This is a genomic window from Pilibacter termitis (assembly GCF_900167335.1).
In the GTDB taxonomy this organism is placed as follows: Bacteria; Bacillota; Bacilli; order Lactobacillales; family Streptococcaceae; genus Pilibacter; species Pilibacter termitis.
On record NZ_FUXI01000018.1, the window covers coordinates 13,971 to 64,645 of the forward strand.

Genomic DNA, 50,675 nt, shown 5'->3' on the forward strand with positions numbered 1-50,675 from the left:
CTGTTCGCAATGCCACCTGAAGCTCTGCTTCAGGCAAGTAAATGGCATGGCTCACTGCGACCAACTCCTGAACGCCCCTCGTAGCTTTTCTTTTTACATCGTTTGGAGTTCTATCAATGTGAGCTGTTGTTTTTTGCTATAATCAATTGCTTCTTTTGTAAATGATGTTTTTGAGAAGACGTAAAGAGTTTTTGTTTTTTCTGCAAATATACTCGAGCGTTTTACTAATGTTTCTAATACACTTTTAGAAACAAATTCATTCCGCCATTTACATTCAGCTAATAATATCTCTTCGTCCTCAAATCCAATGCCTACAATGTCAATTTCTTCTTGCTTTCGTTCGATAGGATTATTCCCCCACCATGAGCCGAAATTGCGATAAACCGTTGGTAAATTATTGTGTCGCATTTCTTTCCATAAATACTGTGTGGAAATTTCTTCAAAAACCGCCCCCATGAAATGCGGGAATTGCATTTCAATAGATGATGCAACAAAATCCGTAATCCCCAATTCAATCTGAGAAATATTCGGTGCGATAAATCGAAACCAAAATCGAAACATAGAATCTTTTATTGTATAAATTGTTTTTTTACTACGTTCTTCTCCGATAGGATATTTTTTTTCTACAATATCCAAATCCATTAAGTTTTCAAGATAACGGCTGAGATTGCTTGTTGGAATATTAACTTTTGTCGCAATCTCATTCAGCCGACTGCGACCTTCTGCGATAGCTGACAAGATAGAATTGTAACTACTCGGATCATCCAGTTCTTGCTTTAAAAGATTTTGCGGTTCTTCAAATAAAAGCGACGTTTTCTTCAAAAATGTTTCTCTAATATTGTTTATGGTAGAAATCTCTGGATTGATTTGTTCAAGGTATTGAGGAATCCCTCCTGTTATCCCATAGATTTCTGCTACTTTTTCTTTTTCCATTGTAGGAAAATAATCTTGGGTTTGATAAAAATCAAAAGGTCGCAATTTAATCTGCCCTGTTTTTCTACCGTATAATGGACTTTTGTACCCCAATACTTGGCGTTCCATAAAAGACATGGACGAACCGCACAAAATCAATTGAATATTCGCCTTGTCTTTCCAATGATGATCAATTTGATTTTGTAACAGCGAACGAATACTTTTAGATGCTTTTGCCAAATATGGAAACTCATCAATAATAAAAATGATTTTTTCTTTTTCAGCATACTCGGAAATAGCATTGAATATATCAGTATAGCTACGAAAAAGTTGTGCGGATTTTGGCAAATCTGGATAAAGCACACAACTCACCGCATTGGACAATCGTTCAATATTTAGTTCTTCTCGTTCTTCTAATGCTTGATAATAAATTGCTTTTTTATCTTGGATAAATTCTTTAATGAGCGTGGTTTTGCCAACACGCCGTCTGCCATAAATTGGAATAAACGAGAATTTATTTGCATGATATTGCTTATTTAAAAAATTCAAATCTTCGATTCTGCCAACAAACATAAACATCCACCTTTCTTTTTTTGCTATTACACATAATAGTATATCACGTAATAGTATTACACACAATAGTAATTAGATAGATGTAGTTATAATCTACAAAACCTCTTCCAACGCTTTTTTCTCAGCTAAATGAAACAAACAATCATACAAGCGATAATATTCATTCAAGCCGTATTCTAATTCCCACTGAAAACCTGCAATCTCTGGATGTTTGTTCAAAACGGCAGAACTTGTTGAAATCAGAAAATCTACGCCAGTTATTTTTTCAGCAGAATATTCTACTACCTCAAGACACCCAAAATTCTTTAGCCATGTGTTGAGCCTACGAAAACTCAACTGTTCAAGTTCACCGCAAACGGCAACGGTAATCTTTAGATTTGCCTCAATTTCTTGGAGAAGGTAACAGTGCAAAAGTGCCGACATTCTATTGACAAATACTTCTCTTGTGACTTCACGAGCAAAAACTCTCGACACCGATACTTTTTCTGTATAAAATTCATCCACTAACTTGACAATCGCTTTGTAGGCGGAATTTTTCGTATCTAAAGAAACGGACAAATCCTCAAGAAAAATGTAGTTTCCTTGGAAAAATTGGAAACACATAAACAACGCATTCATGTGCAGAAACAACGCTTGCTGTGTATCAACTGATACTTTTTTGAGATAGCCACCTCTCACAAGTGTCTCCAAAAACGTTTTGCTCAACTCAACAAGCCCCACTTCTCCTGCATGAAGCATAAAACTTCTCTCGACATTGTTTGAAAGCAAATTGAACTCTTTTCGTCTTATGCCAATGTAAAACGCACGGAAAAACCAATATTCCAATTCCTCTCTTGGCAAATTCTGAGTCGCTAAAAATTGATTGAATTGTTCTTTTTTCAGTTTGTGCATGACATTTTTCTCGAAAAATTCTCGCCAAATTTCATTGCTTGCAATCACATGATGATTTTGCAAACGATAAGAAGCAACCGCTTGAGCGTACAATAAACGTTCGTTCAGCACATATGAGTTTGGAAAATCAAACAAATGGAAAAGCTCTTGCTGTTGCCTTAAAAGTCGCTCTTGTTTTACTTCTTCAAACGGCCATTCATTGCCACGATAGACCAGCCAAAAGACATATGTGTAAAACAAACGAATGTTAACCTCATTCCCACAAATCGAAATCGGGTGGTATTGAACGGTCAAATGATACTTATCCAAAAAACGAATCAGCGGAGTCAACTTACGTGAAACCGTACTTCTAGCAAAACCATAATGCTCACAAAAGTCATCAATCGTCCAATTCACACCTAAAAGCGTATGATAAATAAATTGAAATGGAATGGAGTTTTCGCTTAATAGCAAACGATATTCGTCTATTTTTGGCAAACATTCACGAATGGTCATTTTTCCATTGCCAATAGAAAGGGCAACTTCCCCCTCATCATTCACTTCCTCCATAATTTCTTGCAATATTTTGGTGATTTGATGATAATTCAAAAAATGCTTTTCCATTAGCTCATCCAAACGATAAACACCCTTTTTTCTTATGGAAAGCGAGCGATAGACCTCTAATTTGATTTGGTCTGACGACATAAACAATAATTCATCTAAAATCATTTCCCTAATCCCCACATTCTTTGAGCGTTTGCTTTGTGTCCCCCGTTAACACAAACAAAACACCCTACTTCTTCTTTTTCTGCTCCTAAGCAGTTTCTATGTATAGTATATCACGATAATTGTTTTATCAAAATATTTTTTTGTTTTTTGAATAGGGCAATTTCCTCGAAATTTTGACAAAAAAAGCACTCTTCCGTTGTAATTGCCTATAAGAACAAACATTTCATTCAAGTTATTAATTATCACTTTTCTTAAAAATTAAGTAATTTGTCAACTTTACCTAACACAAAATGTCATTTATCATTTTTTTATTTATAAAAAAACTCGCCTCTCAAAAAAATTGAGAAAGCGAGTAAGTCTTATTGTTTGGTTTTTCCGAATAACAAATCCAGAACGCTTATGATAAGAAGGGCTGCAAGAAAACTAAAGTAAATGCTCGAATATTGCGTAATACCAAACCCTTCATTTGCACGGTAAAGGAAAACGATAATTGCCAAAATTGCCAAGCAGACAAGATTTAGCGGAATAAAAAACCACAAATTTCCATTTTCTTTTTTTGCGAGATAATACAAAAATGCACCCAATGAAAAAACAATCCACGCAAATCCCACCAATACAGCAAACCAATAAATAATAAAAGGTACCATTTAAATTCCTCCATTTTCTAATTAGCAAAATTGCTACTTTTATTCTATCATGAAAACGTCAGAAAATGAATTTTCTTCTCCTTTGAATTTCTTTAAATCCCTCAAATCACCATTGAATTTCTTGAAAAAATATGTATAATAGAGAGTGTAAACAGGTGCTGCTAACACCTTAGCGTTTACGGCTATCGTTTTTCGATTAGCTAGGTACAGTATTAGTGGATAAGCCCTTATTTACGGGGCTTTTTTGTTTCCACAATAAAAATCGTTAATGCCTTGACTAACTCAATAGCCAATACAAATTTTACGATTTCAAATAGTGTTTCCACTCAAGCACCACCTCTCAATACTTAGCAGTTAGCACCTCGCTTTTTTATTTCTCTTTTCCTTGCAAGGCCGAGGACTTACCTAACTTCTACTTGATTGCTGTTACTCTCTATTATTAATATACGCAATTTTTTCGTGATTTGGATAAAATTTTTCTCGCTACATTTTCCTTGAAAATAATAGATAAATTCCTTCGTTTATGCTATTTTTAATAAGGAAAATAAAAATACACAGGAGAATTTTATGAACGGAATCTTTCAATTTATTACAGAAAACCTATGGTTTATTTGCACGATTTTGACCATTTTCACGTGGGGTGCAGGAGAATTTTTTTACAAAGTCGGAAACGACTATGAAGATGATTATAGTAGTAGCCGAACGGTTGTAATGGTCGGATTGTTTTTTGGCTTATATGTGCTTGTCTACTATGTGATGATTCAACACTTTTCATACGATTGGTCGAGCTTTTTGACTTACTTGCCTGTTTCAGCTGCTTACATCATCTCTATGTGGCTTGGGTATATCGGTCTTCGCTATTTAGAGGTGTCAATTGTTGGTCCCGTTTCTAACGCAAGCGGTGCAGTTTCTGCACTATTTCTTGTCTTATTTGCAGGGCAAAAGATTTCTTGGCTGGCATGGGTGGCAATTATTCTTGTCACACTTGGGATTTTGATTATTTCTCGAGGAGAAGACAGCGAAATGAAAGAACGTGCGGAAAATGCAGAAAATGTTGAGGAAGAAAAACGTTATCGCATTGGAGCAATTGCAATTTTGTTTCCGATTGGCTATATGATTTTTGACTCGCTCGGCACATTTTTTGACGGAATTGTCCTTGATGCTCATGAGTTAACCATTTTTGGCAACACAATCCATTGGGCATTAGATGAGGACCAAGCACAGATGAGTTATATGTTGACATTTTTCTTCTTGGGACTCCTCGTTTTCTTGTGGCTAACTTTTGTCAAAAAGCAAAAATGGAGTTTCGGTGGCGAAAAAAGTCGAGCAACGGCTGCAATTTTGGAAACGATTGGGCAAGTATTTTATGTGTTTGCTATGACAGGTGCTAGTGTACTGGCTGCCCCGCTTATCGCAAGTTATGCCGTGTTTTCCGTTGTTTTAGGACATATTTTCCTAAAGGAACGCTTGAAACCTTTAGCATATGTCGCAGTCATTCTAGTGGTTATTGGTACAATTATCATTGGTGTTTACGATTATTAATTCACATTTCAAATGTGGTAGAATATGGAGGGGATAAAATGGAACTTCAACAAACGAGAAAAAAAATTGACGAAATTGATGCCGAGCTGATTGCCTTACTCGAGATGAGAATGAATCTTGTCGGTGAAGTGGTGAGATTTAAACAAGCAACAGGCAAAGCAATTCTTGATAAAACGAGAGAGGCTGAACAAACAAAGAGACTTAAATCGTTAATCAAAAACAAAGAGTATGAAGAAACCATTCTCCATACATTTGAAAGCATTTTGACCTATTCAAAGGAGTATCAAGCAGGCAAACTTAGCGAATAAAGGAAAGGTGATAGTATGCAAGCAGGTGAGGACAGACGAAAAAAAATTCTCTCAGAACTAACAAGCTCTATGCGACCAATTAACGCAACGAAATTAGCTGAAACTTATAATGTTTCACGCCAAATTATCGTAGGTGATATTGCTCTTTTGCGAGCAAGCGGAACGGACATTTATTCGACAAGTCGTGGCTATTTGCTCGAAAAAAATCGCCATAAAGTTGGCATTATCGAAACCATTGTCAGCTCACACACTCCTGAAGAAACTCGCAAGGAGTTAGAAATTATCGTAAACAATGGTGGCGAAATTCTTGATGTATCAGTTGAACATGTGCTTTATGGAACTCTTACAGGCAACCTTGAAATTAAAAATCATGAGGATATTCAAAATTTCTTCGATACAATGGAACGTGAACAAGCAAAATCTCTTTCGATATTAACCGATGGTATCCACTCGCATCGCATTTTTGCCAAAACAGACGAAGCACTTGCAAAAATTTTACTTGAATTAAAAAAAGAAGATTTACTTTATCATGAGTAAGAATGGGCACCTGTAAAAACTGGAATACCAATTTTACAGGTGCCTTTCATAACATTATAAAAAAGTTAAAATACTTTTAATAAGTCGCTTCACTTACAGCAATTATGCTTTGTGATTTTCCCTAAAGAAAAAACAAATCTTCATCCCTACAAGAGAAGGGATGATAAGCAAGATGAAATAAAACAATAATATCTGCCTCTCTGCTATTCTACTCCAATTAACTACTAATACCTCAATTGAAAATATAACAAAATGAAGAAAAAAGTATTTTAATTGAGCATATTTTCGAGGTTTATACAATAAAGAAGAAAGCACTGGCACAAGTGACGAAAAAGCAATAAGCGAGAAAACAATAACATCTTCTTTTGCCAAACTTTTGAAACTTACTAGTGCCGCAACCAATTGTATCGCAAAATAGTAAATCATTAATTTTTTTTGTTTATCAAACTTCATTATCCAACCTCAATATAACCATTATTTCGTTTCCTATCTATAGAATCTATCCAACGTGCAATAAGTAATCCTGGGTTTAATGCTTTCGCAATAGTATCAATCAATCTAGCAATTCCTGTAATTAATCCCCCAGATATTCCTAAGGCGAGCAACTTATTTTTTATTTTTCCAAGAAGATTATCTTTGATCCACTTGCTAACAACTTTTAATCCTTTCTTTTTCACTGCTGTTACAATTGATGTCCCAGCTCCACCAGTAAACATAAAGACCAGTCCTCCTATGAGTATGTTTATACACGCAGCAAGCGTATTCACCGACATCAAGCGAAACCATCTTGCTTGTATAGGTGATTTTTTCCCACTCCCCATAGTAAACAATAATCTTTTTATATTGTCACCCTCATTTTGTAACTCCTTTTTAGTAACAAAGAGTTTTCCTGTCCTTTTTAAACTTTTTTCCGCCTCTTCTACAACCAATTGATGAAAGAACTTTTTTTCCTTCGCATTCATCTTCTTTTCATCAAAATTAGTCTGTTCTAGATTAACCCCTTTATACTCTGAAAAACTTCCTTCTTTTTTTAAGTATTGAGAGGTTTCTTCTTGAAAACCGAATGTTTGAAGTGCTTGCTCAATTTTCTTATCTACCGATTGCTTTGAGCTTATTTCGATTTCTTTTGCGTTAACAACGGAAAATGCAGTTGGAACCGTTAGTGCACACATATTAGCAACTACTATCATACCAGCTATCATTTTTTTCTTCAAATTTTTCATAACTAATTTCCTCCTAGTTTTTATGAGCTTTTTAAGGGCACCTCTAAAAACTCCGCTTAAGACTAAATTAGCTAGTTTTTCGATTATCGAGGAAATCGACGAAAGCTATGTGGTTCATAGGTTGAGGAGATTGACAAAGAAAATCGGAAAACTAGTAATTTAGGATAAGTGCGAGTTTTTAGAGGTGCCCTTAACATAACAACTTCTAATTCCTGTTTACGTTCTCGCTTTCGCTCACGCATACAGCACAATTAAGTTGCTTTAGCACCTTAATTGTGCTACTATACCTCGAGTATTTTTGATGAAAAAACGTGCAAGTTTAGCCAAAATAGATCAAAAATAAAAATCGTAAACAGATTCTACATCTGCTTTGTTAAAATGGTAAATCATCCTCTATCACATCCATTGGTACACTGGCATCTTTAACCACTGAAACGTGGCTATTTCCTTGTTTTTCCATACGTCGTTGCACCACATCTTTTGGCTCAATAAATTGAAATTCCGAGCAATTTACATCTGTAAAATATCGTGTAACACCATTTTTTACAGACTTCGTTGTCCGAATTTCCCCAAGTACGCCAACAAGTGTACCTTTGCACATATATTGCACAAAATTCTCCGCTCGCCTCCCCCAAAGTACGCAATTAATAAAGTCTGTCGGTGTATTCCCCTTATCATCCTTGTACTTTCTAGACACTGCAAGCGTAAATCGACTCATAGACGTTCCGTTTGTCAACACACTAATCTCTGGATTTCTAACTAAACGTCCTACTAAAAATACATTGTTTAACATAATATTCCTCCTCGTCTGCTGTCTTTCATTTTTTCCATGTAGCCTAAAAAACTTTTATGGATTTGTTTTTAGGTAACCTAAAATAAAATCCGTCTATTTTACCTCCTTCTGGTTTTAATATACGCAAAAATATTTTTTTGTACGAAAAAAGCCCGAGAAATTTCGAAACCGCTGAAAATCTCCGATTTTAGATTAATAGCTAAAACTTGAAACACCCAAACCACCCTACACCCCTTGCTACACCAACATTAACCAAAGAAAAACTCACTCAATTAACGGCGAAAATACGCTTTGATAATTTTTTGGAAGTTGATTGAACGTCACTAAAAAAGAGAGGTCAGACAATTCATAGTTCATCAAATAAAACAATGCTCCATGTGTTAATTTTTCAGAAAAAATACTTTCTACCAAGGTAGACAAACAAGGTGGGACAAGGAGAGACGTGAGGGGTTGTGGTACAACAAGCAAAACCAAATGCCTGGAGTCGATTCGAATCGACTTCGTAAAAAAATAAAAACACATAACCACCTAAAGAGGCTGGGACAAAACTAGCAAAAATAGAAAAATCGCAAAAATTTCATTTTCTCAAATGCTGATTTCCTGCGATTTTTCTATTTTTACATTTAGGCTAAAATTTGAATTTTGTCCCAGCCTCTTTCTACTTATTAAAAACTTGAATAGACTCTTTGATTTCATCTTTCTTTACCAAAATATAGACAATGAGCATTACAATATATGTTGGCAATGAAATATACGGCGGAAAGAACCACGTTACTCCGATAAAGCCAGCTACCATGACGGTTTCAATTATTAGCTCTCCTGCTACATTGATTTCCAATTTTTGTTTCATGTAAATCTCTGAAAACGTACTTCTAAAGGCAAATACAAGGATAATTGAAAAAATTGTCATAGTTAAATTATGAAACACGGAGACACTAACAATTGTCAAGAACACACTACATACCAATGTTGCTATATTGACAATAAGTAGTTGTTTTTCCATTCTCAATGTTTTCATAAATGTATTTGATAAAAGTGAAAATTTACCTTGATAAATAACCATTGGAAACATCACAGACATATAAACCAATGCCTCTTTAAATTTTGGTAACCACTTAGGGATAATGTAATCAATCGGAAAATAAACTAATGTTCCGACAAGTAGCGTAATCATCAATATATGACGTATGCTTGAATAAATTGTAGTCATATTCTTTACATCTATTCTTCTTAACATCGGGAAAAGTACCACACCTATTGCTCCAACAAAAATCATGAGTAGATTAGAAATTCCTAAGGTCAATGAAATTTTTCCAAAAGTTTCAACGTTCCACCCTCGCTCAATTCCCATACGGATAATCCCAAGAACAAGCATTCCTGAAAAATTCGAGAGTACTAGTTTTATTCCAACTTGAATATTCTCTTTTACCTCTTCAAAAGAAAAGTCAAGAGAAAAATGTTTTAAAAAAAGGATTTCCTTACATTGTAGCATAGCATAGACTGTCGAAATTGCGACTCCTATTAGATAACTTCCAACAAAAAATTCATAATTTCTGAAACCTAATGCCAAAGACAAAAGTACCCCACAAGCATAGATAAATGGATTTAGAAAGTTAGAAATCGCATATTCTTTAATTCGATTCGTTGCTTGTAAAATGTACCAGAAAAATGTTTGCATATTTTGGATAACCACTGCAATTGCTAGCGAACAAAGAAGAAAGCGTGAACTTTCAAAGCTAGGAAATAGTGAAATTAGCACCATCACTACTGCAAAGAATATCATCATCAATGAAAACAGGATAAATTGTTGATGGAACTTTTTCTTATCTAATTTTTCATACTCAGCCCCGCCATATCGCAAATAAATACCATCTAGCCAGCCAAAATGAGCAATCCCAACATATGCTACGTAGAGCAAAAAAATCTGAAAAAGTCCATATTCTCTTGTATCTACCACTTTCGGAATGATAATAACAAGCAAGGTAGAAATAACTAACTGTACTAAGTTAGAAACAATCGTATAAGAAAAATTTTTTAACAACGCTATAATTTTCAAGTTTTTCACTCTTTCTTTTATATGGCTTCTGGGAAAACTCCGTTTCCCACATTATTTTTAGAAATCTCCATATTTAAACTTCTACTTTATTGATACGGATACACTACATTTGCCAATACTACCCAAATAGTTGAAATAATTGCAAAGACAAATAAGAAACTATACAACATCTTTTCACTTATCTTATTATCTCCTTTCTTCATAAACGCACCAAAAGGTGCAAACGACAATAGAAAAGGAATAAAGTATCTTCCTTGCACGCCAGAAATATAAAGTGACCTATGTGCAACAGAAGAATTGTAATACTTATACATCCATAGTATTCCTAAAAAATTAACGAAATACAAAGCCAATGAACTAAATGTAAATGCTTTACTTGATTTTTTATCTGAAAATTCTCCATTAAATATAATGAAAACAAAAAACGCAAACCAAAGATAGGCTACTGCCGTTGGTGGACGTTGCAAAACGGTTCCTGCAAATACTTCTTGCACGATATAGCCTGGTGAGTTGGATCTTAAAAATGTTTTGACTACTTGCCAAGCAAAATAAAAGATCGTCGAACGCATTAAGAAAATAACTGCAATAACTGCCAATGGAAAAAGTAAAATCATCGTTCTTTTGAACGCTTTTTTCTGGAATAACTCTCCAATATCCTCGCATAATTTCGCCACTTTTTCTCCAAATATCAGCGGAGGTAAAAACAATATCAATGCTAGTAATAATAAAAGATTGGTTTTCGCACCAAAAAATACCAAAAGTACGTTTACTATCAATAATAAAAATTTATTCCAACTTATTTTTTCTTTTTGAACACTTAAATTAATGAGTTGCCCAAGAAAAATCGCTGCTACAAGAACAGTTGTCCCATCATAATTCAAAGAAACAATACTTCCCATTGTTGCAGGAGAGAGAATGGTAAACATAAAAATTGTTTTTCCATATTGTAATTTCCTTATTACAAAATAAAGAATGAGTAAAATGACAAATGCCGTAAATAATTTGGCACTTACGACCATAACTCCAATAGACGGATAAATCATATAACCTATTCTCATGCCAATAGCCGGCAATAAATGCCCTATTTTTTGGAAAGGTGCTTGTTTTTTGATACGCACATCTTTTACGTATTCTTTTTCCACTCTTTTCGCTTTGGTCAAGAACATATCAGAAAAATAGGTTTTCTCTTTTAAAGATGAAAATCTCTTACTTGAGTTCAATCTATCTGTGGTACCATACAACTCTTGAGATAAATATTCTCTGTTAACTACAATATTCCCCATATATGCCTCGCTGTCAAAGTGATACATATCATCTGGTCCATTCAAAACAGGGGTAAAGACAGCATGAATCAATGCACAGAACATCGCCACCCATAAAAAAATTTTTTCATAGAATGTTTTTTGATGTTTTAACTTTTCTTCTTTTTTCTTTTTTTCTATGCTATTCGACAATATTCTGAACATATTTTTCCCACCTTTTTCTCTACTTTAGAAATAGAAGTGAATTTATGCTACTTCTATACTTTCTTACCTCTTATTTTATAATACATTTTCAAAGGAAATTCAAAACAAAACGCCATTGAACGTATCCAATAAACATTTCTTTCATAATCTTTTTTATGAAAAAGAATCGAAAAAATCTTTTTCTTCTCTAGTCGAGACTGATTGTTCTCAGCCTTCTTCTCTAATTTCGCTATCAGTATTCTCTTTTCTTGAAGTTTTGCAATTTCCAATTCTTGTCTCAATACTTTATCTAAGCATTTCATCAGATCAGCACGTGTTTGAAAATGTTCAATTACTTTCACTTTATTGTGCTTCATTGCATTGCTTTGAACTAGGCTTTCTTTTATTTCTTTTCTAAATGTACTCTCCCCATGTTTTCTCCAAGCACCTAAATTCTCTGGTAAGATAAATGCTCCGTCAAACAGGAGTGCTCCAAACCATGCAACTTGGTCGTGAGGTATAGTTTCATCATTTTCCCATGTACGAACAATCGTTGGAATGAACGTTCTCTTCAACGCAAGTGTCCAACCAACACGCACTTTGATGAAGTTTTTTTCGCAACAAAGAGCAAATTTTACATTTCCTTTGTCTACCAAATGATGAATCCGACTTGGTTCAGGCGTCCCACCCTCTTCAAAAAATTCTTCGTAATCATGCGAAAGCACCAAAACTTCATTGTTTTCTTCAAAAACTCTTGCCATCTTCTCTATTTTTTTTTCATACCAAATATCGTCTTGATCAGATAAGAAAACAATCTCTCCAGTAGCTTTCTCCATTAGATGAATGAAGTTTTTACGCCACCCCAAATTCTTTTTATTCTTCAAATATTTCCAGTGTTCTAGTTTGTGTTCTTTGATAAAGTTTTGCACAATATTTTCTGTATTGTCTGTTGAACCGTCATCTTGAATAATGACTTCATCTGGTTGAAGTGTTTGCTGATATATAGAAGTAAGCTGTTCTAAAATATACTTCTCTCCATTATATGTTGCCATTACAACTGAAATTTTTTTCAACTTTTTTCTCCTATTCCTACAAGTCTTATTTAATCCCCAATACCTTTGCTAGTTGACTTGCAGACCACAAAATATTTCTTTCTGTCACAAGATAGTGCGACATTGCTGAAACTTTTTCTCTCGCAATTTCTCCATTTCGCACTTGACAAATGGCTGAAGTCAATTCTTCCACGTCATCAAACTGGACAATAAGCCCATTTTCGTTTTGTCTTACTACATCAAAAGCTGCTCCCACTTCATCCGTCGTTACAATTGGAATCCCTGCAACTGCAGCTTCTACTAATGCTAGTGAGAACGGCTCTTTCCCCGGATGAATGTAGGCATTAGCAATCGCATAAAGTGAATGAAGATCTTTTAATGGTACACTTGGCAAATATACAATATTTGAATTTTCTTCTTTTGCCTCCGTTACAAAATGTCTATCCGGTCCATCTCCTACAATTAGAAAGGAAGAATGTTTTTCTTGTTTAGCTATTGCATTAAGCAAATTACGAATCTTGCGAGATGGAATTAATTTTCCTACAAATAAAAACAAATAATCTTCTTGAGGAATATTGTATTTTTCTCTCAACTCTTGCTCTTTTTCTTTTTCAGATTTGATAATTTGATACATCTCTTCTGTATCATTTGTATATACACCTTTGAAAATTTTAGACTTTACAATTCCTTCACGAATTAAGAAATTTTTACTCATATTACCTGGAACAAAAACCGTTGTCGCATATTTTAAAATGAATAACGCAAGTCGTTTTGATTTCCCATTAATTTCTACTGAGTCAAGCATAACAGAAAACCTTTTTCTAAACAAAATACAAAAGAAAGCAATTAGCAAACTTGTTGCTGGAAACCAACCACTAATTAAAATAGAACTGTATTTTCCTCTTAACACATATTTTAATATCTCAAAATCCAATGTACCAAACGGTGTATTAAGTGGTTCTTTTTCTCTTTTATTTTTAAATTTAAGTGGCGTTGTATAATTCCATTCTGGGTGCATACTTTTTGCCTGTGTATTAATTAAAAAACAATCTACTTGAACTTGTGGATTTTCTTCTATAAATTTTTTTATTGTATTATCTCTGTACGGTGCTGCTGTTTGCACGATAATTGCTACTTTTTCTTTCGCCAGTTTACTCATATTCCCTCCTATTTTTTTCATCTAACAAGATAGAAATCACTCGATTTGCTCCACAACCGTCAATTAAATTTAAGAGTTGTTTTGTAAATTTTTTTCTATATCCTTCTTCTCTAACTAAACCAAACAACTGTGCTATCCTTTCAAGGTCCAGTTTATTTCTAGCATCATAAACCAAAAGTTCAGGAAAATATTGTTTTAAACTGAGTTTATTATTTTCTTGATTGTCTGCTACTTGAATGGGTAAAAAGGGAACACCTAGAGACAATAATTCAAAAATAGTCTGTCCCATTGCAGTAATTGCAAAATCAACAGAATCCATGAGTGTTGACAATTCTCTTGCTTGTAGTTCATAATAATATCGAATATTTTCTTTTTCAATCTCTTGGATAGATTGTTGATTCCCAATTACCACATGAAATATAATTTCTGGATATTTGGTCGACAAGTGTTGAACAACGCTTTCTCTTACCCCCAACGCATCTGTTCCACCAAACAAAATGAGAACCCTTTGAATTGTTGTTAAAAAACGATTTCTTTCTTCCGAACGGAACTCTGCTCTTGTGATGACATATTGTTCTCCTTTTAGGACAATAGAGTCGTCACCTGATAGTTGATAGCCTGTTTCTCCTAACAGAAGAGGATTCAAAAGAATCCCATTAGGATAATTCAAGCGCTTGAAATCATCTATAAATACACAACGCTTAGCATTCTGTGAAACAAAGTCATAAATCTCCTTGTCCGCCAGGTAAGAGTCAATGATACAATAGCAATTTTTTAAGTAAATCTCTGAAAGACAAGTTTCTTCTTGCCAATGACAATATTCAATTTCTCGATTTTCAAAAAACATCTCGTTATGCACATGCCCTTCAAGCATAATTTTACAATTGGCTCCTAGGAATTTTGCCGCATCATAAAGTGCAAAACATCTTGTCAAATGTCCATAGCCTATTTGGTCACTTGCCTCTGTAAAAATGTAAATCGTCTTTTTCCCCTGCGACATCTTCACTCCTCCAACTACGTAAAGTATCTTTAACTACTTTTTGAACGCAAAAACAATGTCTCTCATCATGCCTGTAAAACCAAAATAATATCGTCTATCCACTACTAGCTGTTTTAAAATTGGCAATAGTTTCTTCTCTTTTGCATTTTTGTACCTTCTTTGATAAAACGATTTTATATCTTGTACTTTTGTCACATCATTACGATTTAAATCACTTAAGACATTTTCTACAACATCAAAAAAGTCTATATACATACGTAATTCTTGCAAATTCCTTTCATTTGATGATCTCATTGAGAAATAATCATGCCCACTTGCATTATTTTCATGGCGGATATGTTTGCCCACTGACTCATTTAAGTTGTATCCCGTTTCCAATATACCACTTATACTCGTAAAAAGATTGTCATGAGAGAGAAAATAATTTTCTTTCCAATGTTTTGAAACTAACGCTACTAAACTTCTTCTCATACAAAACGTCCATCCATGGCGATGATTAACATAGTTGTATTCTCTAGGGTATTTGGAAATCCTCTCCGAACGGTCAAGCTCTCTTGGATATTTGTAATTTTCCACGTTAACGTCATAATCACCACTCAGTACTTGCATACTCTCATTTGATGCCATAACTTCCAACTGACGGTTCATTTTAAAGGCATACCATTCATCATCTTGATCTGAAAAGAAGAAATAATTAGCATCTGTTGCTAAGCCATCCATTAAGAGCTGGCGGAAATTGAAACGCCAACCAAGATTTTTTTCATTTCTTCTGATTGTCCAACCAGATAACTGGTGTGTTTGGATATATTCCTCCACCATTTCAACAGTTCCATCTGTTGAACCGTCATCACGCATCACCACATAGTTTGGCGTCACTTCTTGATTGCGAATACTCTCTAGCTGAGCAATAATTCCTTTTGAACCGTTGTACGTTGCCATCATGACAACCGTTTTATTTTTTATTTCGTCTTTCATCTTTTATCTCCTTTGTCTGACTTTAAAGGGCGGGAGTTGAGCAACTACTCACTGTATCGCTTGAAACTTTAATTTCAAGTAAATAAACAACGTGATTCGCTGTTACAAACTCCCGAGAATGGCTCTTTTCACTTTTCTTTCCAATACCATTTATAATAGCCATGATTTACTTGTTTATCCTTTGGAGGAAGTTGCATATAATCTCCATATAACGCTGAAAGATAAGCATCATGATTTTTAATTTTTCGAGCTGTCAGATGTTCAAATGGACAGTCTTCATATTCCTGGAAAATTTCTCTTGGGAATACTTCTCTTGTGCCATAATATGATGCCACAAATCCCATTTTTTTCTCTTCCAAAGTAGCGTATTTTTGTACAAAAGTATCCAAATCGCTTGCAATTTCTTTCCATTTTCCATGCGCTTTTACAAACTGCGGAAATCTTACAATTATCTTAGCAAAAAATATCAACAAATTAGGTGCTGCTGCGTATGCGGGAAAACCATCACTTTCAAGTAAAATGGCTTTTTTACGTGCCTCCTTTTGAAACGCTTCGCGTTCTTCTTGCTTGCTTGGCAAAACATCCATAGGGAAAATATCTAATCCAACACCAATTCCAGGTTGATTATTTCCTGTCAAACTTTTTAAAACCGTTTTGGGATTGTACAATTTTGCAAATGGAAAAAGAGATTTTTGCGTTGTATAATGTAGCAATTTATACTCATCTTCATTTGCACGCAACACAGTCAATAATTTTTCATATTCTGTGCGTTCTAGCATAATGTCAATATCATCATCCCAAGGAATATAGCCTCTATGACGAATTGTTCCAATAAGCGAACCAGCGCAAAGAGAATATGCAATTCCCTCGTTTCGACAAATTTTATCAACGTGTAACAATAGTTCTAATTGACAATTTTTTAATTCTTCCGCAGTTAGTTGCCTCATATCGTTCTCCTTATGTTTGATAAGCGAGTACTCCACTTATCTTTCATCTGTATTTTTATGCTTTTTTATCAAAGAATTTCGCTATATTTTTCAACCATACCGTCTGCTGAAAATTCTTTTCCTCTTTTGCAACACGCTTTTCTCACTTCTTCCGTTGTCTGTATCGTTTGAACAGCCTCAAGTAAACCTATTACATTTCCTTGTTCAACGACAAGACCTGTTTTTCTATTGATTGCCTCTGGACTTCCACCTGTGTTGTAAGTAATCACAGGAGTACCGCAAGCAAGAGATTCAATATTGACCGTTGGAAAATTGTCATCATAGGTGGGATTAATGAATACGTATGCCTTAGAATACAGCTGTGCCAGTTCGTTTGTATCATTTGTACTTTCAATATGCACCAATCTCGGCGAGAGCGACACACCTTTTGGTACACTTCCTACCACAATAACTTGAAATTCATCAGACAGTTTTTCAGCAAGTATATTAATATCAGAAAGACCTTTTCTCTCCTCCCATATACTTGCAACTGCTAAAACAATTTTTTTCCTTTGTTTTTCTTGTTCTCGTGGATAAAAATCTGCTAAATCAATACCGTTATAAATCGTCTTGACCTCATTTTTCCCAAGAAATGACTTCTTTATAATCGTTGTCAACCAATTTGATGGTGTCACAAAAAGAATTTCACGCTTTGAAAAATATCGTTTTTTTAACTGTAAATTGCGTTGATACTTATCAATAAATGTAACTGGATACTCCTTTAACCTTTTTTTGGCATTAGGATTACTCTCTAGGTATACTTCTTCTTCTGGCAAATAAGCTGAGTGACCTGTTATTGTCCACATATCGTGCAGTGTCCAAATCACTTTTCCTTTAAATTCTTTGTTTAAGTAATCAAATAGAATAGGAAAATTCAAGTAATAACCATGAATATTGTGTAGATGAATGACATCTGGATTGTATTTTCTCAAGAAAGAGACAAATCTTTTCGTCACTCCTCGAGAAGAAAGCCCATGATTATCAAACAAAAATGTTTCCATTGCATGCTCGTACATATCAAATTTATTGCCAATTTTATACGATTGTATCTCTGGTGAAATACCGAGTCGACCATAACATACTGTACAATCATGTCCTGCTTTTACATAGCCAAAATACAAATCCTTGACAATCCTACCAGTTGACTTAGTATCTCCTAATACATTTACAAGCACAATTTTCATTTCTATTCCTCTACTATTTATATTTCTTTAATATTGTTTCCATACCACACGATTTACATAATCTGTATAACTTAAAATAATACGCAATACTTTCTCTGATACATTTGGCATACTATAATCAGCCACTTGACGCAACGTATTTTTCTCTTGTGTTTCAAGTATTTTCAACCCTTGCATGACACGCTCTACTACTAAACCAGTCATCATCACACTTGCCTCTTCCATTGCCTCGGGGCGTTCATGTGCTTGACGAATATTTAATGCACGAAATTGCAAAATAGATGATTCTTCACTAATCGTACCACTATCACTCAATACTGCTTTGGCATTCATTTGCAATTTATTGTAATCATTGAATCCCATTGGTTTTAATGTTTGAACTAGCTTGTGGAACGTTGTTCCCGTTTCTTCAATCATCTTGCGTGTACGTGGATGTGTAGAAATAATTACGGGCAATTGGTATTGTTCAGCAATCGTATTGATTGTTTCCACAAGATCAAAGAAATTTTTCTCTGATTGAATATTTTCTTCCCTGTGTGCTGAGAATAGGAAAAATTGATCTTTTTGAAGATTCAACTCCTCTAAAATTGTTGATGCCTCAATGTCCTCTTTTCTTGAATTCAACACCTCAAACATTGGGGAGCCTGTTTTAATTACTTGTTCTGCTGGCAACCCCTCTTTTAATAGATATTCTCGTGCAATATCGGAATAAGTCAAATTAATATCTGCTGTATGGTCCACAATTCTGCGATTGGTTTCCTCTGGTACACGTAAATCAAAGCAACGATTTCCTGCCTCCATATGGAAAATAGGAATATGGCGACGTTTTGCAGCAATTGCACACAGACAACTATTGGTATCTCCTAATACTAAGAAAGCATCGGGTGCAACTATTTCTAACACCTCATCAATTTTGATAAGAATATTTCCAACCGTTTCCATTGCACCCCCAACAGCTGCGTTTAAGAAATAATCTGGTCTTCTCAATTTAAAATCTTCGAAAAAGACTTCATTCAATTCATAATCATAGTTTTGTCCTGTATGCACAATAATATGTTCAACTGCTTCGCTTTCTTCTAGCTTTTGCATTACAGCAGACAGACGAATAATCTCTGGTCTTGTTCCGACGACTGTCATCACTTTTAGACGTTTCATATTTGGTTTCTCCTCGTTCTCAAATTAAACTACTTCAAAATAAGTATCAGGTCTTTCAGGGTCAAAAGGTTCATTTACCCACATAACTACTACCATATCTTCATTCCCTAAATTCTCAATATTGTGCGTATACCCCACTGGAATATCGACTACTTCGATTTTATCACCACTTACCATGTATTCAATCACTTCACTATCTGGTTGCTCCATACTTCTAAAGCGAATCACTCCAACTCCGGACACAACGGCAAATTTTTCATTTTTCGTATGATGCCAGTGATTTCCTTTGACAATATTTGGCTTGATAATATTCACTGAAACCTGTCCTCTATCTTTTGTACGAATGATTTCTGTAAATGAGCCACGGTCGTCTACATTCATTTTCAGTGGATAAGAGAAATCCTCTGTTGGTAAAAAACTTAAGTAGGTGCTATACAAGTTCTTCTCAAAACGATTATCCAATTTTGGCACCTGAAGATTCAGTTTCATTTCCTTAAAGTCTTCAATTAATTCCTTTAGTTCCCCAACTGTCACAGTATCATATTCTGGCACTTCATAGTAAAGACCATTTTTATGACCTTTTCCTTTTAAAAGAGACAACAATTCACGCACTACATCATCAATATAGCATAACTCAATCTTTGCACTAAAGTCGTTAATAGTCACTTCTTCCCCACGTGAAATTTTATAACAGAACGTTGCCACTACTGTATTGTAATTAGGACGTGACCATTTACCATATAAATTTTTAAATCTATAAACATAAACTGGAACATCTTCTGAGATTCCATATTCAAAAATTAACTTTTCTCCTGCTGCTTTACTTTTTCCATAAGAATTGTCAAGAGCAGCTTGAGAAGATGATGAAATCATAATAGGTGCTTTATTCCCTACTTTTTTCAACATTTCTAAGAGTTCACTTGTAAAACCAAAGTTTCCCTCCATAAACTCACTTTCTGTTTCTGGACGATTGACCCCTGCCAAATGATAGACAAATTCTGCTTGTTTCGCAAAATCTTCTAATCGTTCCTTTGGTGTATCTTGATCAAACAAAAATAAATCTGTATATCCTTGGTTTCTCAATTCTGCGGTTAGATTTTTTCCAATAAACCCTTTGGCACCTGTGATCAATATTTTCATCATGCTACCCCACCAAATAATTTAAGTTTCAGCAATAATTTTTTCATTCCTTCAACATCTAAACGCTCTGTGTTGTGAGAATGGTACTCATCAACCTTTTCAAAATCTACTTTACCCTCTGCAAAGTATTTATCATAATTCAAGTCACGGTCATCTGCTGAAATTCGGAAATATTCTCCAAAATCTTCTGCACGAATCATTTCTTCTTTCGTGACAAGTACTTCATACAATTTTTCTCCATGACGAGTACCGATATTTCTGATTTCTTGCTCAGAATTAGAAAGTTCTTTTACGGCTTGAGCCAATACATCAATCGTTGCAGCTGGTGCTTTTTGGACGAATAAATCACCTTGTTTTCCATGCTTAAATGCATAAATTACCAAATCTACTGCATCATCTAGTGTCATCATAAAACGTGTCATATCTGGATTGGTAATAGTAAGTGGCTCATTGTTTGCAATTTGGTCTACGAATAATGGAATAACAGAACCACGACTTCCCATTACATTTCCATAACGTGTACAGCAAATAATTGTTTGCCCGTCATTTAAGTTTCTACCTGCTGCAATTGCAACTTTTTCACTCATTGCTTTACTCATACCCATTGCATTAATTGGATAAGCTGCTTTGTCTGTGGAGAGAACAATTACTCTTTCTACTTTGTTTTCGATTGCACATTCTAAGACATTTTCTGTGCCTAAAACATTTGTTTTGACCGCTTCGATTGGAAAAAATTCACATGATGGAACTTGTTTCAATGCAGCAGCGTGAAAAACAAAATCCACTCCTTGCATTGCTTTTTGAATAGAACGACTATCACGAACATCTCCAATATAAAACTTAATTTTTTTGGATTCTTCAGGGTGAGTTGCTTGAAATTCATGACGCATATCATCTTGTTTTTTCTCATCACGAGAAAAAATACGAATTTCTTTTAAATCACTTGTTAAAAAATTACGCAATACAGCATTCCCAAATGAACCTGTTCCACCTGTAATTAATAATGTCTTATCTTTAAACATCTAAAATTCCTCCATCATTTCTTCTAATTCATCTATTAGCTTTTCTTTTGAAAAATGTTCTTGACTATATTGTAATGAATTTTTTCCTAGTTCTTGAATTTCTTCTTTTGATAACTTTAAAATCTCTTTTATTTTTTCAACTAACTGTTCTTCATTACCAGCATCACACACAAAACCACAATTTGCCTCCTTGACAATTTGTTGCACTTCGCCATTGGCTGAGGCAAGTATAGGTTTTGCACATGCTAGAGTAGATTGTACTTTTGCTGGAATCGCCTTGTCAAATAATGGGTTGGGCGCTAGCGAAATATAGGCAACATCACTATTGGCTAGATATTGCGGAATACTCATTGCAGGCTTTCTGCCAAGAAATTGAAAGTGTTCTTGAAGATGTTCTTTCTCAACCATTTTTTCCAGCTTTTCTTTTGAAAGTCCATCGCCAATCATTACAAATCGAAAATTGTAGATGCTTTCTTCGAGTAACCTTTTAACAATCTTTGGTAACAACTCAAGTCCTAATCCCGGTCCAAGATTTCCTGCAAATGTGATATTCAAGCGTCCATCTTGGATAATTTCTGTTTCTGGTGAACTCTCCTTTGGTGCATAAAAATCTTCTGCATATTGTGGCCAAAATTGTAATTTTTCATCTGAAACATTGCGTTCTTTGATTGCATCTATGTTACTCTTTGAAGATGATAAAATTTTATCTGAGTGCTTATAAACATAGTCAACCAATTTGCCAATTTGTTTCAAAACAAATAGACTTTTCACCCCTGTTACCGCCTCAACACTCTCAGGCCATAAATCTAATACGTACAGCAAGTGAGGGACCTTATGTTTTTTAGCATATTGCACTGCTGGAATTGCTTGCGTAATCGGCGATTGTGCGTATGTAAAAACAATGTCTGCTTTTACCTTTGTAAACAAATTCCATAAAAATCCTGTATTGACATAAGAAAGGTAGTTTAAACCTAATGTCAAAAAATTATTTTTCCGAGGTGTAATCGGTAGACGAATAACCCTTACACCATGAATCATTTCTTCTCTTTTGGAAAACCAACCATATCCTTTAAAGAAATTTCCCTCTGGGAAATTTGGAATCCCTGTAACAACAGTTACCTCATGCCCTCGCTTAACTAGACTCTCTGTAAGGTCATTGATACGAAATTGCTCTGGATAATAATGCTGGCTTATGACTAATATATGCTTTTTTTTCATATATTGATTGCCTCTTTCTTCCTTGATAACACTACGTTTTTAGTGTAATCACAGCGAGCAAGCTCACTGCAAAAACAATTGCAATGCTCAGGCATAATATGAGATACACTTTCGGCTGTTTATCTGAAAAACTTTGTGCTTGTTTTTGCCCTTTTTTTACATTGATAATAGCATTGTACTCTTCAAAACTATCGGTACGGGGCCAATAATCTGAGTTTGTAAATGAAACCCTTGGTGCATTTTGGTAAGATGTTTTACTCACGGTAAATGTATAAATATCTTGTTTTTTCTCATATCCGTCTTGGAATTTTGTTTGATACAAGAAATAAACATATTTAGTCGAAAGACCTGAAATCACCAACGCCCCCTCTTTTCCAGGTTCAAATTCAGCGATAGCCGTTTCTTTTTTCTCTATTGCCTTTGCTATTTCTTCTCTATTTAGTTCTTCATTCCCTTTCAAATTTTTCAACTGAAAATCTGGTATTACTTGCCAAATATAATCTTCTTTTACTGTTTTCTTCTCCACTACCTCTACTTTTCCTGTTTTATCTACTCTGAAGAGTGCAAAAGCTGTATTCGCTAGTGGCTTTCCTGTATTAACATCAGATACAAAGAAGTTTGCACCTCTAGCAATTAGAGTCGCTGAAGATACTTTACTATTTGATATATTTGAGTTTTGATCCTCTATAAGGGTATCAGCATATACTGTAGACATCATTGTTTTTCCAGCTTTACTTGCTATTTGTTCATTTTTTTTATATTTCACTCCATCTGCCATATAAATCAAAGGGAGACTATAATTTTCTTCTTTGTGCAAAGTCGCTGAAAAAGAAATCCGCACCTCTTTTTTTGATAAAAATGAATAAGGAAGTTCTAAATTATATCCTTTATAAAAAGGAATATTGTATTCAACTAATTGTTCTTGAAACTCTTTTAATGCAGTTTCCAAAGACTTTTCCTTAGAACTGTAAGGATTGTCGTTTGTCCAATTATCTTCCCTAGTTACCTTTAAATTTTCCCCCTCTAATTGAAAAGAATTAGGGTCAATTTCAAAGTTATACGTAGATGAAAATGATATTGAAATTTTTTTCACACCTTGTGGAATCTTTAGCACATAAGCAAATGTTGCTTTTTGACCATACCCGATAGCATATTCGTTTTCTTTGATTTTAGCATCTTTACTATCGGACACACCAGAAATTTTTTCCAATTTAATCTCGCTTCGCTCATCTTTAGAAAAATTAAATACTACATCTTTTTGAGTGTAAAAAAATTGCAACGGTATTTTACCGCTATAATCCATTAATATATACCAATGTTCTTTTGCCAATTCACCTTTTGCTTTCCATCTTGCATCTATAGACAAGTCCGTGGTAATCGTGTTATCTCCTTGATTCAACACATCGAAATAAACTCTTTGTGTCATAAAAAGAGTTTTCATTACCGTTCTCGTTTCTTCTTCCGAGAGCCTCTTCCCTTTTCCAAATGTTATGGATTGAAATACTGTTGAACCCGAAAAATCTGTTACTGTAACATTTTTTTCTTTTTTATTCACTTTAATTCCATCATTTTTTTTCAACGTTTCAAGAGCGACATCATTAAAATCATCATCCGTAAATGAACCTCGTTTCATCTTTTCAAATAAAACATTTACATCCTTCGCTTGAAACTTTGTCGTTCCTTGTGCTTTACTTGTTTGTATTTCTATTTTTACTTTTTCCATATTATTTGCTAAAATCACTTGCGTTTTAAGCACCGTCGCAAGAATTAACAACAAAAGAAGAACAACTTTTTTCTTCATGTTTCATTCCACTTTCTATTCCTATTTCTCTTCCTTCTCCGCAATCGAAATTTCCTGTATCAATGTCTTTATTTGTTTCTCATGCTCAATAATTTTGATGTGCTGGCTCAATGTGATAAACAGCAAGAGAGCAATGGCTGTGAACATTAGGAAATTTGAAAATGTGCGAAAGCCGATGAGTTTTGAGACGAAAATTAAAAGGTTTGGGAAGAAAGCTACGAAAAGCAATGCAACCGAAACAATCAACCATAATTTCATATGGCGAACTTCGCCTTTATCGTTGCGAACCAAATACATGGTGACACCAAAGAATAATAATGCCACACCTAACATGATAATGCGGAAAATAATCGAAGTATCAAACATTTTGTTTTTCCTTTCTAATCATTGCACTCATTAGCATAGAAAGTCCCACACTTGCCATATAGCCAACGGATTTACGAATGGTAATCGAAGACTCTCCTGTTGCTCTTGCAAACATATTGACAGGAACTTCCATGATTTTCTTATTCTTTTTATACAACAATACCAAACTTTCTGGTTCTGGATATTGCCGTGGATAACGTTTCGTAAAGATTTCAATGACACTCTTATCCGCCGCACGATAGCCACTTGTCACATCATACACTTGAATGCCCGTGACGATTTTGAGTAAAATAGACAAAATCTTAATGCCTGCTCGTCTTGCGTAACTTGATTGAAACTCTGATTCTGAGCCTTCAACATAGCGAGAGCCTAACGAAAAATTTGCCTCACCTGACAAAATTGGTGCCACTAACTGTGGTAAATAGGAAATATCATGCTGCCCATCGCCATCAAATTGTACTGCGATATCATAATCACATTTTTGTGCATAGCGGTACCCTGTCTGCACCGCCCCACCAATCCCAAGATTTTGAAAAAGGTCAATGTGATTGATATTGTTTTTTTGTAAAATTTTTCTCGTATCATCTGTACTACCGTCATTTATCACGACATAATCTATTTTTAAATCAGATGATTGCTGAAATTTTCTCACTTGCTCAATCGTCGCCTCAATTCCCTCTTGTTCATTATAGGCTGGAATAATGAGTAAAATTCGCTTCTCACTATTGTTCTTCATCTTACGTTTTCCTATCTATATCTATTGTTCTATTGGAAACTCTAAAAACTCATATTTAAAAATTGTTGGTTTCCCTAAAATAAAATCTCCGCTTTTAAGTTCACATACATTCTTTGCTATTTTACCTTACTTGACTGTTCTTTTCAATCTTGATTCGGAGAAATTAAGGATAATTTACATTCTTTACTCTAAAATCCCCGCATGAATGTATTCACGCGAGGACTCTTGTAGTTTTCTAATTCGTCTTTTTCAATCCGTCTTGAGCCGTTGGGTCGCTTCCTTTGTAGTCTGGTCGGCTCCATGCTTTTGCATAATCTTCTTTCGTGCCACCAATCCCAAACTCAAACGCAGACTGTGCCGCTCCATTTTTCGCCCAATAACTATCCACCGATTTCCCGGGTGTTTTCGTTGATTTTCCGTTTATTGTTACACTTCCGGGAAGTTCTCCTGTAAAACTTGAAACCGTGGATTTTATCACATCACTTGAGAGCGTAAAGCGTTCTTCTGCACCAAAAATTTCTGGTTTTGCTTGGTAAACCGCACTTAACACGCAAGCATTAAATGACCCTACATTATCACTTTGCTTAATATACATTGGCTGATTTTGGTCATACCCCGCCCAGCTACCAAACGTAATTTTCGGTGTAGAAACCATTAGCCAAACGTCTTTAAAATCATCACTCGTCCCCGTTTTTCCTACCCAATCTGCTTGAGCAAGTGTCGGATCAACGAGCTGCATCGTATTTTTAAAATTCGTTGTGATTTTACTATCAATAACTGAACGCATCATATTATTCATAATCGAGGCTGTTGCAGGCGAATACACTTGAGCTTTAACATCTTTATGCTCATAAATCACCTTTCCATTGCTATCCGTGATTTTTGCAATCATATAACTCTCATGGTATTCTCCATTATTCGCAAGTGTCTGGAAACCATTCGTTTGCTGGGCAACCGTCACATCTGCACCCCCACCCATTGGCAAGGATTCAATCGAATAATCTTTGATATTGAAATTCATTTTCTTCATATATTCTTCAGGCTGATACCCCTCACTTCTCAACGTTTGATACGTCCAATAAGCTGGGATATTCCACGACCACTCCAGTGCCTCACGCACGCTCATGTAGCGACTCGTTCCCGCATTTCCCACGTGCAAAATCGGCTGACCGTTGGAGTATTTTGTTGGAAAATTAGAAAGCTGACTTTCCGTTCCAATTAGCCCAACGTCAACAGCAGGGCCATAGACAAGTAATGGTTTAATCGTTGACCCCGGCGAACGCTCTGTATCAAGAGCATGGTTGTTTTGATTCTTCACAAAATCACGACCACCAATAAACCCTAGAATCGCTCCCGTTTGATTATCTAGCAGAACATTTCCTGTTTCAACTTCACCGTAAATGTTATTTCTATCCAACAAATAACCATTTTCTTTCATTGCCTGCTGCATTGTGTTGTAAATCGTCTCATCAATTGTGCTAATCACTTTATACCCAGAACGTCGCAAAGCACGCTCTGCTTGCTGATAATAGGCGTTATATGTTTTCGTATCATTCATATCCGCTTCTTTCAAACCAGCGTCTTTTGCCAATTTCCTTGCAAGGACATCTGTCGCTTGGTCTAGCACTTCGTAATAAAGGAAATCATTCAAATTTTGTTTCGCCGTCCCTTGTTGTTGGAAATCTTTCTTCAAATCATAGCCTTTTGCAGCTTGATAATCTTTTTCATTGATAAAACCTTCACGATACATATTGAACAGCACATTGTTTTTTCTAAGCAAACCTATCTCTAAATCTTTATCACTCTTAACTTTTCCTGTCGCATCATAAGGCGAGTAAACAATTGGACTTTGCGGAAGTCCTGCGAGAAATGCCGCTTGTGGAATACTTAACTCCTTTGCGTGCTTGCCAAAAATCCCAATCGCCGCCTCCTCTACACCTGCAATATTTTCCCCTTTATTATTGCGACCAAACGGTGAAACATTGAGATAAGTGGTTAAAATCTCATCTTTTGAAAAATGCTTTTCAATTTGCAAAGCAAGCATAATCTCATCTGCTTTACGCTTAAACGTTGGGTCATCGGACAAAATTTGTTGCTTGACAAGTTGTTGCGTTAACGTACTTCCACCAGAAGACGCACCTATACCAAGAGCATCACCTAACAATGCACGAAAAACAGCTTTTGGCACTACCCCTTTGTGTTTGTAAAAATACTCATCTTCGGTCGCAACAACTGCTTGTTTCATAATCGGAGCAATATCTGCACTTTTTATACGAGTCCTGACCAAATCACTTTTTATCGTGGCAATTTCTTTCCCATTGCTATATGCAAGTGTGGAAACTTCCTCAATATCATTGATTTCTTTTTCCAACTTTGACTTGCTTGGCGGACGAGTATCTGACACTAAATAGCTAAAATACCCTAGCCCAATCCCCGCACACAAAGAAAAGCCAAGCAACCCAAAACTCACGCCGACAAGCATAATCGCACGTGCCACACGAATGGTTATATTCAATCCCATTTTTAATTCTTTCAACTGCTTACTTTTTTCAGTCACTAAACGAACCTCTCAAACATAAAAGACTTCTCAAAAACACATAGTTTTCAGAGATAGCCTAAAAATATACAATGGGTACCTCTAAAAACTCACGCTTACCCAAAATTGCTAGTTTTTCGATTTTCTTCGTCAGTTTCCTCAACCTATGAACCACATAGCTTTCGTCAACTTCCTCGAAAATCGGAAAACTATCTAATTTTGGCTTAACCGGAGTTCTTAGAGGTACCCATATTTACCTCGTTATTATAACAAACTTCCCGCAAACAAGAAAGAGTGTTGACATTTCCAGTGAATTTTGTTAAAATATCTTTACATTCAAATATTTTGCGTATAATCGTTCAGCAAAAAATACTCTTTTTTGTTGGACGTTTTTTTGTGTGTTATTTGGATGAATACAATTTTCGGAGGAATTTACATGGATTTTCACAACAAATTGCCACGCTCAGGAAAGGAATTTGCATTATTTTTATTTATTGTCTCTGTCCTTTCTGTCAATCTCATCGCACCAACGATTACTTTTTTGGAAATAGGATTTTCAGTTGAAAATTATTTCAATACGTTAAAAATCCTACCATTTATGTGGATTGTCGTTGTGATTTTCGTTTTACTCACACATCCAATTGCTGAAAAAATGGCAAATAACATTACAGCTGAAAAAGATAGTTTTCATTCCAAAATGACGATTAACATTTTGTGCAATGTTCTTTTGATGTCTATTTTCCTTACTGTTATTGGCACTTGGATTGGTACAAGACAAATTTCACTTATGCCTATCACACATTTCTTCCAATTTTGGCCAAGGAATTTTACCGTGGCTTTCGGTGTAGAATTATTAATTGCTCAACCAATCGCACGTGGAATTTTGTTTGCAATCCATAAAAGAGCAGATATGGAAGTACAAAATTGGGGAATTGAAGAAAGCGAGTAACTAATTTTAAGGATACCTCTAAAAACGAAAACAGTAAAAACTACACAAAAAATGAAAAAAGTAAGAAAGATAACCATTTTTCATGGAAATCTTTCTTATTTTTTTGTATGATAGAAAATAGAAAAGCGAGCGGGGCGGTTTGAAGTCTGTGGTAGTGAGCCGTGCCGTTCATTTACTGCTACACTTCGTTTCGCATACAGTCTTTCTAAGAATCAAAGATTCTTGAAAGACTAGCATCAAAACGAAGTTTCGAGCGGCACTGCGAACAGCCACCAGACTTCTGCCCCTCGGAGCTAGACAAAGAAAAGCGAGCGGGGCGTTATGAAGTCTGCAACAGTGATCCACAGCATTTACTTGCTGGAAACGTAGTTTCCAGTGCTGTTGCGAACAGTTGCCAGACTTCAGCCCCTCAGAGCTAGACAAAGAAAAGCGAGCGGGGCGGTTTGGAGGTTGCAACAGCGAACACTGTCGTTTATTTACTGCTACACTTCGTTTCGCATATAGTCTTTCTAAGAATCAAAGATTCTTGAAAGACTAGCATCAAAACGAAGTTTCAAGCGACATTGTGAGCAGTTGCCAAACTTCAGCCCCTCGGAGCTAGACAAAGAAAAGCGAAGAGGGGCGGTTTGGAGGTTGCAACAGTGAACCGTGCCGTTTACTTGCTCGAAACGTTAGTTTCGAGCGGCACTGTGAACAGTTACCAAACTCCTGCCCCTCGGAGCTAGACAAAGAAAAGCGAGCGGGGCGGTTTGGAGATTGCAACAGTAAACGGCACTGTGAACAGTTTCTAGACTTCAGCACCATGTAGCTAAAAAAAGGAGGGCATTATGAGCTTAACATTTTTTGAAGAATTAAAAGAACGTGGACTCATTTTTCAGTCTACGGATGAAAAAGAAATTGAAAAGAAATTAAACGAGGGTTCAAGTAAAATTTATATCGGATTTGACCCTACGGCTGACTCATTGCATTTAGGTCATTTAGTGCCTGTTCTCATGCTCAAAAGATTCCAAGAGGCAGGTCATACGCCAGTTGCACTCGTCGGTGGAGCAACTGGAATGATTGGAGACCCGTCATTTAAAGATAGCGAACGCCAATTAAACACTGTCGAAGTCGTTCAAAATTGGTCGGAAGCAATCAAAGGACAACTTTCACAATTTGTCGATTTTGAAGGTGTGGAAAATGCTGCAATCATCGTCAACAACTATGATTGGTTAGGGAATATTTCACTGATTGATTTTCTACGTGATGTAGGAAAACATTTCACAATCAACTACATGATGAGCAAGGAAAGTGTAAAACGCCGTATCGAAACAGGGATTAGCTACACAGAATTTGCCTACCAAATCTTGCAAGGCTATGATTTTTACAAATTATTCAACGACTATGGCGTAGAATTTCAAGCTGGCGGAAGCGACCAGTGGGGGAACATTACTGCTGGAACAGAATTAATTCGCCGTATGACAGGGAAAACTGGATATGCATTCACACTTCCATTGATTACCAATTCTGACGGAAAAAAATTCGGGAAATCCGAGGGGAACGCTGTATGGCTTGACCCAGATAAAACTTCCCCTTATGAGTTTTATCAATTTTGGCTTAATGTCGCAGATGATGATGTTATTCCGTTTATGAAATATTTCACATTCCTTTCGCTTGATCGAATCGCTGAAATCGAAGGGGAATTTAACGAAGACCGTGGTTCTCGTTTAGGGCAAAAAATTCTAGCCGAAGAAATGACGAAAATTGTCCACGGTGAAAAAGCTCTTGAAGACGCAAAGCATATTTCAGAAGTATTGTTCAAAGGCGGGAATCTCAAGAGTTTACCTGCAAGTGTGCTTGAAAAACATTTTGAAAATGTTCCAAGCTACACTGCTCAAACCGATGAAAATTTCAATATCGTAGAATTACTTGTCGCAAGTCAGATTTCGCCTTCTAAACGTCAAGCACGTGAAGATGTCACAAATGGTGCAATTTACATTAATGGCGAGCGTGTGCAAGATTTATCCTACACCCTTGGCGAAACAGACAAGATTGACGAAAAATTCACGATTATCCGCCGTGGGAAAAAGAAAAATTTTATCATTCGTTATTAAAGAAAAGCCAAGTCGCTCGAGTAGACTTGGCTTTTTTAAAGGTAACTCTAAAAACGTGCATTAGAAAAACACCAAAGTTGTTTTCGTTGCAAGACTCATCTCTTGCAATATTTCACGAATTTTATGATAGGAAATATTTTTTCTGCTAATAACAGAAACCGTACTCGTTACTTCGTCCAATTTCACCTCGTCCACTTCTTCTAAAGAAATCAAGCGGAAAAACAATTCCCTTGCAACCGTTGTAAAATTTTGCTGTATCTTTATTCTTTTTTGTTTCATAATGTCACCTCTTCTAGCTACAAAGTGTTAAGGGTACCTCTAAAATCTTTGACACTTCGCATTTCGTTATTATCATGATCCTATCCTACAAAACTAAGCTTAACACAACCTTATTTCATTTTCATCGGGCTTTGGGAGGAGATTGGCGAGGAAAATGGGGAACTGGCGATTTTGGGGAAGGGGAGTGTTTAGGCTTACCTAAAAACTCATGAACTCTGGTTAAAATTTTAACTTCATACATTTTTATTTGATACATTATATTAATTGCGATTTAACTTTAGAACTCAGTCAATCAACACACTTTCTTCTTGTTCCCTCTCCATTTTTTTCTTTTTCATCAACACTTCTTCATACGTCCAAACATCTTTTATTTTGTAACAAAGAATTGCACTTGCAAAAAATCCAATGGTTGCTATCAAAAAAGTGTAATGGATACCTATTTTTTCTGCAAATGGTGTGATAAGCACTAGACCTAGTGGCGTTGCCATATTAAATAGGGAAAATGTTATCGCCATAATTCGTCCAAGTATTTCTTTTTTGTAAGTTTCCTGTAAAATTGCAAAAAAACTCGCATTGATAACTGGAAAACTGATTCCAGCTATCAATGAAATCAACATGAAAATCAATAGACCATCCCTGTTTTTCGGCAAAAAAGTTGTCATAGAATAGACGATACCCATGAAAAGAAAAGTAATTGCCAGCATTTTTATTCGGTTTTTCATTCCTATACCACTTCCAATTACTACACCACCTATAACCATTCCTACACCAGACAACATTTCCACTATCCCCACTTGTGCAAGTGTGCCATGAAAATAACTGGTCGTCATCAACGGGTAAAAACTAACTGCTGGCATGAAAAGAAAATTGCAAAGTAGGGCAATCATCATGGAATAACGCATCGCTGGAATTTTCCATAGCTCGTTTACGCCATACTTCATATCAGCTATCGGGTGTGGCTTTTCTTCTTTTCGTACAACTTGTGGTAATTTTAACAAAAGTAAAATACCGCACCCTATCATTGCTCCAAAAATATCTAGCAACACTATTTGGTGAATGTCGAAAATAGTAAGCAAAAAAGCTGCAGCAACAGGAGATATGACCATATTGATTGCACCAATTGCTGAAAATTGTCCGTTCGCTTTGGTAAAATCTTTTTCTTCTACCATAGTAGGAATAATCGCCTGTATCGTTGGCTGTTGAAATGCTTGCCCTCCCGCACGCATACCAAGTGCAATAAAAATCAGCACTAAAGGCATTTTTTCAACCATTTCTCCGCTGAAAAATAAAACAATCGCAAATAGTGCAACGCAACTATCACTTATCATCAAGATATTTTTCCGACTAAAACGGTCTATTATTCCCCCGATAAATAATCCTAGCACAACCATCGGCAAAATGCCTAACATAGTGGCAATGCTCAAAATCGTTGCACTTCCGTATTCTGTCGTCAAGTACCAAATCAACGCATATTGTACAAGCATACTTGTGAATCCTGACACAAATTGACCAAATAAAAAACATTTAAACTGTACGTTCATCCTTTCCCCTCTCTTCACTAACTGTGTATTCCTTACTTAGATTAGAAAATGCCGTTTTTAATTCTGACATCTCTCCATCTTTACAGCCCAATATCCGCTCAATCCCCCAAGTAACCGCTCGAATTTGCAATTCTAATTCTTCAATGGTCAAATTTTGCATTTCTGATAAATCAAAAGCTCTTATCCGCCTTAAAATAAATTCTACGCTCTCTTTGGGATAAGATGTATCAAAAATCCCTTCCTCCACCCCTTTTTCTATCACTTTCCCTAGGATTTCTGTTATATCACGGAAAAATACTATTTCCACTCTCTGATAAATCAACGCATTTTCTGGACTAAGTAGATATTCCACCATTGAAACACCGTCAATATCGTTCATATTCAAACTAAGAAGAATTTTTATCACTCGCTCCTTTGTGGAAAGTGAGTAATCATCTGCAATTTTTTTCACCTTCGTCATGATAAATTTACGATACCTTTCGATTACAGCATCAACAATTTCTTCTTTCGAGGCAAAATGATAAAAAATCGCCCCCTTACTCATTCCTAACTCCTCCACAATATTTTGCATAGTCGTTTTTGCATAGCCTTTTTCTGCAAACAATCTTGCCGATATTTCAATAATTCGTTGTTTTGTTTTCTCTGGATTATTTTTTCTTGCCAAAATGATTCTCCTCCAATCTTATATTTTATTATTCTATACCTTCATTAAAACATACTGACGGTCGGTTTGTAAAGAGTTATTGTGAAGTTCCTATTTTTTGTAATAAAAAGTCTACAAAAAAACAACCTCATTTCTGAAATTGTCTCTTAATTTATGATAAAATCCTTGAACTTCTTCTCTACTCCACCACCCCTAATTTTAGCCAACGTTTTGATACAATCAAGCTTACAACAAAAGAAATCGCAAGCAAAACAGTGAGGAAAGCAATAATTTGAAGATTCGACAAAAATGAAAGTGGTGAGTTTTCAGTTAAAAGAAATGTTTCAACTTTCTTGCTAAACGTATTTGATGCCTCAAACATTGCCACGTGTTTTCCAAATCCACCGACTGCTACTAAAATTACCGAAGAAATAATGAATAATTAATAACGGCATAATTTTACTTTTGAATCGAATCAATGCAAATTGAAAATTTCTTAGCTCAACTCACTACTCTACACCAAAACCATATAAAATTTTATGGGTACCTCTAAAAACTTCGTTTAAGATAGTTTTTCTTGTTTTCAAGGAAATCGACGAAAGCTATATGATTCATAGGTTGAGAAGGCTGACGAAGAACTAGCAATTTTGGATAAATGTTAGTTTTTAGAGTTGCCCTTAAGAGTACTTCTACACATTTTCACTTGCTCAATATTTCTCCAACGCACTTCATTTCCTTTCTTCTGCAAGAAAAGATAAAATAAGAGGGAGGTTTCTTTTATTTTTATTCAAAGGTAGGTATTTTTATGTTAACTAGAAGTAGAGAAGATTTGCGTGAACACGCAAAAAAGATTAAGGCGATATTTTTTGACATTGACGACACGTTGCGTTTGAAAGATGAAGAATTTATGCCTGAAAGCGTTAAGGACGTTTTTCGTAGATTGAAAGAAAAAGGAATACTTACAGGGATTGCCTCGGGTCGTGCGTATCATGCCATTGTGCCTGAGGTGCGAGAGTTAGGGGCAGATGTTTATGTGACAATTAATGGGCAGTATGTTATCACACCGAGCGGGGAAGAACTTTATTCTAATCCTATTCCTTCGGATGTTGTGGAGCGTGCGATTGAGTGGGCGAAATCTGAAAATGTGGAGCTTGTATTCATTGGAAGTAGCAACGTTGCGTTGACGAAGTGGAACGAATACGGCGAAGCGGCACTTCCAATTGTTTACGGTCGGGGGATTATCGAATATCCGAAATTTCATGAAAAACACCGAGTGTATCAAATGTTGACGATTAATGAAAATGCGGAAAGTCTTGTTTTACCAGAGGAATTGCGGCAGCACGTTCGTCTTGTGAAATGGCACCCTTATTCTAATGATATTATTCCTCTTGGCGGTTCTAAAGCAAACGGAATTGCTCGAGTGATTGAAAGCCTTGGACTTACACCAGATGAAATTATGGCATTTGGTGATGAGATGAACGATATTGAAATGTTCAATTTTGTTGGCATTGCAGTTGCAATGGGGAATGCCAATTGGAAAGTCAAACCTCTTGCGGATTATGTAACAAAGACGGTGACAGATGACGGCATTTTAGATGCTCTTGAAACACTTGGGATTTTGGATAAAACGGAGGATTAAAAGATGATTTATTTAAAACTATTTCTAGCAGGGGCATTAATTGCCAATTTTTTCCCACATTTTATCATGGGGGTAACGGGTCAGAGATTTCCTACACCTTTTGTAAAAAATCGTCGTTCCGAAAATGTTCTCGAAAGAACGTCAAGTGCAATGGTGAACATGATTTGGTCGCTTTGGAATTTAGCATTGGCTGGTTCTGTTTTCTACTTTGCACTGGTCAACCACGCTGATGAAGGAAAATTAGAATTTTGGTTGCTTTCACTGTTTCTCGGGTTTGTCTTTATGGGCGTGTTTGCTGCGAAGGTCTTTGGTATGCGAAATGAACACTTACACCAAAAATAAGACTCACCTAATCAAACGGGAGAATTTGTACTTGATGTACTAGGAGGCAAATTCCCCCGAAAAAAATATAAGGGGATAAAATGAAAGAAGATAAGAGAAGACTGCTGGCAAAAATCGCCTATCTGTATTATGTGGAGGACAAAACGCAGGCACAAATCGCCAAAGAGCTAGACATTTACCGCACGAGCATTAGCCGAATGTTAACGCAAGCCAAGCGTGAGGGCATTGTCAAGATTGAAATTCAAAATACAGATGCCGAGCTTTTGGCTTTGGAAAATCAGTTTAAAAATAAGTACGGATTGAAATATTTGGAAGTATTGCCAAACAATCCTACGATTTCTACTGCTGAGCAAGAGGAACTTTTTGCAGAACTTGCGGGGAGTTTTGTTCGCAAAATTATCAAAAACGACCAGACGATTGGGCTGTCATGGGGTTCAACACTTTCGAGGGTTATTCATCATATTAATAAAAAAACAGCGAAAAACCTTTCGATCGTCCCACTTGCTGGAGCCCCAAGTCATACAAATTCTCGTTTCCATGTGAATACTTTAGTTTATGAGTTGGCAAAGAAAACGCAAGGACATAGCGTTTTCATTAATACTACGGTTATTCAAGAAACTCCTCAGCTGGCAAATGGGATTCTCTCCTCAAAATATTTTGGTGAAATCAAAAATTTGTGGGAAAAATTGGACGTGGCGATTGTCGGAATTGGTGGGCATCTTGCGACAACGGAAAGTCAATGGCGAGATTTATTGACACTTTCTGACAATCGTTTTTTACAGGCAAAAGAAGTCGTAGGCGACTGTTGCTGTCGATTTTTTGATAAAGACGGAAATGTTGCCAAAGGTGAACTTTATGAACGGACAATTGGCATTACCCTTGAGCGATTAAAAGAAGTCCCGATTTCTGTCGGGATTGCGTATGGCGAGGAAAAAGCTCAGGCGATTTTAGCCCTTTTAAAACAAGGAGCGTTGAATACTCTGATTACGGATCAAAATACTTTGCTTGAGATGAAAGCGTTGTGGGAGCTAGAGTAGCCATAAATCTAATCTGGATACCTCTAAAGGAGACTGAGTTAGCAACAGTCTCTTTTTTGCCGCCAAATATTTCACTTATTTTTCGCACAAATGTGCAATTAAATCATAAAACAATTCAATTTCCACATTTCCACTTGAGAAAACGTTTACTAGGTTGTATGATTTAGTTGCGAAAGTAAATAAATAAGTTTCATTTAAAAATGATTTTATTTTCACATGAATAAACAAACGAAAAGGAGGGGGCATCATACACTGCTACATTTATGAACATTATTTATTTGCTAACAAAAAAATTATTTATTGGAGGAATTACTCATGATTAAAATTCGTTTATTTTGTGCCGCAGGTTTTTCAACTGGAATGTTGGTAAATAATATGCGTGCCGCTGCAACAAAAAAAGGCATCGAAGTAGATATTCAAGCAGATTCTCAAGCGAAAATCGCTCAACTTGTCGAAGGAATTGACGTTGCACTCTTAGGACCGCAAGTCAGCTACACGCTTGACAAGTCGAAAAAAGTTTGTGATGAAAAAAATGTACCAATTGCTGTGATTCCAATGAGCGATTATGGAACATTAAACGGAGAAAAAGTGCTGGATTTAGCATTAAATCTAATGCAAGGATAACGGGAGGAAACTATGAAAAATTTTAATTCGCAAGCAATTATTGCCCCGATTATGCGGTTTGTCAATATGCGTGGCATTATCGCTTTAAAAGACGGGATGCTGGCAATTTTGCCACTTACGGTTGTCGGGAGTATCTTTTTGATTATCGGTCAAATTCCGTCAGAGCAGATTAACAAGGCTATTGCTGATGTTTTTGGCAAGGACTGGACAGAGCCATTTATGCAAGTGTACTCTGGGACATTTGCGATTATGGGCTTAATTTCTTGTTTTGCGATTGGCTATGCTTATGCGAAAAATAGCGATGTTGAGCCATTACCTGCTGGAGTTTTATCTCTTTCAGCATTCTTTATCACACTAAAATCATCCTATATACCAGAAGCCGGGGAGCCAATAGGGGATGCAATTTCAAAAGTATGGTTTGGTGGGCAAGGAATTATCGGAGCAATTATTATTGGTTTAACAGTTGGAGCGATTTATACTTTCTTTATCCAAAAGAAAATCGTCTTGAAAATGCCTGAGCAAGTCCCTGAGGCGATTTCCAAACAATTCGCAGCCATGACACCTGCGTTTGCTATTTTCTTGCTTTCCATGATTGTGTATATCATCTCAAAGAAAGTGACAGACGGCGGAACCTTTATCGAGATGATTTACAAAGCTGTTCAAGTGCCACTTCAAGGACTTACTGGTTCTCTTGGTGGAGCAATCGGAATTGCGTTTTTCATCTCATTTCTCTGGTGGTTTGGGGTACACGGACAATCTGTTGTCAACGGAATTGTTACCGCCCTTCTTCTCTCCAATCTTGATGCGAACAAAGATTTGCTTGCAAAAGGACAACTTTCTGTTGAAAATGGAGCACACATTGTAACACAACAATTTTTAGATAGCTTTTTGATTATTTCAGGAAGTGGGATTACTTTTGGGATTGTGATTGCTATGCTATTTGCCGCGAAATCTCAGCAATATAAGGCACTTGGAAAAGTTGCGGCATTTCCTGCAATTTTCAATGTAAACGAGCCAATTATTTTCGGTTTTCCAGTCGTGATGAATCCGATTATGTTTGTACCATTTCTTGTTGTGCCAATTATTTCAGCGTTACTCGTGTACGGAGCGATTGCGATAGGATTTCTCGCACCATTTTCTGGTGTGACACTGCCGTGGAGTACACCTGCGATTATCTCTGGTTTAATGGTCGGTGGTTGGAAAGCAGCATTGTTGCAAATCGTCATTTTGGCAATTTCAACTGCCGTTTACTTTCCATTCTTCAAAGTGCAAGACAAAATTGCTTATGAAAATGAGTTGAAACAAGCAGAACTTGATAAGGAGAGCGTGGGAGCATAATGGAGAATCAAGAACATTTAGAAGCGATTATGAATTTAAGGGTACCTCTAAAAACTCATGCTCACCCAAAATTGCTAGTTTCCTGATTTTCTTCGTCAGCCTCCTCAACCTTGTCTAGCTACGAGGGGCAGGAGTTTGGTCGCTGTTCGCAACAGCACTGGAAACTTCGTTTCCAGTAAATAAATGCTGTGACTCACTACGACAAACTCCTGTTCGCCCCTCTTCGCTTTTCTTGTTGTCTAGCTGCGAGGGGCTGAAGTCTGGCAACTGCTCACAATGTCGCTAGAAACTTACGTTTCTAGTAAATGAACGACAGTGTTCGCTGTTGCAGACTTCAAATCGCCCCGCTCGCTTTTCTTGTCACCACATAGCTTTCGTCGGTTTCCTCAAAAATCGGAAAACTATCTAATTTTGACTTAAGCGGAGTTTTTATAGGTACACTTAATCATCTTTGGCTAAAATGCAAAAAGTAGTGCTATGGAGGCGATTTCTGCTGCAAAAGCTCGGGATTTTTCGATTGCAGAGGAAAAAATCACAACTGCTGAGGAGTCTCTTATTCAAGCACATCATGCCCAAACAGATATGCTAACTCAAGAGGCTCAAGGCAATCACATGAACGTCACACTTCTTGCCGTTCACAGTCAAGATCATTTGATGACCTCCATTTCTTTTACCGATTTAGCAAAGGAAATCGTGGAAATTTATCGTGAATTGCCTGCGAAAAATTAAAGGCGGACGCTAAAGATTGAGAGACTTGGACATAAAAAAGAAATATATGGGCACCTCTAAAAACTCACGCTTATCCAAAATTGCTAGTTTTCCGATTTTCTTCGTCAGTCTCCTCAACCTATGAACCACATAGTTTTCGTCGATTTCCTCGAAAATCAAAAAACTATCTAATTTTGGCTTAACCGGAGTTTTTAGAGGTGCCCATATGTCTAGGTCTCTTTTTCTTTACTTTCGTACGAAACTATATTATAATTCATATGAAAATATTAAAATGAATGGAGCGATTAAAATGTTAGCAACTGAAACAAAGAAAACTGAGAACTACTTTGGCGATTTGACCAAAAGAATGGCACATTTTCGTGAGGAAGTTCTCTCAACAAAGCCTTATGTTTGTGCAGAACGTGCTGTTTTGACAACTGAGGCTTACAAAGAACATCAAGATAAACCACTTGTGCTAAAACGTGCGTTGATGTTGAAAAATATTTTGGAAAATATGTCGATTTTCATTGAAAAAGATACACTCATTGTTGGAAATCAAGCAAAAAATAATCGTTCGGCTCCTATCTTTCCAGAATACGCAATGGACTGGGTGGTCAATGAATTAGACGAGTTTGAAAAACGTGACGGAGATGTCTTTTATATCACCGAAGAAACCAAAGAAGAACTTCGTAATATTGCACCTTTTTGGTATCATAACACGACAAAAGACAGAGGACTTGCGGCAATCCCTAGTGCCTCTAAGTTATTTTACGATTTAGGAATTATCAAAGCCGAAGGGAATATCACCTCTGGAGATGCTCATATTGCCGTGAGCTATGAAACGGTTATCAACGAGGGGTTGATTTCCTATGAAAAACGTGTGAAAGAAATGCTTGCAACTCTTGATTTGACAAATGTAGAAGATATGAAAAAAATGTACTTTTACGAGGCAACGCTCATCACGCTTGAGGCAATCCAAACATTCGCCACTCGTTTTTCTGAGCTTGCACTTGCACAGGCGAAAACTGCTGATACTAAACGCATGGAAGAATTGCTTGAAATCAGTCGCATTTTGAAAAAAGTACCCTATCAAAAAGCGGATACGTTCTACGAAGCGGTGCAAGCCATTTGGTTGATTCAATTGATTTTGCAAATTGAAAGTAACGGTCATTCGCTAAGCTATGGACGAATGGATCAATACCTCAATCCATTTTTAGAACGTGACCTAGCAAACAAGACAATTACCGAAGAAAAAGCGGTGGAATTACTGACAAATCTCTGGATTAAAACTATTACGATTAATAAAATTCGTTCATGGAGCCACACACAATTTTCTGCGGGTTCTCCGCTTTACCAAAATGTCACGATTGCAGGACAGACAACGGAGAAAAAAGATGCGGTGAATCGTTTGAGTTATCTATTGCTAAAATCCGTCGCTCAAACAAAATTGCCACAACCAAATTTGACCGTTCGCTATCACGCTGGTCTTACACCTGAATTTATGAATGAATGTGTCGAAGTGATCAAACTAGGAATCGGAATGCCTGCGTTTAACAATGATGAGATTATCATTCCTTCCTTTATTTCTCGTGGCATTGATGAAAAAGATGCGTACAATTATTCTGCCATTGGTTGTGTGGAAACGGCAGTTCCCGGAAAATGGGGGTATCGCTGTACTGGTATGAGTTTTATCAATTTCCCTAAAGTGCTGACAATTATTATGAATGGTGGAGTCGATCCGAAAAGCAAGGTGAAGTTAATTGACGGCATTAAGCCTTTTAGTGAAATGAAAAGTTATGATGAGCTATTTGCGGCTTGGGATGTGGTAATTCGTGATTTCACTCGCCATTCTGTTATCATTGAAAATGCTTGCGACTGGGTGCTAGAAACAGATGTGCCTGATGTGTTGTGTTCGGCATTGACACAAGATTGTATTGGTCGTGGGAAAACGCTCAAAGAAGGCGGTGCCGTTTATGACTTTATCTCTGGTTTACAAGTAGGAATTGCCAATCTTGCCGACAGTCTCGCTGCAATCAAAAAACTCGTTTTTGAAGAAAAGAAAATTACCCCTACTGAACTTTGGGAGGCTATGAAAAATGATTTTGCAGGCGAAAAAGGCAAGGAAATACAAGAGTTACTTTTGTATAGCGTAGGAAAATATGGAAATGATGATGATTCTGTTGACCAATTAGTTGTTGATGCTTATAACTGCTATATTGACGAAGTGGTCAAATATCCAAATACTCGTTTTGGTCGTGGACCAATCGGTGGCACTCGTTACGCTGGTACTAGTTCTATTTCTGCAAATGTCGGGCAAGGACATGGTACTATGGCAACACCAGACGGTCGCAATGCATGGACACCATTAGCAGAAGGTTGCTCACCTACTCACGCAATGGACACAAACGGACCTACTGCGGTATTGAAAACCGTCGCAAAACTTCCGACAAAAGATATTACAGGTGGTGTTTTATTGAACCAAAAAGTAACACCGCAAGTATTAGCCAAAGAAGAGGATAAACTGAAATTAATCGCACTTTTGCGTACTTTCTTCAATCGTCTGCATGGTTATCACATTCAGTACAATGTCGTAAGTAGAGAAACACTTCTTGACGCCCAAGCACACCCAGAACGTCATCGTGATTTGATTGTACGTGTAGCAGGATATTCTGCATTCTTCAATGTCTTGAGCAAAGCTACACAAGATGATATTATTGAACGTACAGAACACACGCTTTAAAAAAGTTACAGGAACGAGGAAAGAAAAATGGAATTTATGATCGACACCGCCAATCTTCAAGAAATTGAACGTTGGAATAATGCTCTTGCACTTAGCGGAGTAACAAGTAATCCTAGTATTTTGAAAAAAGAGGGCAAAATTGACCTTTATGCCCACCTTAAACAAATTCGCAAAATCATTGGCATGGAAAAAAGTTTGCACGTGCAAGTTGTCGCAAAAGATTTTGACGGCATGATGAAAGATGCCGAGGCAATTTTAGAAAACGTTGACTCCAACGTATTTGTCAAAGTTCCTGTCAACGAAGTCGGACTCGCCGTGATTAAAGAGCTAAAACGTCGCAACATCAATGTAACAGCGACCGCCATTTACACACAAATACAAGGTTTGCTGGCAATTGCAGCAGGTGCGGATTATATCGCTCCTTATTACAATCGCATGGAGAATTTGAATATCAGTCCGAACGCTGTCATTTCTTCACTTGCTGAGGAAATCGCTCGAGGAAATGCAAAGACAAAAATTTTAGGGGCAAGCTATAAAAATATCACACAAATCAACGATTCCATTGATTGTGGCTCGCACGCTGTAACGGTTGGAAGTGACGTAGTCGAACAATTTTTCGCTCATCCTTCTATTACAAAAGCAGTGGATGATTTCACCTCTGATTTTGAAGAGATTCATGGTGCTGGAAAAACGATGAGTAATGTGTAATAAAGTTACCTATAAAAACGCATGAGGAATTTGTTGCCTCATGCGTTTTTTGTGTAACCTTGTTTTCCTGTTAAAAAGAAACTTGTCGGAATCATCAAGACAAGTGCGATTGCTGAAAACAAAAATCCTGCATGAAATCCTTGTATGTCGTCTTTTGGAAATGTCGCAACAATTGTCGCAAGCAATGCTGTACCAAAACACGCTCCAAGATTTTCAATAATATTGATCCCAACTCCCGCATCAGCAAGTAATTCATCATTCAACCCAATATATGCCTCGCTCATCAAAGGAAGTGTCAAACCGCCCACACTTGCTCCACGGATAAATAAAACAATCACAAGAACAACCATACTTGTTTTCTCCGTCACAAATAAAAGAGGAAACACGCTAACCAATGCAAGAGGTAAGCTAATTTGCACAACACGCTTGGAACCGAATTGATCAATCTTTCGTCCAATCATTCGCCTTGTGGCAAGCATTCCTACACCTTGCGGAATCAAAGCGAAAGCTGACATAATCGCATTGAAATGAAACGACCTTTGGAAAAATAATGGCAAAATCAACATTGGCCCCATAATCGCAATATTAGCTAAAAATAGTCCGATACTTGCAGAGGCGAATCCTTGATACGTGAACAATTTCAAAGGCAGAACGGTTTTATTCTTTCTGAGAGAATTATAGAAAACATAAATTGCAAGAAAAGAACAGCCAATACCACAAAAAATAACAGTGGATTGGTTCAAAAGACTTGCAGTATCTGCTGCTTTTGTCAAACCATAAATCAGCCCGACACTCATAATAGACAAACAAAAAATTCCAAAAAAATCAAGCCTACTTTTTCTATTGAAAGGAGCAAAATCAGGAATATTTTTCTTCATCAAAGGTGTGGCAAATAGTGTCACAAATACATTGAGAAAGAAAATCCATCGCCACGATAATACTTGCACAATAAAACCCGCAAGCACTGGAGCAAAAATTGGCCCAAAAATCATTGGCATACTGACAATTGCCATTACTCTGCCCACTCGCTCTTTCCCTGCAACTTTCACTAACAGCGTAAACATCAAAGGAGTAATCACTCCAGCGGCTGCACCTTGCAATAAACGAAAGAAAATAAAACTCTCAACACTCCAACTCACCCCTGCCAAGACAGAAGTCACACCAAAAATAAGGGTCGCTAAAATGAAAACTTTTTTCCCATTCAAACGATTCATCAGCCAGCCTGAGATAGATACTGTAACCGCTAGTGCTAAAGTGTATCCTGTAACAGACCACTGCACCATATTTAAATTTGTTTGAAAATCTTTTGTTAATTGGTCAATAGCTATATTCACCATTGTAGCGTCTAACATCGGAGCAATCGCCCCCAATGCTATCGCCCATGCTGTCGCAAGTATCGTTTTAGGTAATTGTTCTTGTTGTTTATTTTTCATTTGTATTCTCCTTGTTTTTTGTTTCCCAAGAAACAATATCATTGTATCTCTTTTTTGTTTCCTAGTCAACAAAAAAACACCAAAAAAATGAGGTTGAAAAATTGTTCTCACCCTCATTATGTGATTTCTCTACCCTCTCGCTTAATTTCTTCGTCTAAATGTTTGGAATATCGCTGAATAAATGCCAAAAATCCTGCAAGTTGTTCTTCGGTTATTTCATCAAAAACCACCTTATCTCGTGCTAAAAATTCCTTGTGTAAGTTTTCGTGAATTTCATTTACCTCTCTACCTTTTTCAGTCAAGCGAAAATAAACTTCCTTTTTATTTTCTGTTCTTTGATACCGCTCAATCAATTTCTTATCCAACAATTTCTTGGCAATCTTACTTGCTGCACTTCTTGTCATATAAAGAGATTGAGCAATTTTCGTTACATTGACAAATTCACCTTTACTAATACACTCAATCGTATGCACTTCAGAAGATTGGTAATCTGAAAGCATTTGTTCCATTTTATACTTATTCAACCAGCCCATTTTATTCAACACTTCTCGTGTCTTGTTTAAGATTATTTCTTCCTTATCCATTCTATTCTCCCATTCGCAAGTTTTGTCTACTCGAAGTCTTTCTTACTAATATAAGAGTGCCTCTACACATAATCACTTATCCGTGTACTGTTACATTTTACAATTCTTCAACAAAAAAATGCAAGTTTTTTTCAAGTTGAAAGGAATCGACATTGCGAGCAGTTGCCAGATTTCAGAAAAAAGAAGTACCCAAACCTCTGGATACTTCTCCTCGCATTATTTCTTCGGTGTGCCCACATGCAATTTCAACTGCAAACGGTCAATTTCTTTTGCTATTTCTCCTAGTTGAATAACGTTTGGGATATTATCTACGACAAAAAGTTTTTCTCTTGCAAATTCCAGCAGTGGTTCTGTTGAGATAATCACATCATAGCTTTCTGCGTTCGGGAATGTTTTTTTATTCATTACACTTCCCTCATATATCTCCATTTCCACTCGATAATGAAACTGCATATCTAGTATCCCTTTTAATATTTTAGCGTGCGTTTGACCGTGAGTTGAGACAATCAGCATTTTCACCTTTGTTCTACGTTTTTCTAATTTAATTGGCAAATCGCTCCATTCGACAAATAAAATGTCAATAATGTGATAGAGCATTTTTGAATACCAAGGAAAATGTGTTCTCTTCTCCATTAATTGCAAATTCCCTACTATTTCTCTTGAGAAATTTGGATAATTTTCAAATACACGCTCCGCTTGAAATTTCAAATTATCAAATAAAGAATAACGCACATATGGAAATATCTTATATTTTGTGTAAAGGCTAACCACTTCAAACTGCACTGCTGCTCTATCTTCTTCTACAAGCTCTAGTCCTACTTCTTTTGAAATAACGTCCAAATAATCACTTACATATCCGTTAATACGTGCCATTTCCTGTTCGTTATCCCAGCCGTAATACGGGTGAAAAATCATTTGTGCTAGTTCCTTATGCCAATCTGTCGGAAGACGGAACGGAAGTATTTCTTGTATTTCCTCTTCATATCCTAAAATGTACTCATCTATTTCATGATTCTTTTTATCATTCAACTCCAAGCGAAACCCTTGGCTCATACGCACAAAAGCAACACCTACCGAAAGTGAATGATTGAACACTACCTCGTCACTTAATCTCATATTTAACTTTTTGGCAATCTCGCCTATCATTCTGACAATAGGCTCTTGCTGAAATTCTTTAAACGGCCACCTGCCAATACCATAAGCCTGATCAAAATAATTGGTAAAGTGAAGCCGCAACCACCGTTCATCTTTCGCCTGCAAATAAAACGGCTGACGAATGATTTCAATGCCAACTTGCTCCATGCTACCATTTAACGTCTGCACCATACGATAAAGACTAGACTCGCTAATAAACAGCTCACTTAACCAATAACTTCCCGTTTCATACGGCTTGAAAAACAGCATTTCCGCAAACTGAAAAAATTGAGAGTTTTGCAAGGTTTCGCCGTAAATGCAATTCATTTTTCGTTCATGATTCACATGAATCCTTACCCCGCTTTTTCTGGAAAATTCAACAACAAAATACTCCTGCCAAGTCATATCAAAAAACTGAAAATCCGTCCCCAATGTTTTCGTTGAACAACTTGCAATTTTAGCTAATTCGTCCAAATCCACCCATGTTTTTCTCTCAAGTAACGTTTCAACAATTGTTAATCGTCTTTTTTCAGCAGTTGTTAGCATAGAGTGCATATCCATTGCTTTTTCTTTTTTTCTTTTCATTTTCGCACACCCCTTATCACCATTTCACGTTTGAATTTAAGTTGAAAATCTAAAAAATAGCACGATACCCTTACATAAATATCGTAACATAATTCACGAATGGAAACAAAAGGTTCAAAAGGCGTTTTGTATTTTTTCAAATATTTCCGTAAAATAGAAAAAGATGAATGACCCGAGAATACTCTGTTTCCCAAACTCCTCTAAATAATAAACAAGCCTATTTATTGACAAGTGTTATTTACAACACTAAAAAAGAAATCATTTCCATTGAAATCTCTATAATAGTTTGAGACAATAGCAGAGCATTACACGAATGGAAAGGGAACGTTATGAATATCACAAATAAAAACAAACTTTGGATTACGATTGCTATTTTTATTGCGACTTTTATGAATGGAATCGAAGGAACAATTGTAACAACTGCCATGCCGACAATTGTCGGAAGTCTTGAGGGAATGAGCATTATGAATTGGGTGTTTGCGATTTATTTGCTCACAGGAGCTATGATGACACCAATTTTTAGTAAGTTGGCAGATATGATTGGCAGACGTCCCGTATTCCTCACCTCTGTTACGATTTTCATTCTTGGCTCAGCACTTTCTGGCTTGTCAAGTTCAATGGTTCAGCTAATTATTTTCCGTGCGATTCAAGGGGTGGGAGCTGGAGGAATTTTGCCAATTTCACTCACGTTGATTGCTGATTTATACGATCAAAAACAACGCTCAAAACTGCTCGGGCTCAATTCTGCCACGTGGGGAATCGCCTCAATCGTAGGCCCTCTCGGTGGTGGAATGATTGTAGAGACATTTAGTTGGCATTGGATTTTTTACATCAATGTCCCCGTTGGCATTGCGGTCATTTTGCTACTTCTTGCAAACCTCAAGGAAAATGTTCGTCCACATCAAAAACTAAAACTTGACCTTTTAGGAAGTGGTGTTCTTATGCTGTTGCTCCTCTCTTTCTTGCTTGCCGTGCAATTTTTTGGAACAGAAACATTTTCTTTAAGAGTAGTGTGTCTACTTGCTTTATCCATGATTTGCTTAGTTGCATTTATTTTTATTGAAAAATCAGCAGAAGATCCTGTCATTCCGCTCAGTTTGTTCAAAAATCCACTATTTACTTTAGTCAACTGTTCGGCTTTATTGATTGCTGGTGTTTTGATTGTGGTAGATGTTTATATTCCAATGTGGTTACAAGGAATTAATGGCGAAAGTGCCATGATTGGTGGTCTTGTGCTTGCTCCACTTGCATTCGCATGGATGTTTGGGAGCAATATTGCAGGGAATTTGCTTGAGAAATGGAGTACAAAAAACGTCTTAGCTCTGGGGAATACGATTATTCTACTTTGTTTTGTCGCTTTTACACTTTTTGGTGAAAATGCAGGAAAATGGCATTTTCTTCCTGTTAGTATGGCAAGTGGCTTAGGTTTTGGGATTAGTTTTACTACATTTACAGTCGTTTCACAAACGAGTGTTGCCAAAGGTGATATTGGTGTCGCAACAGGCTTTAGCACGCTCGTCCGCACACTCGGGCAAACAATTTTGATTGCTATTTTCGGTGTCGTACTTAACGCAAAAATCGCAAATAATTTGCCAAAAGACAGTGCTATTTCACTTGAAGATATGAATCAACTCATCAACCCGCACACCGCAGGAAACCTACCAAAAGCCTCCATGCTCGCCTTGAGAAGTATTTTACAAGGAGGTATACATTTCATTTTCTTGATTAGTCTTGTGTTACTTCTTGTAGTCTATTTGGTGATTTTGCCGATGAGAGAGGGGAAACGAAAAACGGAATGAAATTTTTCCGGTTGTCATAAAATAAGGAAGTAAGTCCCAAATCCCCTTACTTCCTTATTTTCTTTATCCCCTCAAGCAGCAATAGTGCTGCCACTGCACAAAATGCTCCTGATGAATCAAGGGCAACATCTTCAATTCTCGCCGTCCTGCCTCCTGTGAGCATTTGGTGAAATTCATCTAAACCAGCGTACCCACTAGCAGCAAGCCATGACAAAACACCAAAGAGAACGATTGACTTTCTAAATTTGTTTCTCAATCCTAAAAATAGGAAAAAGGACAAAAAGAAATATGTGGCAAAATGAGCAAACTTGCGAATAAAAAACTCAACAAAGGGATAATATCCTTTTTCTTCGATACTCACTTGCTCGTTCCCATAACGAAGATGAATACTTGAGAGTTCCTTAAAAAATGGTTTTCCTTGAAGAAAATGTTCTAAATTCCCCACTTGTGATTGTTCTTGATATGTTTGCGAGGAGGAATAAAATAACACGCACATCACCACGAAAGCCAATGCCAACCATAAATTTCCGTTGGCAAAATGTTTTTTTATCATTTGATTGTATCCCTTCTCTCTTTGAGCGTTGACAAATCAAGATTTTGCTGAATCCCCTCAACAACTTGTTGCCAATTTTTAGGGAGTTGCCCCGCTTTTTCAATGGACATTTTGTGATTTGTTTTTGAAAAACGAAGGATAAATTCAGGATCGAATTTTTGGTACATTTCCATTTTCCCACTTGGTGTTTCCTCTGGAAAATCAAGCATCCTCTCAAACTCTTGAATAATTTTTTTATCCGCAGCAGACAAAGGAAATTCTTGCCACTCTTGGAATAACCGTTTCCCCTCGTCATAAAGAACGGTTTTGTCTTGAGGGGATTCAAAAGCTACCGTATAATTTTTCTCTAATCCGTCTTGCTGAGCAAGTTCTGGATTTTCCTCTGGTTTCCACAAAAGAAAAAGCAAGAATAAATGAAGAAAACGAAGAGTAGCATAACTAATGCCAAAAGGTTGAAAAGGCACTATATCAATATTTCTAAGCTCAATATACTGAATACCGTTTAACTGCAACTCAAAAGCTTTTTTCCCGCTACGCAGACGAACAGGTGAATAAAATTCACGTTCTCCAATTAATTTCTTCTCGGCAATCATTTTCTGCAAATCTTTTACATAAGTATCTAACGAAGTAAATCTCACTTTCACCTCATTGAAATTCCGATACCCAAACATAGAATTACGAATGGAACGAACAGCTCTTGGAAGGCTCTCGCCATTGCGGAAAAATCCCGAAAAAGCACGTGTACTTGCTCCTAAAAGATACGTCAAAAGCCACTCATATCGCAAATATTGTCGTGCGATTTTCATATAAACCTCGTTTGAAAACTCCTTTAAAGAAGTTTTAGCATGTAAAAGGGTATAAAGTTGCTTTAAAAAATCCTCGCCTAACTCAAAATTTACATGAATACCACTCATCATTTGCTTTCTTTTTCCGTACTTTTGTACTAAATATTTGCGATAATCGACTTCTTGCGTATCGTTCAGTTGAGAAAGCGGAATTTCCTCGTCACGATGTGGCAAATCTGGTGGCATAGAGGCGTGCCACAATAAGTCGTCATTTTCTAAAGCCAAAATCGCCGCATAATGTTCCGCCTCTAAAAACAATAACGCTTCCTTCTCTGTCGAAAAAGGAGGAGTGATAAACTCCATTTGCGTTTCTGCAAAATCCGTCTTAATATAATGATTCTCCTCACGCATAAATAAAGCACTCGGATGAGGCTGTTTTGAGAGAAAACCAAGCGGATTTACTCGATGATTTTCCTTTTCCAAACCAATTTTTGATGAAAAAAGAAAAGCCTGCATTGAATTTTCAGTTAAAATTTTTTTATAATCACACATTTTTCTTCCTTTGTCTAGCTTTGAGGGGCTGAAGTCTGGCAACTGTTCACAATGTCGCTCGCAACTAACGTTTTGATACTAGTCTTTCAAGAATCTTTGATTCTTAGAAAGACTGTATGCGAAACGAAGTGTAGCAGTAAATAAACGACAGTGTTCACTGTTGCAGACTTCAAAACGCCCCTCCTAGCTTTTCTTATTCTATATAAAATATTGTAGCATGATTGGTGGAGTTTCAAAATAGTTACGCTTAAAAATTAGGAGAGCTGTTAAAACTCGGGTGAATACCAAATTTGCTAGTTTTCGTTTTTCAGGCTCTTTGTCAAATCGTGTGGAAAGCATCTATTTTACAAAGCGTACCTAAGAGAGTTGGACATCTTGTCCAGCTCCTCTTTTGCGTCTACCAGAAATAGTTTTCTTGTAGCATTCTGCTCTGTCGAACCTAGCCAGTAGCACAATTATAGGTCGTTCAACATGCAAAACCTTGTTCACTTGACTATTCTCTTGTTTTATCTTTCACTGTTACACTTTAAATACTGAAATATCTATTCTAAACCACCTTACAAATCCCTGTAAGAAGACCACACTGAATATAGCTCCTCGTACGGAAATTCTCAAATCTTCTAAAACCATAAGCCAATCGTTTG

The 50,675-nt window shown here is 36.5% G+C and carries 45 protein-coding genes and 1 pseudogene; 15 read left to right on the plus strand and 31 right to left on the minus strand.

All coding sequences use genetic code 11. The features are described from left to right. Nucleotides 1-93 precede the first annotated feature (93 nt). From B5D30_RS08060 to B5D30_RS08070, 3 genes are all read right to left on the minus strand, one after another. The gene (locus B5D30_RS08060; protein ID WP_078807557.1) at nucleotides 94-1,485 is read right to left on the minus strand and encodes an AAA family ATPase; all 1,392 of its coding nucleotides are present in this window, start codon (nucleotides 1,483-1,485) and stop codon (nucleotides 94-96) included. A gap of 93 nt (nucleotides 1,486-1,578) precedes the next feature. Beyond that, on the minus strand, nucleotides 1,579-3,084 hold the full coding sequence (locus B5D30_RS08065) for a helix-turn-helix domain-containing protein (protein WP_078807558.1): 1,506 nt from the start codon (nucleotides 3,082-3,084) through the stop codon (nucleotides 1,579-1,581). A gap of 359 nt (nucleotides 3,085-3,443) precedes the next feature. Continuing rightward, nucleotides 3,444-3,731 carry a hypothetical protein gene (locus B5D30_RS08070; RefSeq protein WP_078807559.1) on the minus strand — a complete coding sequence of 96 codons (288 nt, stop codon included), beginning with the start codon at nucleotides 3,729-3,731 and terminating at the stop codon, nucleotides 3,444-3,446. Between the two features lie 567 nt (nucleotides 3,732-4,298). Between B5D30_RS08070 and B5D30_RS08075 the strand changes: the two genes are divergently transcribed. The 3 genes from B5D30_RS08075 to B5D30_RS08085 are packed head-to-tail and all read left to right on the plus strand — an operon-like array spanning nucleotide 4,299 to nucleotide 6,118. Further along, a complete protein-coding gene (locus tag B5D30_RS08075; RefSeq protein ID WP_078807560.1) occupies nucleotides 4,299-5,273 on the plus strand; it encodes an EamA family transporter in 975 nt (324 codons plus the stop codon). A gap of 38 nt (nucleotides 5,274-5,311) precedes the next feature. After that, complete coding sequence (locus B5D30_RS08080) at nucleotides 5,312-5,581, plus strand: chorismate mutase (protein WP_078807561.1); 270 nt, start codon at nucleotides 5,312-5,314, stop codon at nucleotides 5,579-5,581. Nucleotides 5,582-5,596: 15 nt separating this feature from the next. Next, the gene (locus B5D30_RS08085) at nucleotides 5,597-6,118 is read left to right on the plus strand and encodes a transcription repressor NadR (RefSeq protein WP_078807562.1); all 522 of its coding nucleotides are present in this window, start codon (nucleotides 5,597-5,599) and stop codon (nucleotides 6,116-6,118) included. Between the two features lie 102 nt (nucleotides 6,119-6,220). Here B5D30_RS08085 and B5D30_RS08090 read toward each other — a convergent pair whose 3' ends face one another. From B5D30_RS08090 to B5D30_RS08185, 19 genes are all read right to left on the minus strand, one after another. After that, on the minus strand, nucleotides 6,221-6,571 hold the full coding sequence (locus B5D30_RS08090) for a hypothetical protein (RefSeq protein ID WP_078807563.1): 351 nt from the start codon (nucleotides 6,569-6,571) through the stop codon (nucleotides 6,221-6,223). Beyond that, entirely contained in the window at nucleotides 6,571-7,341 is a 771-nt protein-coding gene (locus B5D30_RS08095; protein ID WP_078807564.1) for a hypothetical protein, read from the minus strand. Before B5D30_RS08095 ends, B5D30_RS08090 begins: the two co-directional genes overlap by 1 nt. A 373-nt stretch (nucleotides 7,342-7,714) precedes the next feature. Further along, complete coding sequence (gene ssb, locus B5D30_RS08100) at nucleotides 7,715-8,134, minus strand: single-stranded DNA-binding protein (protein ID WP_078807565.1); 420 nt, start codon at nucleotides 8,132-8,134, stop codon at nucleotides 7,715-7,717. Between the two features lie 658 nt (nucleotides 8,135-8,792). Next, the gene (locus tag B5D30_RS08110; protein WP_078807567.1) at nucleotides 8,793-10,190 is read right to left on the minus strand and encodes an oligosaccharide flippase family protein; all 1,398 of its coding nucleotides are present in this window, start codon (nucleotides 10,188-10,190) and stop codon (nucleotides 8,793-8,795) included. Between the two features lie 86 nt (nucleotides 10,191-10,276). Next, entirely contained in the window at nucleotides 10,277-11,656 is a 1,380-nt protein-coding gene (locus tag B5D30_RS08115) for a DUF2142 domain-containing protein (RefSeq protein ID WP_078807568.1), read from the minus strand. Between the two features lie 53 nt (nucleotides 11,657-11,709). After that, nucleotides 11,710-12,708 (minus strand): glycosyltransferase, encoded by a 999-nt coding sequence (locus B5D30_RS08120; protein ID WP_078807569.1) that lies wholly within the window; start codon nucleotides 12,706-12,708, stop codon nucleotides 11,710-11,712. A 25-nt stretch (nucleotides 12,709-12,733) separates the two neighbouring features. Further along, nucleotides 12,734-13,846, minus strand: coding sequence for a glycosyltransferase (locus B5D30_RS08125; RefSeq protein ID WP_159443268.1), 1,113 nt, complete (start codon nucleotides 13,844-13,846; stop codon nucleotides 12,734-12,736). Next, the gene (locus tag B5D30_RS08130; RefSeq protein ID WP_078807571.1) at nucleotides 13,839-14,846 is read right to left on the minus strand and encodes a hypothetical protein; all 1,008 of its coding nucleotides are present in this window, start codon (nucleotides 14,844-14,846) and stop codon (nucleotides 13,839-13,841) included. The genes B5D30_RS08125 and B5D30_RS08130 overlap by 8 nt, the downstream gene beginning before the upstream one ends. Before the next feature lie 33 nt (nucleotides 14,847-14,879). Further along, the gene (locus tag B5D30_RS08135; RefSeq protein ID WP_078807572.1) at nucleotides 14,880-15,821 is read right to left on the minus strand and encodes a glycosyltransferase; all 942 of its coding nucleotides are present in this window, start codon (nucleotides 15,819-15,821) and stop codon (nucleotides 14,880-14,882) included. Nucleotides 15,822-15,949: 128 nt separating this feature from the next. Then, a complete protein-coding gene (locus tag B5D30_RS08140; RefSeq protein ID WP_078807573.1) occupies nucleotides 15,950-16,768 on the minus strand; it encodes a LicD family protein in 819 nt (272 codons plus the stop codon). 68 nt (nucleotides 16,769-16,836) lie between these two features. Continuing rightward, the gene (locus tag B5D30_RS08145; RefSeq protein WP_078807574.1) at nucleotides 16,837-17,991 is read right to left on the minus strand and encodes a glycosyltransferase; all 1,155 of its coding nucleotides are present in this window, start codon (nucleotides 17,989-17,991) and stop codon (nucleotides 16,837-16,839) included. 27 nt (nucleotides 17,992-18,018) lie between these two features. Continuing rightward, on the minus strand, nucleotides 18,019-19,146 hold the full coding sequence (gene wecB, locus B5D30_RS08150) for a non-hydrolyzing UDP-N-acetylglucosamine 2-epimerase (RefSeq protein ID WP_078807575.1): 1,128 nt from the start codon (nucleotides 19,144-19,146) through the stop codon (nucleotides 18,019-18,021). A gap of 24 nt (nucleotides 19,147-19,170) precedes the next feature. Further along, the gene (locus tag B5D30_RS08155) at nucleotides 19,171-20,286 is read right to left on the minus strand and encodes a polysaccharide biosynthesis C-terminal domain-containing protein (RefSeq protein WP_078807576.1); all 1,116 of its coding nucleotides are present in this window, start codon (nucleotides 20,284-20,286) and stop codon (nucleotides 19,171-19,173) included. After that, nucleotides 20,286-21,308, minus strand: a complete 1,023-nt coding sequence (locus B5D30_RS08160; protein ID WP_078807577.1) for a polysaccharide biosynthesis protein — start codon at nucleotides 21,306-21,308, stop codon at nucleotides 20,286-20,288. The genes B5D30_RS08155 and B5D30_RS08160 overlap by 1 nt, the downstream gene beginning before the upstream one ends. Beyond that, nucleotides 21,309-22,526 (minus strand): glycosyltransferase family 4 protein, encoded by a 1,218-nt coding sequence (locus B5D30_RS08165; protein ID WP_078807578.1) that lies wholly within the window; start codon nucleotides 22,524-22,526, stop codon nucleotides 21,309-21,311. It abuts the gene before it with no gap. A gap of 31 nt (nucleotides 22,527-22,557) precedes the next feature. Further along, nucleotides 22,558-24,327, minus strand: a complete 1,770-nt coding sequence (locus tag B5D30_RS08170; RefSeq protein WP_078807579.1) for a SpaA isopeptide-forming pilin-related protein — start codon at nucleotides 24,325-24,327, stop codon at nucleotides 22,558-22,560. Nucleotides 24,328-24,348: 21 nt separating this feature from the next. Then, a complete protein-coding gene (locus B5D30_RS08175) occupies nucleotides 24,349-24,693 on the minus strand; it encodes a DUF2304 domain-containing protein (RefSeq protein ID WP_078807580.1) in 345 nt (114 codons plus the stop codon). Next, on the minus strand, nucleotides 24,686-25,429 hold the full coding sequence (locus tag B5D30_RS08180; protein ID WP_078807581.1) for a glycosyltransferase family 2 protein: 744 nt from the start codon (nucleotides 25,427-25,429) through the stop codon (nucleotides 24,686-24,688). The genes B5D30_RS08175 and B5D30_RS08180 overlap by 8 nt, the downstream gene beginning before the upstream one ends. A gap of 235 nt (nucleotides 25,430-25,664) precedes the next feature. Then, nucleotides 25,665-27,986, minus strand: coding sequence for a transglycosylase domain-containing protein (locus B5D30_RS08185; protein WP_144399539.1), 2,322 nt, complete (start codon nucleotides 27,984-27,986; stop codon nucleotides 25,665-25,667). A gap of 415 nt (nucleotides 27,987-28,401) precedes the next feature. Between B5D30_RS08185 and B5D30_RS08190 the strand changes: the two genes are divergently transcribed. From B5D30_RS08190 to tyrS, 3 genes are all read left to right on the plus strand, one after another. Then, nucleotides 28,402-28,914 carry a hypothetical protein gene (locus B5D30_RS08190; protein ID WP_078807582.1) on the plus strand — a complete coding sequence of 171 codons (513 nt, stop codon included), beginning with the start codon at nucleotides 28,402-28,404 and terminating at the stop codon, nucleotides 28,912-28,914. A gap of 375 nt (nucleotides 28,915-29,289) precedes the next feature. Further along, on the plus strand, nucleotides 29,290-29,418 hold the full coding sequence (locus B5D30_RS14305; RefSeq protein WP_268802106.1) for a hypothetical protein: 129 nt from the start codon (nucleotides 29,290-29,292) through the stop codon (nucleotides 29,416-29,418). Between the two features lie 323 nt (nucleotides 29,419-29,741). Further along, complete coding sequence (tyrS, locus tag B5D30_RS08195; RefSeq protein ID WP_078807583.1) at nucleotides 29,742-31,007, plus strand: tyrosine--tRNA ligase; 1,266 nt, start codon at nucleotides 29,742-29,744, stop codon at nucleotides 31,005-31,007. Nucleotides 31,008-31,067: 60 nt separating this feature from the next. Here the strand turns inward: tyrS and B5D30_RS08200 are convergent, their stop codons facing one another. The 4 genes from B5D30_RS08200 to B5D30_RS08215 all read right to left on the minus strand — a co-directional run bounded on the left by B5D30_RS08200 (nucleotide 31,068) and on the right by B5D30_RS08215 (nucleotide 33,852). Then, a complete protein-coding gene (locus B5D30_RS08200) occupies nucleotides 31,068-31,286 on the minus strand; it encodes a hypothetical protein (protein ID WP_078807584.1) in 219 nt (72 codons plus the stop codon). Between the two features lie 284 nt (nucleotides 31,287-31,570). Beyond that, nucleotides 31,571-32,827, minus strand: a complete 1,257-nt coding sequence (locus B5D30_RS08205; protein ID WP_078807585.1) for an MFS transporter — start codon at nucleotides 32,825-32,827, stop codon at nucleotides 31,571-31,573. Continuing rightward, a complete protein-coding gene (locus B5D30_RS08210; RefSeq protein ID WP_159443269.1) occupies nucleotides 32,811-33,491 on the minus strand; it encodes a TetR/AcrR family transcriptional regulator in 681 nt (226 codons plus the stop codon). Before B5D30_RS08210 ends, B5D30_RS08205 begins: the two co-directional genes overlap by 17 nt. A 178-nt stretch (nucleotides 33,492-33,669) precedes the next feature. Beyond that, nucleotides 33,670-33,852 carry a hypothetical protein gene (locus tag B5D30_RS08215; protein ID WP_078807587.1) on the minus strand — a complete coding sequence of 61 codons (183 nt, stop codon included), beginning with the start codon at nucleotides 33,850-33,852 and terminating at the stop codon, nucleotides 33,670-33,672. 423 nt (nucleotides 33,853-34,275) lie between these two features. Between B5D30_RS08215 and B5D30_RS08220 the strand changes: the two genes are divergently transcribed. The 8 genes and pseudogenes from B5D30_RS08220 to B5D30_RS08255 all read left to right on the plus strand — a co-directional run bounded on the left by B5D30_RS08220 (nucleotide 34,276) and on the right by B5D30_RS08255 (nucleotide 42,606). After that, nucleotides 34,276-35,109 (plus strand): Cof-type HAD-IIB family hydrolase, encoded by an 834-nt coding sequence (locus B5D30_RS08220; protein WP_078807588.1) that lies wholly within the window; start codon nucleotides 34,276-34,278, stop codon nucleotides 35,107-35,109. A 3-nt stretch (nucleotides 35,110-35,112) separates the two neighbouring features. Continuing rightward, nucleotides 35,113-35,451, plus strand: coding sequence for a hypothetical protein (locus B5D30_RS08225; RefSeq protein WP_078807589.1), 339 nt, complete (start codon nucleotides 35,113-35,115; stop codon nucleotides 35,449-35,451). An 80-nt stretch (nucleotides 35,452-35,531) separates the two neighbouring features. Further along, on the plus strand, nucleotides 35,532-36,488 hold the full coding sequence (locus B5D30_RS08230) for a sugar-binding transcriptional regulator (RefSeq protein ID WP_078807590.1): 957 nt from the start codon (nucleotides 35,532-35,534) through the stop codon (nucleotides 36,486-36,488). A gap of 315 nt (nucleotides 36,489-36,803) precedes the next feature. Beyond that, the gene (locus B5D30_RS08235) at nucleotides 36,804-37,112 is read left to right on the plus strand and encodes a PTS sugar transporter subunit IIB (protein WP_078807591.1); all 309 of its coding nucleotides are present in this window, start codon (nucleotides 36,804-36,806) and stop codon (nucleotides 37,110-37,112) included. A gap of 12 nt (nucleotides 37,113-37,124) precedes the next feature. Beyond that, nucleotides 37,125-38,450: a PTS sugar transporter subunit IIC gene (locus B5D30_RS08240; protein ID WP_078807592.1), complete on the plus strand. Its 1,326-nt coding sequence runs from the start codon at nucleotides 37,125-37,127 to the stop codon at nucleotides 38,448-38,450. A 459-nt stretch (nucleotides 38,451-38,909) separates the two neighbouring features. Continuing rightward, nucleotides 38,910-39,179 (plus strand): annotated as a pseudogene (locus B5D30_RS08245) (PTS lactose/cellobiose transporter subunit IIA); the annotation flags it as partial. Between the two features lie 271 nt (nucleotides 39,180-39,450). After that, nucleotides 39,451-41,898, plus strand: coding sequence for a glycyl radical protein (locus B5D30_RS08250; RefSeq protein WP_407675496.1), 2,448 nt, complete (start codon nucleotides 39,451-39,453; stop codon nucleotides 41,896-41,898). A 27-nt stretch (nucleotides 41,899-41,925) separates the two neighbouring features. Further along, the gene (locus tag B5D30_RS08255) at nucleotides 41,926-42,606 is read left to right on the plus strand and encodes a fructose-6-phosphate aldolase (RefSeq protein ID WP_078807594.1); all 681 of its coding nucleotides are present in this window, start codon (nucleotides 41,926-41,928) and stop codon (nucleotides 42,604-42,606) included. Between the two features lie 38 nt (nucleotides 42,607-42,644). Here the strand turns inward: B5D30_RS08255 and B5D30_RS08260 are convergent, their stop codons facing one another. The 3 genes from B5D30_RS08260 to B5D30_RS08270 form a co-directional block, all read right to left on the minus strand. Further along, complete coding sequence (locus tag B5D30_RS08260; RefSeq protein WP_078807603.1) at nucleotides 42,645-44,039, minus strand: DHA2 family efflux MFS transporter permease subunit; 1,395 nt, start codon at nucleotides 44,037-44,039, stop codon at nucleotides 42,645-42,647. Nucleotides 44,040-44,155: 116 nt separating this feature from the next. Beyond that, entirely contained in the window at nucleotides 44,156-44,623 is a 468-nt protein-coding gene (locus B5D30_RS08265) for a MarR family transcriptional regulator (RefSeq protein ID WP_078807595.1), read from the minus strand. Nucleotides 44,624-44,839: 216 nt separating this feature from the next. Further along, a complete protein-coding gene (locus tag B5D30_RS08270) occupies nucleotides 44,840-46,342 on the minus strand; it encodes an AcpB/EbpR/MafR family transcriptional regulator (protein WP_078807596.1) in 1,503 nt (500 codons plus the stop codon). 329 nt (nucleotides 46,343-46,671) lie between these two features. Here B5D30_RS08270 and B5D30_RS08275 point away from each other — a divergent pair, with 329 nt between their 5' ends. Continuing rightward, a complete protein-coding gene (locus B5D30_RS08275; protein ID WP_078807597.1) occupies nucleotides 46,672-48,141 on the plus strand; it encodes an MFS transporter in 1,470 nt (489 codons plus the stop codon). 46 nt (nucleotides 48,142-48,187) lie between these two features. Here the strand turns inward: B5D30_RS08275 and B5D30_RS08280 are convergent, their stop codons facing one another. Together B5D30_RS08280 and B5D30_RS08285 are read right to left on the minus strand one after the other, a co-directional pair. Then, nucleotides 48,188-48,694, minus strand: coding sequence for a VanZ family protein (locus tag B5D30_RS08280; protein ID WP_078807598.1), 507 nt, complete (start codon nucleotides 48,692-48,694; stop codon nucleotides 48,188-48,190). Beyond that, entirely contained in the window at nucleotides 48,691-50,031 is a 1,341-nt protein-coding gene (locus tag B5D30_RS08285) for a hypothetical protein (RefSeq protein WP_078807599.1), read from the minus strand. Before B5D30_RS08285 ends, B5D30_RS08280 begins: the two co-directional genes overlap by 4 nt. Nucleotides 50,032-50,675 lie beyond the last annotated feature (644 nt).

Bases quoted from the DNA above. Each gene is read 5' to 3' on its own strand.
- B5D30_RS08215 (WP_078807587.1), bottom strand. From the start codon at position 33,852: ATGTTTGAGGCATCAAATACGTTTAGCAAGAAAGTTGAAACATTTCTT.
- B5D30_RS08135 (WP_078807572.1), bottom strand. From the start codon at position 15,821: ATGAAAGACGAAATAAAAAATAAAACGGTTGTCATGATGGCAACGTAC.
- B5D30_RS08205 (WP_078807585.1), bottom strand. From the start codon at position 32,827: ATGAACGTACAGTTTAAATGTTTTTTATTTGGTCAATTTGTGTCAGGA.
- B5D30_RS08060 (WP_078807557.1), bottom strand. From the start codon at position 1,485: ATGTTTGTTGGCAGAATCGAAGATTTGAATTTTTTAAATAAGCAATAT.
- B5D30_RS08270 (WP_078807596.1), bottom strand. From the start codon at position 46,342: ATGAAAAGAAAAAAAGAAAAAGCAATGGATATGCACTCTATGCTAACA.
- ssb (WP_078807565.1), bottom strand. From the start codon at position 8,134: ATGTTAAACAATGTATTTTTAGTAGGACGTTTAGTTAGAAATCCAGAG.
- B5D30_RS08235 (WP_078807591.1), top strand. From the start codon at position 36,804: ATGATTAAAATTCGTTTATTTTGTGCCGCAGGTTTTTCAACTGGAATG.
- B5D30_RS08200 (WP_078807584.1), bottom strand. From the start codon at position 31,286: ATGAAACAAAAAAGAATAAAGATACAGCAAAATTTTACAACGGTTGCA.
- B5D30_RS08145 (WP_078807574.1), bottom strand. From the start codon at position 17,991: ATGAAAATTGTGCTTGTAAATGTATTAGGAGATACTAAGTCAACTGGT.
- B5D30_RS08130 (WP_078807571.1), bottom strand. From the start codon at position 14,846: ATGTCGCAGGGGAAAAAGACGATTTACATTTTTACAGAGGCAAGTGAC.
- B5D30_RS08085 (WP_078807562.1), top strand. From the start codon at position 5,597: ATGCAAGCAGGTGAGGACAGACGAAAAAAAATTCTCTCAGAACTAACA.
- B5D30_RS08140 (WP_078807573.1), bottom strand. From the start codon at position 16,768: ATGAGGCAACTAACTGCGGAAGAATTAAAAAATTGTCAATTAGAACTA.
- B5D30_RS08095 (WP_078807564.1), bottom strand. From the start codon at position 7,341: ATGAAAAATTTGAAGAAAAAAATGATAGCTGGTATGATAGTAGTTGCT.
- B5D30_RS08065 (WP_078807558.1), bottom strand. From the start codon at position 3,084: ATGATTTTAGATGAATTATTGTTTATGTCGTCAGACCAAATCAAATTA.
- B5D30_RS08280 (WP_078807598.1), bottom strand. From the start codon at position 48,694: ATGATAAAAAAACATTTTGCCAACGGAAATTTATGGTTGGCATTGGCT.
- B5D30_RS08170 (WP_078807579.1), bottom strand. From the start codon at position 24,327: ATGAAGAAAAAAGTTGTTCTTCTTTTGTTGTTAATTCTTGCGACGGTG.
- B5D30_RS08180 (WP_078807581.1), bottom strand. From the start codon at position 25,429: ATGAAGAACAATAGTGAGAAGCGAATTTTACTCATTATTCCAGCCTAT.
- B5D30_RS08090 (WP_078807563.1), bottom strand. From the start codon at position 6,571: ATGAAGTTTGATAAACAAAAAAAATTAATGATTTACTATTTTGCGATA.
- tyrS (WP_078807583.1), top strand. From the start codon at position 29,742: ATGAGCTTAACATTTTTTGAAGAATTAAAAGAACGTGGACTCATTTTT.
- B5D30_RS08240 (WP_078807592.1), top strand. From the start codon at position 37,125: ATGAAAAATTTTAATTCGCAAGCAATTATTGCCCCGATTATGCGGTTT.
- B5D30_RS08165 (WP_078807578.1), bottom strand. From the start codon at position 22,526: ATGAAAAAAAAGCATATATTAGTCATAAGCCAGCATTATTATCCAGAG.
- B5D30_RS08225 (WP_078807589.1), top strand. From the start codon at position 35,113: ATGATTTATTTAAAACTATTTCTAGCAGGGGCATTAATTGCCAATTTT.
- B5D30_RS08265 (WP_078807595.1), bottom strand. From the start codon at position 44,623: ATGGATAAGGAAGAAATAATCTTAAACAAGACACGAGAAGTGTTGAAT.
- B5D30_RS08230 (WP_078807590.1), top strand. From the start codon at position 35,532: ATGAAAGAAGATAAGAGAAGACTGCTGGCAAAAATCGCCTATCTGTAT.
- B5D30_RS08115 (WP_078807568.1), bottom strand. From the start codon at position 11,656: ATGTTCAGAATATTGTCGAATAGCATAGAAAAAAAGAAAAAAGAAGAA.
- B5D30_RS08160 (WP_078807577.1), bottom strand. From the start codon at position 21,308: ATGTTTAAAGATAAGACATTATTAATTACAGGTGGAACAGGTTCATTT.
- B5D30_RS08075 (WP_078807560.1), top strand. From the start codon at position 4,299: ATGAACGGAATCTTTCAATTTATTACAGAAAACCTATGGTTTATTTGC.
- B5D30_RS08220 (WP_078807588.1), top strand. From the start codon at position 34,276: ATGTTAACTAGAAGTAGAGAAGATTTGCGTGAACACGCAAAAAAGATT.
- B5D30_RS08255 (WP_078807594.1), top strand. From the start codon at position 41,926: ATGGAATTTATGATCGACACCGCCAATCTTCAAGAAATTGAACGTTGG.
- B5D30_RS08250 (WP_407675496.1), top strand. From the start codon at position 39,451: ATGAATGGAGCGATTAAAATGTTAGCAACTGAAACAAAGAAAACTGAG.
- B5D30_RS08275 (WP_078807597.1), top strand. From the start codon at position 46,672: ATGAATATCACAAATAAAAACAAACTTTGGATTACGATTGCTATTTTT.
- B5D30_RS08070 (WP_078807559.1), bottom strand. From the start codon at position 3,731: ATGGTACCTTTTATTATTTATTGGTTTGCTGTATTGGTGGGATTTGCG.
- B5D30_RS08125 (WP_159443268.1), bottom strand. From the start codon at position 13,846: ATGAGTAAACTGGCGAAAGAAAAAGTAGCAATTATCGTGCAAACAGCA.
- B5D30_RS08175 (WP_078807580.1), bottom strand. From the start codon at position 24,693: ATGTTTGATACTTCGATTATTTTCCGCATTATCATGTTAGGTGTGGCA.
- B5D30_RS08080 (WP_078807561.1), top strand. From the start codon at position 5,312: ATGGAACTTCAACAAACGAGAAAAAAAATTGACGAAATTGATGCCGAG.
- wecB (WP_078807575.1), bottom strand. From the start codon at position 19,146: ATGAAACGTCTAAAAGTGATGACAGTCGTCGGAACAAGACCAGAGATT.
- B5D30_RS08190 (WP_078807582.1), top strand. From the start codon at position 28,402: ATGGATTTTCACAACAAATTGCCACGCTCAGGAAAGGAATTTGCATTA.
- B5D30_RS08155 (WP_078807576.1), bottom strand. From the start codon at position 20,286: ATGAAAATATTGATCACAGGTGCCAAAGGGTTTATTGGAAAAAATCTA.
- B5D30_RS08260 (WP_078807603.1), bottom strand. From the start codon at position 44,039: ATGAAAAATAAACAACAAGAACAATTACCTAAAACGATACTTGCGACA.
- B5D30_RS08285 (WP_078807599.1), bottom strand. From the start codon at position 50,031: ATGTGTGATTATAAAAAAATTTTAACTGAAAATTCAATGCAGGCTTTT.